The organism is Bradyrhizobium sp. AUGA SZCCT0222 (assembly GCF_018130205.1).
Lineage (GTDB): Bacteria > Pseudomonadota > Alphaproteobacteria > Rhizobiales > Xanthobacteraceae > Bradyrhizobium.
In genome coordinates, this window is the sequence record NZ_JAFCLX010000029.1 from 1 (window position 1) to 57671 (window position 57671).

The window sequence follows — 57671 nt, forward strand, 5'->3', positions numbered from 1 at the left end:
AACGGCCCGGAATTACCGGGCCGTCGTCACTCTCGCAGCCATCGTTCTGTGGATGCGCTAGTGTCCACACCACCTAGCGCTAACCCTTCGGCGCCGAACCTTCCGGCCACTCCGGCAACTGGTCCTTCGGATCGAACCACGTCGCGCAATCCGATCGCCAGATGTGCGCGGCGGGCCGGTTGGTGATCGGCGTGTCCAGGCACCCCATCCGCAGCAGGACGCTGCGGCTGCCGGCGCGCTCGGCGACGATATGCGAGCCGCATTGAGTGCAGAAATAGCGTTGCTTGCCGGGCGAGGATTCAAAACCCCTGAGCAGGCTTTCGCCCCTGGTCCAGCGAAAGCGGTCGCGCGGGACGCTGGTCACCGTCGAGAACGCCGAGCCATGCGCCTTGCGGCAGGTGGCGCAGTGGCAATGCACGATGGCGCCGGGTTCGGCATCGACTTCGTAGGCCACGCTTTTGCACATGCAGCTTCCGGTGAGCATGGTGTCTCCTGACTGAGGAAGTTGGCTCCGCGTCATTGCGAGGAGCGAAGCGACGAAGCAATCCATTCTTTATTGGCGAGGCGCGATGGATTGCTTCGCTACGCTCGCAATGACGTGGATGGTTCGGAGACCCTACAAGAAAAAAGCCGGATGCTGTGACGGCATCCGGCTTTCGAGGTCTCGTATCCGTCAGGCCTTACTTGCGCTTGCCCATGTCGACGTAGTCGCGGCGGGCGACGCCGGTGTAGAGCTGGCGCGGACGGCCGATCTTCTGCTGCGGGTCCTCGATCATCTCGCTCCACTGGCTGATCCAGCCGACGGTGCGGGCGACCGCGAACAGCACGGTGAACATCGAGGTCGGGAAGCCCATCGCCTTCAGCGTAATGCCCGAATAGAAGTCGACGTTCGGGTAGAGCTTGCGGTCGATGAAGTAGGGATCGCTGAGCGCGATCTTTTCCAGCTCCAGCGCCACCTTCAGCATCGGGTCGTCGCCGTGACCGGTCTCGGCCAGCACCGCGTGACACATCTTCTGCATGATCTTGGCGCGCGGATCGTAGTTCTTGTATACGCGATGGCCGAAGCCCATCAGGCGGACTTCGCTGTTCTTGTCCTTCACCTTGGCGATGAACTCGGGAATCTTGTCGACGGTGCCGATGTCGGCCAGCATCGCGAGAGCAGCTTCGTTGGCGCCGCCATGTGCCGGTCCCCACAGGCAGGCGATGCCGGCGGCGATACAGGCGAACGGGTTGGCGCCGGAGGAGCCGGCGATACGCACCGTCGAGGTCGAGGCGTTCTGCTCGTGGTCGGCGTGCAGGATGAAGATCTTGTCCAGGGCGTCAGCCAGCACCGGGTTGATCTTGTAGTCCTCGCAGGGCACCGCGAAGCACATGTTGAGGAAGTTCTCTGCAAAGGTGAGCGAGTTCTTCGGGTACACGAAGGGCTGGCCGACGGTATATTTGAAGGCCATAGCGGCCAGCGTCGGAACCTTGGCGATCATGCGCATCGAGGCGATCATGCGCTGCTTCGGATCGTTGATGTCGGTAGAGTCGTGATAGAACGCGGCCAGCGCGCCGACGGCCGCGACCATGATGGCCATCGGGTGGGCGTCGCGGCGGAAGCCCTGGAAGAAGCGGGCCATCTGCTCGTGAACCATGGTGTGGTGGATCACGCGGTGGTCGAAATCTTCCTTCTGCGCCTTGGTGGGAAGTTCCCCGTACAGCAGGAGATAGCAGGTCTCGAGGAAATCGCCCTTTTCGGCGAGCTGCTCGATCGGATAGCCGCGGTATTCCAGGATGCCGGCGTCGCCGTCGATATAGGTGATCTTCGACTGGCAGCTGCCGGTGGAGGTAAAGCCGGGGTCATAGGTGAACATCCCGGCCTGGCCGTAGAGCTTGGCGATGTCGATGACATCGGGCCCCACCGTGCCGCTCAGGATCGGGAAATCGTAGGTCTTGTTACCTACCGTTAGCGTTGCAGTTTTGTTGCTGGATTTTGCGTCCATCGCGAAGTCCCCGATGAAATCGTTGCGAAAACCGGGCTGACCTGATGCCGTTTTCTGGCAGATAACAGGGCAAGCCGGATTGTCTAGAAGGCGGCTTCAAAATGCGTAGCTTATTGCCCTGTGCACTGCAAGATGGCCGCCGCTAGCACATAGCAGGGGCTCCATTAGCGTTTTCCAGCGAAGTGGGTACCGGTTCGCTGGAAGAAAACGCGTCAAAACAGAAACTAAGCGGCGGCCTGATCGCCGAGCCGGGCCAGGCACTGGTCGCGCCCCAGCACCGCCAGGACGTCAAAAATCCCGGGTGAGGTCGTCCGCCCGGTCAGCGCCACCCGGAGCGGCTGGGCGACCGCGCCCAGCTTGAGGTTATTCTGCTCCGCGAAATTCCGCATCGCCCCCTCGGTGCTCTCGGAATTCCAGTCGGTCACGGCTTGCAGCGCATCGCGCAGCTTGCCGATCAGTTCGCGGGTTTCCGGCGTCAGCAGGGCGGCCGCTTTCGGCTCGAGCTCGAGCGGACGGTCGGCAAAGATGAAGTAGGAGCCGGCGATCAGTTCGAGCAGCGTCTTGGCGCGCTCCTTCAGGCTCGGCATCGCCCGCAGCAATTGCGCCCGCGTGGTGTCGTTGAGCTTGGCCTTCAGCTCGGCGCCATCAGGGACGTAATCCAGCAACTGTTCGAACATGGTCACGAGCGCTTGATCGTCGGCCTGGCGGATGTAGTGGCCGTTGAGGTTTTCCAGCTTGGCGAAATCGAAGCGCGCCGCCGAACGCCCGATGGCGGGCAGGTCGAACGCGTCGATCATCTCCTCCGTCGAGAAGATCTCCTGGTCGCCGTGGCCCCAGCCGAGCCGGACCAGGTAATTGCGCAGCGCCGCTGGCAGATAGCCGAGTGCGCGGTAGGCCTCGACCCCGAGCGCGCCATGGCGCTTCGACAGTTTTGCGCCATCGGCGCCATGGATCAGCGGGATATGGGACATGTTCGGAATGTCCCATTCCAGCGCGTCGTAGATCTGCTTCTGGCGCGCGGCGTTGATCAAATGATCGTCACCCCGGATCACATGGGTGACGCCCATGTCGTGGTCGTCGACCACGACCGCCAGCATGTAGGTCGGGTTGCCGTCGCCGCGCAGCAGCACGAGATCGTCGAGGTTCTCGTTCTGCCAGACCACGCGGCCCTGGACCTGATCCTCGATCACGGTCTCGCCGGTCTGCGGTGCCTTGAGGCGGATGGTGGGCTTCATGCCCGCGGGCGCTTCGGACGGGTTACGGTCGCGCCACAGGCCGTCATAGAGGCGGGTGCGGCCCTCGGCGCGGGCCTTCTCGCGCATCGCCGTCAGTTCCTCAGGCGTGGCGTAGCAGCGATAGGCGCGGCCACTGGCGAGCAGGGACTCGGCGGCCTCGCGGTGGCGGGCGGCGCGGCTGAACTGGTAGATGACGTCGCCGTCCCAATCGAGCTCCAGCCACTTCAATCCGTCGAGAATCGCGGCAATCGCCGGCTCGGTCGACCGCTCGCGGTCGGTATCCTCGATCCGCAGCAGCATCTTTCCGCCATGCTTCTTGGCGTAGAGCCAGTTGAACAGCGCGGTGCGGGCGCCTCCGATGTGGAGGAAGCCGGTCGGTGAGGGGGCAAAGCGGGTGACGACGGAATCGGTCATGATTTGGGCAGGCCTATGCTTGAACGGCCGTGGTGTATAGCAGGACGGTGCATAACTAAAGTCTCGCCATTAATGTCCGGTCCTGGACAAAGCAGGCTTGGCGGGCCGGGGCGAATTTGGCAGAAGGGCCGCTTACCGAGCGGGAACACGTAATGACCACAGAACCGGCAGCGGCAGAAGCAGGGCGCGATTTCATTCGCGACATCGTCCAGGCCGACCTCGACACCCAGAAGCACAGCCGGATCGTGACCCGATTTCCGCCGGAGCCGAACGGCTACCTGCATATCGGCCACGCCAAGTCGATTGCCCTTAATTTCGGCATCGCGCAGGAGTTTGGCGGCAAGTGCCATCTGCGCTTCGACGACACCAATCCGACCAAGGAAGAGCAGGAATATATCGATTCCATCCAGGCCGACGTGCGCTGGCTCGGCTACGACTGGGGAACCGATCTTTATTACGCCTCCGACTATTTCGAGCGGCTCTACGACTGGGCGGAAGGCCTGATCAAGGCCGGCCACGCCTATGTCGACGACCAGTCGCAGGAGGAAATCCGCCTCTCGCGCGGCACGCTGACGGAACCCGGCAAGAACAGCCCGTTCCGCGACCGCCCGGTGGACGAAAACCTCGATCTGTTTCGCCGCATGAAGGCCGGCGAATTCCCGAACGGCACCCGCGTGCTGCGCGCCAAAATCGACATGGCCTCCGGCAACATCAATATGCGCGATCCCGTGCTGTACCGGATCCTGCACGCCCATCATCCGCGCACCGGCGACAAATGGTCGATCTATCCGAGCTACGACTACGCCCATGGTCAGTCGGACGCCATCGAAGGCATCACCCATTCGATCTGCACGCTGGAATTCGAGGATCACCGGCCGCTCTATGAATGGCTGCTCGACAAGCTGCCGGTGCCGTCGAAGCCGCGGCAGTACGAATTCGCACGGCTCAACATCACCTACACGCTGCTCTCGAAGCGGGTGCTGACGCAGCTCGTGCGGGAGGGCCATGTCGCCGGCTGGGACGATCCGCGGATGCCGACCGTCGCCGGCCTGAAGCGGCGCGGCGTGCCGCCGGCGGCGGTGCGCGAATTCGTCAAGCGCATCGGGGTGGCGAAATCCAACAGCGTGGTCGATGTCGGCATGCTGGAATTCTGCATCCGTGAACTGCTCAACAAGACGGCCGAGCGCCGCATGGCGGTGCTGCGGCCGCTCAAGGTCGTGATCGAGAATTATCCGGAAGGCCAGGTCGAGGAGCTCGAGGCCGTCAATCACCCTGATAACCCCGATGCCGGCACCCGCCGCATCACGTTCGGCCGGGAACTCTATATCGAGCAGGACGATTTTATGGAGAACCCGCCGAAGAAATTCTTCCGGCTTTCTCCGGGCAATGAAGTGCGGTTGCGCTACGCCTATTTCATCAAGTGCACCGGCGTCATCAAGAACGACGCCGGCGAGGTGGTCGAGCTGCGCTGTACCTATGATCCCGCCACCAAGGGCGGCAACGCGCCGGATGGACGCAAGGTCAAGGCCACCATGCACTGGCTGCCGGCGGCGCAGTCGCGGCCCGCGGAAATCCGCGTCTACAACCAGCTGTTCGCAAAACCGAGCCCCGACGCCGGCAATTTCGCCGCCGACATCAACCCGCAGTCACTGGAAGTGCTGTCCGACGCACGGATCGAGGTCAGCGTCGCCGAGAGCAATTCGAACGAGGTGATGCAGTTCGAGCGGCAGGGGTATTTCGTGCGCGACCAGGATTCGGCGCCGGACAAACCAGTGTTCAACCGCACCATTGGCCTGCGCGACACGTTTGCCAAGGAAGTCGCCAAAGGCTGACATCGGTTTCACAACGATTGGAACTTCCGATGCGCAGTGCGGCCGACGACATCGCATCCGGCATCATGGCGAAATGGGCAACGGCGTTCAGCAGGCTGGACGCCGACGCGCTCGCATCGCTTTATTCGAAGCACGCCCTGTTCTTCGGCTCGAACCCAAAACTCTATCGCGGGCGGGACGGCGTCACGGCTTACTTCAAGGGATTGCCGCGGTGGCGGACGTCAGCCGTTCAATTCAGCGATGTCGTGGCCGAGCAGGCCGGACCCGATCTGGTCAATGTCGCAGGCACGGCGTCGTTCGACGCCGATGAAGGCGCGGTAAAGCTGTCGGTAAAGATCACATGGGTGATCGCCCGCGAAGACGGCGACTGGAAAATCGTCAGCCATCACGTCTCGTCGAAGGCGCCGTTGATCTGAGGCCACGTCGCAGGATCGTTCGGTGTTCGACTTGACGCTCGCGCGATACGATTTTGTCGGCGCTTGCGAGAGCAGCCTGCAATGGCTAACGATCCGCCGATGCCAGTTGCATTGGATCGGCTATGTTGAAGCACTTCGCTCACGATATCTGGATCGCGGATGGAACCGAAATCGTCATCGTCGGATTTCATTATCCCACTCGGATGGCTGTCATAAAACTGTCCGGCGGCGGCCTCTTCATCTGGTCGCCGATCCAGCTCACGGATGGCTTGCGGGCAGAGGTCGATGCCCTCGGTCCAGTGCGGCACATCGTTGCGCCCAATTCACTTCACCACTTGTTTCTTCCAGCGTGGAAGCAGGCCTATCCCGGAGCCAAGGTCTACGCCCCTCCGGGGTTGCGCAAGAAGCGTGAGGACATTGTCTTTGACGCCGATCTCGGCGACGCGCCGAGTCCGGAATGGGATCAGGAGATCGATCAGGTCCTGATGCAGGGCAATGTCATCACGACCGAGGTGGTATTCTTCCACGCCAAGAGCGGCACGGTGCTCTTCACCGATTTGATTCAGCAGCTTCCTGCCAGTTCGTTCTCCGGCTGGCGGGCTGTCGTGGCGAAACTGGACCTCATGGTAGGCCCCGAGCCGTCGGTGCCGCGCAAGTTTCGTCTCGCCTTTACCAACCGCCGCGCCGCGCGGCTCTCTCTGGAACGCATTTTCGCATGGCCGGCCGAGAAGGTGCTGATGGCCCACGGAACGCCGGTAGAGACGGATGCCCGCGTATTCCTGCGCCGCGCGTTTGGATGGCTGGCCACGCATTCCTGACGGCGCTTTTCCCGATATTTCGCTTCGCGTCTTTCGATACGGCCGCCGTTCATCAAGACTCCGTGCACATGGGCGCGCGCAAGGTGCAGCGGTCAAAGCTTGAACAACGATCGCAGGAAATTCTGCACATCTGCTGTCGCTTGCTCGCGCGCCGCGGGATTGTAACCAAAGGACCCCTCCGACACCACGCATGGCGACCCCGTTCCTGCCGGGCTGCCGGTCATTACGTCGATGATCTTGTCGTCTTGCTCGAGGAACGTACAGTTGTTGTAATTCAGGAAGCCGGTCGGCGTTTGACGGTTGGCTAGATCGGCGTTGTCAAACCAGTGCTTGGCGCCAACGTATTCGAATAAGGCGGCGTCAGTGCCGGCGTTGCTGAGCCTTGCGACGTACTCCCTGCAGCGGCCGATGATCGTCGCGTCGTCGGCGGCGCCATGAAAGATCCGTATCGGGACATTCGCCACGCGATCTTCATCGATGAGCTTGATATGACAGCTAGTGGGGTAAAACGCGAGATGGGCTGCAAAGGGTGACGGCCCGGGACCGTAGCGTTGCTGGAACCGCGGGGAGGCTGCCCAGAGCGCGTTGCGGCCACCGAAGGAAAATCCCAACACTGCAATTCGTGAAGGGTCGATGCGCGGATGGGCTGCCAGAAGATCCCGCGCGCGATAGACATCCGTGAGCACACTGGCTGTGCTTATCGTGTGAGGACCCGAGCAGACACGCGGAATACTCCTCCCGACAAAACTATTGACGACGAAGGTAGCGACGCCGAGTTGAATGAGACTTTCCGCCCAGTACGTCTCCGCTCCAGTGATGCCCGAACAACCATGCGTTATGACGACGGCAGGAACCCGGTCCGTGGTCTCCGGGAGCCTCAGAATGCCAAAGATAGTTGCCGGCGACCCCTCCTGTGGGGCAGCCATGAAAGGAGGCGTAAACAGGTTGCCGGGAAAGGTAAGGGTTTGGAAATTCACTATTTCGATGCGGCCCTGAGAAACAGCGGCTTGAGGGGCCAGGAGTGCGAACGCTGCCACGCCAACCAGCACGGACGACGCGCGCCTCGAGGCGCCGATCATAGGGCGCCGATATCGCTGCGCGCGTGAAGCGAAGAGCCGGGTGGCCAAAATCTTGCGCAAGAGTGCGATGCTCGCCCGTCGCATAAAGCACCTCGCCAAAGTCAGGGTTGAACGGCGCTTAATGTTAGAAGGCAGTGCTAACTCACCCGCGACCAACTTGATGGCCGAGAGGCCATTGCGCAGCAGCGGGCATCGATCACGAAAACAGAAAGGTGCCTATCAGCAAACCGGCTGCAAATGACCAGAGGCCCAGAGTACAAAATGAGACCACGCGGACAAGGATACGGAGGTCGTGGTCGTGCGCGACTTCGTGGGATAGGTCCGTCATTTCAGCCACCGCCTGCGTTGGCCGCTAGGTTAAGGCTAGGATCGCTGTTTCCGCCCCAAAACAGGCAAAAAATGGGCAGTCAAGCTTAGAAATTCGGGTGAAAACCAGGTCGACCGTTGCTCAAAGTCACCAGTCGCTCCGCGATCTGCGGCGACAAGGCGAATCATTTTGACTGTGCAGCGAGCTGAGTTGCTTACTTGAGCGACCCTGCGAGGATCGCCAATGTTCGAGGCCGTTGCAGCATTTCTGATAATTCTCAGCGTCGGCATCCTTGTCGCTCACGCGCTGGACGCTTACAGGTCGTGGAAATAGTGCGGCTTGGGGCCGTGCGGTTCACGGTTGCGGGAGCGCGCGCCTTACTGATCTCTTTTGAGCTTCCGCTTTCCCCAATGATGCTCTTTGGCATCGGGATTGAACTGCAGGACTTCGTGGCGGTGCAGTGCCTTGAGCACAGCCATGCGCGCAAAGAACATCCAGGCAATACCGCGCTCCGCGGCGTAGGTAAGGATTTCCGCCGCGGTCGTGACTGCCGGCATATCGCGTTCTGATTTGGGAACGGTCTCGGCGAGGTAGGCGACCGCCTCGCGCAGCGTGTTGAGCTGTGTGCCGTCCGGCGCCTCGATCGCCTCGTCGAATTTGCGGAACCATCCTTTAAGCATCACGCAAACCTCTCCGCGCCAGCCAAAGGTTCCCCGGAACTATATGACGTCATTTGCTGTTGAACAGCATGCCCGTCAGGTATTTTTTCAGTGCAGCGGTGGGAGCCAGCGTCGGGCTCTTGTTCGTTTTCACGTCCGACATGTTTGCGGAGATGAGCCTCCGATGGGCAATGGCGCTCCTTGCACTGATCGGTGGTGCTAAGCTGGGCGTTCTCGCCTGCTACTTACTGGACATGGCCGTAGAAAATGCTCCGGACATTAATCGGCGGGACCAATAGCGGCAAAAGCAATTCCCCTCTACCCCTGCACCGAGCCAGCAGGCGAACATTTCGGCGCCGGCCCGGGGTGATCTTCAGGAAGTCGTGTCAGGGACAGAAGGGAAAGGCAACGCCGCAGTGGCGAAACGGAGGACGACGAGGCTTGCGGGGCGCTTCACTTCGCCAGCCCGAGCGACTTCAGCGCCTTGCCGTTGTCCTCGTCGTCGGCCTTCATGAACTCGCCGTACCTTGCCGCATCCAGATAGATCATGTCGAAGCCACGCCGGGTCATGAAATCCTTGAACTCGTCGCTGTCCCAGGCCTTCTTGATCGCGGCCTCATACGTCTTGGCGATCTCCGGCGGCAGGCCCTTGGGCGCCGCAAAGCCGCGCCACACGCCCTTGTGAAACTTGTGACCGGTCGCCTCCTCGGTGGTCGGCACGTCAGGGAAGTTCGGCGCGCGCTTGGGCGAGAAGAACGCGAGGCTGCGGATACGCCCCGCCTTGATCAGCGCCTCGGCTTCCGGCATCGAGCACGCGACGAAGTCGACGCCGCCGGCGGCCAGATCCGTCAGCGCGGTCGCAGCGCCCGTGGACGGCACCCAGCGGATCGAGGTCGGCGAAACGCCGTCGGCCTGCATCAGGCCGGCGAGCGCGACATGCCAGCTTCCGCCCTGGCCGGTGCCCGAGGCCACCACCTTGTTCGGGTTCGCCTTGATATGCGCGAACAGCTCCTTGACGTTCTTGTAGGGCGAGTCCGCCTTGACGTGGATCGCGGCGAAGTCCTGGTTGACCAGCCCGAGCGGCGTGAACTTCTCGAACGTAAGATCGGTAAGCCCCGCCCAGTGCATCAGGGTGATCTCCAGCGTGATGAGGCCGAACGTGTAACCGTCAGGCGCTGCGGTCGCGATCGCCTGGTGGCCGACCACGCCCGATCCGCCGGTGCGGTTCACGACGTTCACCGGCTGCTTGAGATCGCGCTCCATGATGTTGGCGATCTGGCGCGCGACCGCGTCGGTGCCGCCGCCGGCGGCCCATGGCACGATCAGCGTGATGGGTCGCTCCGGGAAGGCCGCTTGCGCGTTGCCGGCGCCGAGCAGGCTTAGCGCTGCAATCGAAGCAAGGGCAACATTTCTGGCCAGACTTTTGGCATCGCGGATTACTTGGCGAAGCATTCGCAAACCCTCCCCATTTTGTTTTTGATGCGCCGGGTATTGCACCGCGCCGCGCGCTTTTTGCGCTACCCGCCATTCGGGCGGCGGAGCGCCGGCATGTCAAGGGGAAGTGCCGGCACGTGGCGCGGCGGAACGCCACGATGGGTGGGAGAAGCGTAGGACGTAAGGCGGAGCAGCGGCGGTTTCAGCGCTGTGCGGCCTTGGCGGGATCGGCGTAGGGGCGGGCGGTGACGTGTTGCATGCGGGATGCAAATCCATCACATGTGTTTCGTATATGTGACGGTCGGCCGTCGCTATGTCGATCGTGGCGCCACAGAAACAGCGTGCCCGTCCACTGGTTGATTGCGTCGGCAACGGCAGGCCAGCGGCACTCGCTCCCGCGCTGGGGCCGTTTCCTTTTGGTGAATATTACAGATTACAGGTCGATCTCGAGGTAGGACCGGTGCATTTTTGTCGGTTCTTTGTTGCCATCAAACAAGACTTGCACAGAACCTTGTGCGGCCGTCCACCCAGGAATACGCACTACCGTGCCACGAGACTTGGTTCGGGGCGTGCGCGATTTCCCTAGCTCACTCAACCGGACGCGATCTCCCACCTGAAATTCTGGTAGAGGGTCGTCGCTCTGACGTCGATTCATTGGAAACGTTCCGCGGGCCGCATCTTCAGGCTTTCACTTACCCATCGCCTTCATCTCGATCTCGACGGGTCAATCGAGCGCGAGGACGCCGAAATCGGTGAGCTTCGGTACTCCTTCTTGCATCTCGACGAAGCCCAGATCCATGAGCGCCGCTAGGTCATTTTCGCTGACGGGCGTCAATTTCGTTCGCTTACTTCTGATATCGCGCATCGCCCAGCGGAGGCGGATCGCGGTGTCAAGGTTTAGTCCGGACAGCAATGACTTTGCTTGCTCCGCCCGTCTCACCGCATCTTCAGCATCGGGTGGAGCGTCAACTGCAGGGGCTTGAACAGAAGGCTCCTCTTCGTTTGGTGGGTCAAAGGACGTTGCCGGCGCGGGCTCAATCTGGGTCGAAATTAGCTCGCCGAATATCTCCGAAAGAACTTTGTCCATCTCCTGACGTTTATTCGTACTCATTTTGGGCCTTGCCCCCCGGGCCGAATTTGTTGCGATTGCGGATCCAGATTAGCGCCGGACAGCCGCCTCCAAGAACTCCTGCACAGCGCGCGGCACTTGATCGTATTCGTCAAATCGCCGGCGCAGTTCGTCGGCGATATCCATGGTCACGTCCCGCGACCAGCCGTCGACGGTATTGAAGGCTATGATGCGCGCCGGATGCCCACATTGGTCGTCCATAAGGTCTCGGATCAGCGTCTCGCGACCGGTACCCGCTTCGTCTGTCTCGCGCCATGCTCGGCCTAAACGGACGCCGAAATCGTCCAGCACCAGATAAACGTCCCGGTCCGCTTCTCGCGGCACGATCGACGGTGAGCGAGGCATAACGGAACTCCCGGTCCAGAAGACAATGCCAGCCTCCAGAAGGACGAACCGAAGCCGTCAGTCGAAAGCAAACCCATCGGGTCTATTCGTTAACAAAAACATTCGATCCCGTGCGTGGGCCTTTGGGGGTAATCCCCGGACATTCATGGATCCGGCAAACCTGAGAGAGCGCGCAAGCTTTGCGGCGGGTCTAACCGCTCCTTCTTGGGTTCAAACGCGCGGTCACGCGCAAGACGCAAAACACGCCAGGCTACTGCCTTTTTCTGTTCCGGGACTACTCACTCTGGAGCATGAACAGAGCGCGGCAACATCGCGGCGCTGGTGAGGGCCAAAAGCGACCGCCTTAAAAATCAAAAGGGATCAACCATCTAGATGGATGATGAAAAGGCTGGGGCCCGTAGTCTTACCCAGCACAAACCCCGGCAAATTTCGGACATTTCCATAGCAATCCCCGGACCGGGGACGCAGGGCCGTGACGCGCGGGGATAGATGCCGCCTGGCGCTGCGACAACTTGCGCTCGTGCGGGCGAAGTTCGGCGATGCGTTACCGCGAGATTAGGGTGATGAAATCCCTGTGCAGGCAAGTTGGTCTTTTAGCGCCATCGAACAACACGGTAATGCCCGAATTGCTTTGACTCACCTCGACAACGATGCCGGTAAGATTAGCGAGCTCGGGGCATTGAGCATCGCCTAGCTTACTCATCTTGAAGCGAGTCCCGACAACTAACCTGTCGATTTCCTGAACCATCTCAAAACCTGCAAAAATAAATTTCGCCAAAGCGCAATAAAATAATAGGTACCAGCGGACACTTAATGCGTGCCACCAAGTTGGTATTAAACAACTTTACCCATCAGCTTTCCATCACCCGTTTGGGTCAACGGCCCTGCCAAGGTCACCTGCATGTTGCAAGGCGGCGACCGTTCATTGAACCCGCGGTCCCGTGGCACTTAGCGACGCTACCAGCGTCAGCCTGAGTGGGAGTGCGGCCCTGTTGCGGAACTGCACTGCGTGCACGCATGCAGGATAAGCAGGCAAGCATGCAAGGAAAGCGAATCGACTATGCGGGCTGGTTTGTTACCCTGTCAGCAGCCCTCACGCGGGCTAAGCTAAAGAAGCAATGATTACCGACTTAGCCCCGCCCTAACCGGCGGGGTTTTTCGCCTAGAGAGGGCGCCTTGACGCCGATGCCGCCGGTTTCTTGCGCTGGAACGTTCCCACGGGTCACACCAGGCGCATCGGCACCGTCTAGCCCTAGCGCCGGTGGTTTGAAATTTCGGAATGAAAGAGGCCGCCAAGCTGAGGCGACTATCGCAACAGACTAGGCTTTCACCAAGTCTGGCTGCCGACGGCAGAGAAGACTGCGCCCGAAGACGATTTGCTGTTTAGGTCTACTGGGGTGCGGCCGCTAGGGCGCGTACTCATAAACCCGGCTCGGTGGGAGCTGCTTCGCCGAATGACGCTTCGATCCGACAGCCAGTGAATTGCCACGTCGCCGCGAAGTGATGCGATGGGCCAACAACCGACTACGCAGAAGGCGCGTCAAGGCCGTGCGGCAGTAAGACCTGTATAACATTTTGCCCTTCCGGTGGATGGCGCGAGATATGCCCTTTCCCATGCGTATCCTCGACTAGAACCGCCTTTCCAGCGGAGACACGTCTCATCTCTCCGTCGCTCGTTTCAAACTCGACCTCGCCATCCAACCAAATGGCAAGGAGTCGACCCGGTGGGTTATGAAAGTCCGCTTCGCGCGCCCTGCAGGGATATGAACAAAACGAACTCGCGAGGCTTCGTAGAAAGCGGAACGCGAAGATTCATAGTTAGCGGCAGGCGCTCCATTCGGAAACGATCGCGTTAGTGTCGTGGGGATATCAACTTCCCCAAAATGGGATTCGCCATCAGGCGTAGCGAAAATGCGCAGACACTTCATCTTTTTACCTCCATTGTACTTTCGAGGTTATTATGAAGGAGCGAGCCGTGTCGGGAAGGTTCATTTTTGACCGATTCCGCGGAGATTTGTCGGCCGGTCGATGTTCGCTTTGCCCCAAAGCGCCCGGTGCCGGGCTCGGCCAAGGGGCATTGTGCATGGCCTTACGCCTGTGAATCAAGCTCCCAAACAGGGGCTTCGAACCTTGCGCTACGAACTCTCCGACTATGACCGCCATCAAGCCGATGCTGCCGAACAAGCCGCGTAGAGTTCCTCGGGTAAACGACCGTCGTGTCCTCAACGGCATTTTCTGGGTTCTGCGCTCTGGAGCGCCTTGGCGTGATCTGCCGGAGGCGTTCGGCCCATACACCACTTGCGACAACCGATTCGTTCGTTGGCGCCGGGCGGGCGTCTGGAGCCGTATCATAGACGCACTCGCCGCTGCCCACGATGCGGCTGTCCAGATGATCGACACTTCAATCGTCCGCGAGCATCAGCATTGAGCATGCATCACAGGGAACCAGCGCCAATCGATGGGAAGGTCACGCGGCGGTTTGACGAGCAAAATTCATGCATTGGTCGATAGCAATGGTTTGCCGGTGCGGCTGGCGTTGAGCCCCGGTGAAGCCCACGACGTTCGACTTGCCGGAAAACTGCTGTCTCGTCTGAAATCCGGATCAATGCGCCGTGGCTATGACGCCGACTGGATCAGAGAGCTTGCCAAGAAGAAGGGCGCGTGGGCCAACATCCCGCCAAAAAGCAATCGCCGCGACCCAATCTGCTACAGCCCTTTTCTCTACCGGGACCGGAACCGGGTCGAGCGGTTCTTCAACCGGATCAAACAATGTCGTCGGATTGCAACGCGCTACGACAGGCTTGCCGCCAACTACCTTGCCTTCGTCCAGCTCGCATCAATCAGGCTATGGCTGCGCGTTAATGAGTCCGCGCCCTAGTTGGGGCGGACTTCGTAGCTGCGAGGACTAGTCCCGCGCAGCCACCGGCGACTGCATCGAGTTCGGAGGCGGTCAATTCGTAAATCGAGGTCTGGTTGGTCATTGTCCCGCTCCATGTTGTGGCGCTGTGCGCCGTTGATCTGGAGCGAGTATCCCGGGCGGCGATCTGACGTGCTGTGACGAGAGTCATATTGACAGCCGATGTCGTCAGAAAATCAACTTTCAACGGTCACCAGTCATCCTGAAGGCAATCGCGGAACGGACCCCAAAGCCCCCGCGAGAGTGATGCGTAAAGGAAACCCGCCGGGGCAGTTACCGGCGGGTTTTTCTTCCCACAGCAGTCTTGAGAGCGCGGGGCTTCGCTCCCGCGCGCGCGGCGCCTTTCCCCGATATTCCACTTCCGTTCTGCTAGCCGGCACCTGACACCTTCCGGTAGCTTTGTCCCCGCGAGCGTATCGTGTGGGTAGCTTGATGTCGGAGCAGGGCAACACGTCGGGCCAAAGGCGAGGCTATGCCGGCACGTGGCCGCCGCGTGGGGCGGCGCCGGTCGGCGGTCTCGCGCCCCAGCGTCTTGCGCTGTGGCCGCCGCTGATCGAGACCTTGCGGCAATGGGCGCGCGCGGAGGCGGGGGCGGGGCGTTTGCTGCCCTGGGTGCCCGTCGCCTTCGGCACCGGCATCGCCTTCTACTTTGCCGCCGACCATGAGCCGGTGCTGTCGGTCGCGGCCGTCACCGCCCTCGTGCTGTGCGCGGCGGCGTTCTTGCTGCGGCGGCACAAAATGTTTCCGGTCGCCGTGATGATTGCCGCCGTCGCCGCCGGCTTTGCGATTGCGACCTGGAAGACGGCGCGGATCGCGCATGGCGTGCTGGCGCGGCCGATGTTTTCGGTGGCGCTGACGGGATTTGTCGAAACCCGCGACATCCGCGAGCGCACCGACCGTTTTGTGCTGCGCGTCGTGACCATGGAGAGCGCGCGCGACGCGACAAAAATCGAGCGGGTGCGGCTGTCGGTCAAGAAGGGCACCGCGCCTGACGTGGGCAGCTTTGTCGAATTGAAAGCGCGGCTGTTGCCGCCGATGTCGCCGCTGCGGCCCGGCAGCTACGATTTCGGCCGCGACATGTTCTTCTCCGGCATCGGCGCCTCCGGTTTTGTGATGGGCGCGATCAGGACCGCGGAAGCGCCTGATGGCGGCGGGTGGAAGCTGCGCTATTCGGCGTTCATGCAAGGCATGCGGGATGCGATCGACGCGCGGATCAGGACCGTGCTGGAAGGCGACAAGCGCGCGATCGCGACCGCGCTTCTGACCGGCCGGCGCGACGCGATCTCCGAGCCCGTCAATGACGCGATGTTCATCTCCGGCCTCGGCCATGTGCTGTCGATATCAGGCTATCACATGGCTGTCGTCGCGGGCGTCGTGTTCTTTGCGGTGCGGGCGCTGCTGGCGCTGTTTCCGACGCTCACGGTTGGCTTTGCGATCAAGACGTATTTTATCCATAGCCTGCCATCGAATGCCATTTAGAGCCGTATGCCGGATCGCAAAAACCCTTGCAGCAGAGATGCTTTTTACGATTCTCTTATAGTTCAGCATTCACTGGCATGGCCAATCGATGCTTACCGAACGCTGACCCGGAGAATTGTACATGCAGGTGAAGTTGACTGCAGGATACGTAGCAACAGCTAGCGGCCCATCGGACGGAAAAGATCGCATCATCTACTGGGATGAAAAGCGCCCCGGCTTTGGCTTGATGGTGACGGCCAAGGGCAAGCGAAGTTTTGTTTTTCAGTATCGCAACGGGCATGGCGATTCTCGCCGCGCCTCGTTGAGCGGCACCACGAGGTTACCAGACGCGTATAAGTGGGCCGACATTTTGCAAGGCGACGTCGCTAAGGGCGTCGATCCTGTCGCGAAGAGAAAGGCCGACCGGACCGCGCAATCGAAAAAGGGTAAGTTTCGGACGATCGCCGAGGATTATGTAAAAAGGGAAGCCCCGAAATTGCGCTCCATGGATCAGCGCATCGCAATTCTGAATCGGCTTATCTATCCAATTATCGGAGACAAGATCGCCGCCAAGCTGAAGCGTAGCGATATCGTAGCACTCCTCGACGGGGTCGAGGACAACCACGGTCCCGCCATGGCCGACGGCGCATTGCTGGTGGTTCGTCGCATCTGCAACTGGCACGCGACCCGTGATGACGACTTCCGTAGCCCGATCGTGCGGGGTATGGGCCGGAGCAATGCTACCGGCCGGGAGCGGATTTTGTCAGACGACGAGGTCCGGGCAGTCTGGGCGGCCACCGGTGAGATAATCGCAAATGCAGAAGCCGAGCGCATGGGGTTGTTCATGTATGCCCAGCTGCTCCGATACCTGCTTCTGACGGCTGTTCGTTTGAACGAAGGCGCCAGGATGGACAGATCGGAACGCAGGGGAGGCGACTGGTTGATCTCCGCCGCGCGGATGAAGAACAAGCGGGACTTCCTGATACCTCTCTCTACGGCCGCCATAAGCCTCTTGGAGGCCGTCCCCGTGATCGGTGAACAGAGCTTCGGCCCGATCTTTACCACCAACGGTACCAAGCCCATTGCCGCCTTTAACCAGTTCAAGAAGGCCTTCGACAAGCGGTGCGGCGTGATCGGCTGGACCAATCATGATTTACGCAGAACGGCGCGGTCATTGATGAGCCGCGCGGGCGTCGACCCCGATCACGCCGAAAGGGCCCTGAGTCATACCATCGGCGGGATACGGAGGACCTATGATCGACACGAATTTTACAACGAGAAAAAATATGCCTTTGAAGCGTTGGCGCGGCAGATCGAGTTGATTGTCAATCCTCAGCCCAACATCGTCTTGTTCAATCACGGACTAGGTTAGTCCGCCCGGCAATTTTTGCCCATTGACCTGAAAACAGAGTCTGATGCACTAGCCAACTCCGGGAAACTATGGAGTTTGAGCTACATGGGGCTACGCCCCGCCTTGAACGGTGTGAGGAAATATCACGCTGCAACTCGAGTGCGGAACGTGAACCATGTCTACTCCAAGCCACGCTAAAAAAGTTGAAGCCCGCTTTTTGACACGCGAGGAGCTTCGCCAGCAGTTGAATGATCGCGGCTACGTTATCAGCGCCGGTTATTTCAACCAGCTTTGTCTGCCCTCGCGTGGCAAGGGACCGCCTGTCGCTCGATGGTGGGGCAGTCGCCCGCTTTATGAGTTAGGTGCGGGGCTCGCATGGGCTGAGGACCGGTGCAAAACGCCGTCGACTGAACCGTAATTGAGCAAAACAAAAAAAAGCCGCCCATCCGTGGGGGCGGCTTCTTCGGTGACGGTGCCTGCAAGCTCCCAATATACCGAAGACCGATGCGGCAGCAAACCTCATAACGGTCGGTGCGAGGGTTTTCGCGCGCGCCCATGCGCGCGCATTCGATCGGCTTTTCAAGGCCAATTTCTTAGGCATCTGGGCAAGCAGGCGAGAGACCGCAAACGCAGCGGTGACCGCACATGATCGAACCTCCAAGTCAGATGCCTTCCAAACGTCGCTTCATAAAACCTTCGGAGGTTCCAGAAAAAGCGATCACGTGGCGTACCGCAGCCGAAAGAGCGCAGCAACTTGACCGGTGGCGAACGGCCGTTGGGAGGCACTTTGCTGGTTCATCCCGCGTCCTCCGAGTTGCATGGACCCTCGAATGGATGTTCGGACTTAAGCAGGGGTATGCCTTCTGCACGGATGGCTTCTTAGAGCGAAAGCTCGATATTCCTATAATCAAGATTCAGGCCGCACTTCTGGAATTGGAAAGGGCCGGTGCCATCATTCGAGCCTCCGTTTTTGACCGGAACAGAGCGCAGCGCCGCATCTGGGCTTCCTCGGAATTACCCGCAACCATGTTCCCCACAGTGGGGGGGAATACGAACATTCCCCACGGCGGGTCAAAAACCATTCCCCACGACGGGGGGACAGAAAGCTCAACGAAAGAGTCCCGCTTTTCAAAGATTCGATTCAGCGCCACTCACGAGGCCGCCCGCAAGGACGCCGCAATCCGTGAACGGGCAGCGGCGCGCCGTTACAACGGCGCGCCCGATCCCACAAATGATGAGGAGTGAGCGCTCCCCTGCAAACAATCAACGCGGAAAAAAATTCTCGTCGCCGCGCGGTGTCTGTCGCCGCATCTGTGCTGGCGCGCCGACGCGCGCGCAGTGGTCACTTCTTTTTCAGAAATGCGCAAAGCCTTCTTTTGTGGGGATATAACATCGAAAATAGGCTCGGTCATCGCCCGGTAAGCATTTGTATCGATTTTTTAAGGAATAGCGCCCCATCTTCCGCCATGCCGTGGTCGCGCTCGCGAACTGCTCAGTCCCCAGTACAGTACCGAATTGCACGCGAATAAAGCCGCGTTAGCATCCGTTGACAGGGGTTGCGATGACTTTCTCTGAAGGAAGCGACCGCACTGAGCGTCCAGCTCATCGCCGTCCGCGCGCGACACGCGCGGCCCGTCGGCAACGCGAATTGGCCGATGGCTTAGCCCGCGACCTTGGCCACGAACCCAGCACCGGCGAGCGCGCGCTTATTGAACAAGTTGCAGGTCTCGTCGTCGTACGCGAAGCCATGCAGCAAGCGGTGCTCAGGGGTGAACTGGTTAACGCTGCTGAGATCACGAAGATTTCCGGTGCGGTGACACGCTGCCTCAACAGCTTGCGCCCTAAGGTCGGCAGGCGAACAGCATCATCGGGGCCGTCGATACTCGATGCCATCATCGCCGAACGGCGAGGTGCTCGATGAGGCCGAAGGTCACCATCCGGGCGGCGCTCGAGGAGCCTCGCCTGCTTGGCGGCGTTTTGGCCGGACCGACTTGGTTCGCTTGGCGGGTGATCTTGATCGCCGCCATGGGCGAGCCGCTCCACAGTGACGAAAAAATCATCTTCAAAGAACTCACAGGACGCGATGCGGAGCCGTTGGAGAGGGTTGACGAGCTTTGGGCGGTAGTAGGCCGCCGTGGCGGGAAAACGCGTGCGGCCGCCACGCTGGCCGCCTACTTGGCCGGTTTCTGCGACTACTCCGAAGCTCTGTCCTTAGGCGAGAGGGGTCTGGTCCTATTTGTGGCTCAGAATCAGCGAGCTGCGGCCGTCGCGTTCGGCTATGCGGTGGGCATCTTCCGCAGCGTCCCGGCATTGGAGGAGTTGATCGAGCGTGAAACGGCCGACACCTTGGCGCTCCGGAACGGCATCGATCTGGAAGTGCGGGCGGCCAGCTTCCGTGGTTTGCGAGGCGTCACGGCGGTCGCCGTCATCGCGGACGAGGCGGCCTTCTGGGCAGTCGAGGGCTCGGTGAATCCCGACTCCGAAATCCTGAATGCGGTCCGACCTTCGCTGGCGACCACGCGTGGTCCGCTTTTGGTAATCTCCAGCCCCCATGCCCGACGCGGGGAGGTCTGGACCACCTATCGCCGCCACTACGGAACTTCGGGCGACCCTCGCGTGCTGGTTTTGCAGGCGGCTTCGACCACCATGAATTCCAGCTTGCCGCAGTCGGTTGTTGATCGGGCGATCGAGCGAGACCCTGCGGCGGCTAGCGCCGAATATCTCGCGCAGTTCCGCGTGGACCTCGAGCCGTTTGTGTCTCGTGAGGTCGCCGAGGCAGCGGTTGATCCCGGCGTGTTCGAGCGGCCCTACATGTCGGACGTCTTGTACCACGCCTTCGTCGACCCGTCCGGTGGCTCTCACGACAGCATGACCGTCGGGATCGCACACGCTGAAAAGCGGACGTTGGTGCTGGACGCGGTGCGGGAGTTCAAGCCGCCATTTTCGCCTGAGGCGGTCGTCACCGAGATCGCCGATTTGCTCAAGCGATATCACCTTAGCGCCGTTACCGGCGACCGATACGGAGGTGAATGGCCTCGAGAAGTTTTCACCCGCCACGGAGTTGCTCATCGCATATCCGAGCACACACGGTCCGAGATTTACCAGAACCTTTTGCCGGAGTTGAACTCCCGAAATGTCGCATTGCTTGATAACCAGCGCCTGCTCACTCAACTTTGCGGCCTAGAGCGGCGCACATCCCGAGGTGGCCGCGATATGATCGATCACGGCCCGGGCAGTCATGACGACCTAATCAACAGTGCAGCAGGAGCGTTGCTATTAGCACTACCAACTACTGCACGAGACATAGACCTCGGCAACCTGATCTCGGTCGATGCCGGTCCTTACGAAAAACTCACTCATGGCCTTTACGTTGGATGGGATCAACCGAGATGGTGACGAAATGAAAACATCAACGCAAATCCTCGGCGAGCTTGAGAATGTGCTCACGCGAATTCGGCGGCTCCAGACCGAAGCCGACGCCAATCAGCCGCTTCGGTTCAATCGCCGTCTCAGTGATGTCGAGCAACGTGAAAACGAGCGACGCCGCGATAAAGGCGATCAAATCGCGGCTGAGATAGTCATTGCGAACGCCGAGGCGGCGCAGTTACGAAAAGACTACGCGCAGGCGCTGGAAAGCGAGCGCGCGCCAAAGCAGCCCGGACCGACCCCGGCGCTGCGGGTCCTCTACAAGCGGCGGGACGAGTGTCAGAGGCGATTAGAACAGCTCCACACGGAGCGCGCCGGACATGCGTTAAAGGCCGCTGAGGGCGACGCTGACTCTAAGAAATTGCTTTTGAAATGCTGCGAAGATCAGGCGCGCATCGCGACTGAACTTGAGAATCTCACTCTCGCAATCGGTGGAGCTGAAAAGCGCGACGCTGAGGAGCGCCGCGAGTTCGCCGAGCGCGACGCCGACGAGAAGCACCGTGCTGGCCTTGCTGCCGCGGATCAGTTGATCGTATGGGCGACCAAGATGGACAATCTGCTCGGTTACGTCGGCGCGCACTTCGCGACGTTGCCCGATCTGCAGAAGGCGTTGGCAAAGTCTGGCGCTAACATTGACACCAATCGAACGAACATGATCTTCAGCGTGGCATCGCGTGATCGGGCCGCAAAAGCGGTTGGTCTCCATCGGTGTTTCAGCACTGATGGAACGGTGACGGCAACCCCGCTTGCCGAAGCGTTCAAATCATCCCTCCGTTCCGCCGTTCGGCGGCCCAACGTGAAAGGAAAAGAGCATGAGCACTCAAACTGACGTCGACGACGCAATGACGTCTCTGAAAGCTGCAATTTCGGCTCACGTTGCCGCAAATGGAAACGGTTACAATTTGGCCATGTGGATCGTGAATCAAGTTCGTCAAAGCGATCCGTCTATAGCCCGTGCACTGGACAACGGCGTCACTCGGTTTGTTGCAGAAGCGCCGGATAGACGCTCCTTCGCAACAATAGGATGACGCAATGGCGAAGCGCCGCAATGCGATCATTTAGCATACGTGAGGTGTCATGCGTTGATCGGCCTGCAGCACGCGGCGCTCTGGCGACAATCATTAAGTACGACGGAGGAGAAAACATGAGCAATGGTTTCGGCAAAGCAGCAGCGGAAGCCGAGTGGGATGCCGCCCTTTCCGCCTACGCAGAGCGCAATAACATATCCGTAAGCGCCGCTACGCTTGAGTTCGTGAATACCATCGAAGCAAGCAAAATCTACAAACGAACGCGGCTCACGTCCCGCTCTGATGCAATGGCGAAAACCGCCGCGATCGGGAACGTCTCGGCGGAAGAACTTGCAAAGGTGGCGTTTCCGAACATGTCGAACTTTGCTGCGATGAACGCCTGGTTGGATACCCCGGAAGGAGAGCAATTTTACGCCGATGATATCGTAGCAAGAAGGAGCGCGCGGCAAGGCCTCGCTTAGACTACGAATTTATCGTTGTTCAGGCGCCCCCCGCCGCTCGGGGGCATCCAGCAATGTCCGCAATCGGGGGTGGAGCGGACCGTTAGGGTGCAGCGCGCGGATTCGACGCGAATGACCCGGAACGGACGTCCCATTTCGTGATACCGCTAATTTTGAGGCTCGACGGAAGCCAGTTTTTACCTGAGATTGCGTTAGTAACAACGGTTTTCAACTTTCGAAATGGGGGCGCGATGTGAGCCGGTTTGCTTGTGAAAAGGACATCAGTGCTGTGCTTCGCGCCGCTGCACACTGGCGCGATCAGGCCTTGCTGAGCCAGGGGTCAATTTTCTCGTCCGAAAAGGTGTGGGCCACTCAAAATATTGTAACGTTGAACGAGGTTTTTACGCTCAACCCGGATGAAACGGATCGATCGTTCCTCAACAAATTGAAGGACCAGCTCGCCAGCAGCAGCCCCCAGGTCAAAATGCTAGCCGCGGAAGTCATGTGGGTGCTGTTGTTGAGTCCGAGCAACCTTTCGGCACGCACTAAGCGCTCGCGTATCCAGCAAATCTGGGATTGGTCAGGGGCGGCGTGGCCAGAAAGTAACCCGCTGATTGCTGACGAAGTTTTGTCGGGGATTGGCAGTGCGGGCCCCGGATTCAATAATTATCGACCGCGCGAACTGACTTTCTGCATCAATTTTCTCTTGCAGTTTCGATCGCTTTCACCCGACGAGCAGACCAATCTTCTGCAAGAACCTTGGCAGTTCGCATCGTGGTTACAGACCGTCCCTGACGCTCAAGCGCGACAGTTTCGTCATATGCTTATCTTTCTGTTGTTTCCTGACGACTTTGAGAGGATCTTTTCAGCTGGTGACCGCACAACCGTCGCCGACCGCTTTGGAAACATTCCACGCGCGCAGGCGGCGAGAATGCCGGCCAATGAACTCGATGAGCACTTGCGCGCAATCCGAAAAGATCTTGAGAAGGAGCTAAAAACAGCCGATCTCGACTATTATTGTAGTCCGCTTAAAGAGCGTTGGCAAAAGGATATAACGTCTTTGGCAGCGGGACTCACCCCGGAACACGTCCTCGACGCCATCGCAAGGATTGATGCCGAAGGTGTTCCGTCTGGAGCCAAGTCATCGACTTATGATCTTGTCATCGGCGAAAAGCGTTATCCGCCCAAGCTGGTACTGTCGTACGCCCTCGAAAAGCTTACCGGTTCGGTGGTTTCGCGATCTGATTTCCCCGGTGGTGAGGATACTGTTGCCTTCGCAATACTTCGCGAGCTTGGCTTCTCAATCGTTCAGAAGGACCTGGTCGGCAGCCTCATTGAAAAATTTTTGGTGCAAGCAGACGGTGGCGAAAGCCTTCGAACGAGTGATTATCCGAAGGAATATCGCGGGCTACAAATCAGGGTAAGCTTCGGCCAAGGGGTGTTCTCGAGAGTGCCGTGGATCGCGTTTCTAAACGCCGGCCAGAAAGTTAGCGAAGGAATTTACCCGGTCCTTCTTTACTATCGCGAGGCCAAGGTCCTGATCTTGGCATATGGCGTAAGTGAGACACATTCTCCCCAACAACGTTGGGCGGAGCTCGTTCAGAAGGAAACCGTAGGTTCATTCTTGAAGGAGAAACACGGTCGAGCAGCCGACCGCTACGGCGACTCGTTCGTCGATGTAGCGTTTACGGTGCCGGACGAACTCGATGTCGAGACTCTGACCGCTCACCTTGATGCGATGATACAGCTCTACATTGATACGATGGCGCTAAGCTCAAACTTAGCTGCTGACGCACCGAAGGAGAGCGTTTCCGTTGAAGCGGCCCTCAAAGACATTTTTGTCGAACAAGAAGACTTTGAGGATTTTTTGGCGAGTCTTAAGCTTAACAAGAATGTGGTTCTTCAAGGCCCGCCCGGCGTAGGGAAGACATTCATTGCTCGGCGGCTGGCTGACGCGTTTTTGGGTGCTGTTGATCCAGAGCGGGTCCAATTTGTCCAATTTCATGCATCGTACGCTTACGAGGATTTTGTTCAAGGTTACAGGCCCGACGGCAAGGGCGGCTTCCTAAGAAAAGATGGCGTTTTCTTACGCTTTTGTCGCCGTGCGGCGGCAGACATCAGTCGGCCTTACGTTTTTATCATCGATGAAATCAACCGAGCCAACTTAAGCAAGGTATTCGGCGAGCTTTTTATGCTCATCGAGCGTGACAAACGTAAAAAGGATTTTGCCGTCGAGCTGGCATATTCCACGGATGACGATGAGCCCTTCTTCATTCCCAGCAATATCCACATCTTAGGGCTTATGAATACCGCCGATCGCTCGTTGGCGCTCGTAGACTACGCTTTGCGTCGTCGTTTCGAGTTTTTTGACATTGGGCCCGGGTTCGATACCAAGCAATTCTACGATTTCATGATAGCGAGCAAAATACCGGAAGCTTTGGTGGGCCACATACGGCAAGTGTTTGGTGATCTCAATAAAGCAATCGGGGAAGATCGCGATCTAGGGCCAGGCTGCATGATTGGCCATAGCGACTTTTGTGATCTTCCGGGCGAGGATGCGGCTGAGGACGCGTACAACCACCGCGTCGAGCACAAGATCGTGCCGTTACTTCGCGAGTACTGGTACGAAGGCACGAAGGCGGACGAGTGGCATCAACGATTGCTGAGAATATAAGCTCGTGGCTAACAGCATACCCATTCACAACATCTATTATCTTCTGTGCTATGCTTGGAACCGGCTGGAGCAGGCGGCCATCGCAGATGCAGGCGGTCTCCCGATGACGAAGCTGGCGGATTTGTTCGCCGCCGTTCTTTGCACGGGTATCGATCATTTAGCGCGACGCGGGCTAGAGAAATGTTTCGACGCCCAGCATGAAACGCTTTCGGGCATTCGCGGCCGCATCGATTTTGGTGGCAGTTTGCGAAAGAACTCATTCTTTCATGGACAAGCTGTCTGTGCGTTCGATGAAGTAAGCATGAATACCGCAGCCAATCGCATCTTAAATACAACGGTGAAGCAGTTATTGAAGTTTGGCGAACTCGATCGAGAACTCCGCTCACGCCTGCGTACAGTGGAGAGGTCACTTAGAGATATCAAAGAGATTGACCTAACCAGCGCGTTATTTCGAAAGGTGCAGGTCTCTTCCAATCGTGCATATTATGGCTTCTTGCTAGATGTTTGTGAGTTTGTTCACAATTCGTGGTTGGTCGATGAAGCAAATGGTGGTCGTAAGTTCCGCGATTTCGCGCGCGACGATGCGGCAATGGCTCGATTGTTTGAATCGTTTCTATTCAATTTCATGACCCGCGAATGCCCGCAATGGTCCGTCGTACGAGAAGACATCAAGTGGGATGCACGTAGCGCAACAGATCGTGAACTACGCTATCTGCCGCGGATGCGGACGGATATCTCGGCAAGGCGCACCGGAGAATACAAGATTATAGACGCAAAGTTTTACACCAATACGCTAAGCAGCCACTATGACGTCGAAAAGATTCACAATGCAAACCTATATCAGATTCTAAGTTATCTAATGAACGCAAAGCCCGACCGCGGGGTCGCACCGCACGGAATACTGATATATCCTCGCGTCGATCGCGACCTTCGTGAGGATTACAGCATACTTGGGAAGACCATCTCCGTCCGAACAGTCAATTTAAATGCGCCGTGGAAGTTGATCGATCAAGAACTTCGCCAGCTTTTGCAGTAAGCTAATGTCCGCTCCTGGCACATTTGAGACAAGCCCGCTTATCCTGAGAATGTCCGTTGGGGGGTAGACCAGAAGTCGCCGTAGTTCGGCCAAACCGACGCGATTGACCCCAAGCCGACATGCGCGGGAAGAGTTCTTTGCCACGCACAAGCTAATAGGCGAGCGCTCTGGTTAAATCAGACATTTTGTGATGGCCGTCACATACCGACGAGAGCTGTGATGCCAAATGTGGTCGCATCGGCGTGGGATGATCGCGCCGCTAATTCAAAGGAGACATGCGATGACTGGAATTGCAATCAATGCAAAGAGCGAAGCTCTGAAGCTGCACGAGTTGTCCTCCGAGGACCTCGATGCCGTGTCTGGCGGCAACGCGGTCAAGGCACGGGAAAACCGAAAGCAGACGGAGGCGCTCAAGGCATTTCGCCAGGCACTCGAGGGTCTCTAAATCAAGGAGAAACCCCTCCACAAGGACGGGTGGTATCTGCGTCGAAACGGCGGCGGCTCAGGAGGCCGCTACCGCTCATGCCTCAAGACCGCCAAGGCGCTCGGCCTCACTGTGCCACTGACGTTGCTTGCCCGCGCCGACGAGGTGATCGAATAAAAGCTTCCTTTGCTGCAGTGCATGAGTCCGGTTTTGATAAGCGAAGGGCTTGCCCATCCATACGTATGCGGCGCTACCAGCTGTCCGCCACGGCGACCGTGGTGCTCGGGCCGTTAGCTGGCCGGCGACCTTACCGACGCTTCCCCCCGTGACGGAAATACTACAGCTTGATCCCCGTCTGGTTCTCAATTTGTTTCTTCAAGAAACCCTTGGCCAGATCGATTATGAGATCGAGGGTAAAGCCGCCCGCGCGCTCAACAGCACCTTTGGTCTTTAGCCAAATTTTGTCATCTCGAACCGAATCCAAAAAGTCGTATCCATCCCACGATAAACCACTGAACCGAATGCGGCTATCCATGTTGTTTGTGCCAGGCGATGTGATCAGTCCTTTGTCTTTCAACAAACCGAGGTGATAGGTAAGATCCCTTGGATCTTCATCAGCGAGGACCTTTACACCCTCCGAGTTGCCATCGATCAACACGAAAGGTGCGCCCGTTGGAATTGGAAGAGCCTCCAATCGCAAGAGCAAGGTACGGATTGTGTCCATATTTCGTGTCATCGGAACCACCTTCGATCGATTGAAAGCTCCCCGGCCGCGCTATTCTACGCTAGATTTCCGGAGAGCGGCCAATTCAAGTGCGGCTACTCTTTTTTGGGGCCGTTCTTCAGTTTCGCTCCCGCAATCCTCAGCTCGCTAAGCAGATAGCCCGCTTGCCGCGAATACTCCTCGATTGCAAAGCTCGGGGGAAGCGCTCGGGCGTGGGCGAGGGCATCTCGTGCTTCCCGCAACGTGTTGAATAGATCAACCATCGTGTATGGGATCAGTTCACGCTTCCAGAGTAGACGTATGATAGTCGATCCGTCTCTGGTCTTCACGCCTAACTCTTCGCCCAGCCTAGCCAGTTCTTCGGACAGCATCTCGTAGGCTGGCAAGACGCTGCTATATACATGCGCCCGCCACAGTCGAGTTATCTCGGGACCGGGCCTTAGCTGCTCCGCTGATAGCGGGAGTTCCGGCTCATCAGGCCTTGGGGGTTGCGGAGGCGCCTCCTGGATAATCTCAGCTCCTTGGGAAAGCAGCTTCTCGAACTTGACCGTCGCGCCCCCGAAGCTGAGTTCAAGGATGCGCTCAGCCAGTGAGTGAATCTGTTTCCTCACCATGATAAGCAGAATCAGGATGACCAGCGGCCATGCCAAGTGGCCGGTCATGCTCTCTATGAACTGGAGCCAGCCCATCTGCTTGACCTCTATTTCCGCGCTGAAGGGATAGGTGATGAGGAATAGCGGGTGAACCATAGGCGCTCGCAAGCGGCTGTTACGCTTTATACCGTGATCATTTCATGCGGTACCAGTTGCGCAGCGCAAGACCGAGCAAGAAGAGCAGCACCACGCCGGATATCGATTGAGCAGCATTGATTGCCTGCGTGGTGTTTGAAAAGCAGTCTACGTCCTGAACCGCTTTCACCAATTCGCGCCGGTCGGGAAGAATGACGAAAATGTTCGAAAAACTGAGTTTGACGGCGAGCTTGAACGGCATCGGCTCGCCGGCGCACAACGGCACCTTTGTGAAAATGGCGATGCCAGCCGCGAAGACGCCGATCAGCCAGAGCACAGGCCTGATGAAACTGTTGCCGTAATCGCTGAATAGCTCATAGAGAATATTGAGGATCCAACTGCCAGACAGCTTTCGGATCAAAGCCCGCCGCGCTCGCAACTCTCTGCGGAAAAAGCTCTGCTCGTCCTCATGCTTCTTAAGGCGTTCCATCTCCTGTTTAAGCCGTTCATAGGCGTAGACCTGCCGCTGTGCGGCAGATCGGTGACGCGATGGTCTCGGCCAAATTACGTCGTGCCACTCTGTGGCTTCATGGATAGTTGCTCCGCGAAAGTCGGGCACGTGGGTTTCGAATCGGGCGCCAGAGAATCTCGTTTGACCAGCGAACTTTGTATTCACGAAGCTAACTTCGCGGTTGAACGCTACGAAATCGAAGTCAATCGGGCCTGAGAACGTTGCTGAGTCAAAGGAGGCGTTTTCAAAGAACGTTGCCGACTCAAAGGCGCCTTTTCCAAAAATTGCCGCACGGAAATTGGCGCGGGAAAACGCTGTTGACCGGAAATTGAAGTTTTCGAAATGCGCGCTGTCGAAGTCCGCCAACGATTTAAACGTTGCGGAGTCGAAGCAGCAGGGCCCGCTAAAGGTGACGCGATTAAAGCTAGCTTTGTTAGTAAATGTCGCCGTTTCGAACCAGGCATGTTGGGCGAATGTTGCATCGAAGAACTGTGCGTCGCCGGAGAAACTTGCTCGGTCGAAGACGACGAAGTCTGAAAAGGTTGCATTCGTAAAGTCTACGAGGTTCACGAAGAGAAACTCATGAAAGTCAATCGGGCGATCAAAGTGGGTATTCGAGAAGTTATGATGCTTCGTTGGCTCGGGGGGTAGACCCGGTTTGCCTGTGCGATGGGCGAAAGTTTGCGCGAACCGACTCCGTTCGTCCTCTGCCATGTCACCGAACCATCGGTTCCAGGCAAGGCAATTGTTTTTGGCTAGGGTAGGGTCATGCTTGCCAATGGGTTGTTCGCCGTAGAGCGTCGCGAGACAGTACCAAGGGTTGTCGTTGGCCGCGCGAAGCAGGGCAGGCTTTCCGGCGTCGTCCATAGGTGAACCTTCGGCACGAGAATGTCGAACCTTAGCCCGCTTGTCGCGATACCGAACAGGTTGTTTCCGAGTACCCAACAACTTTTACGCTGCCGCCATGTCTTCCTTATCCGCCCCGCGTGCCACGATCTGGAGCGCATCATCCGGCAACGGGCGCTGCAGCGCCTTCGCATCATCCCATGGCGCGCGCATCCAGGCGTCGCGCTCCTCGGCGGTCGTCAGGATCACCGGCATTGCCTTCGGATGGATAGGTTCGACGACCGCGTTTGGCCCTGTCGTCAGGAAGCCGTACACCAGATGAGGGCCGGGGATCGGCTTCGACTTGGTGCCCCGGTCGCCCTTGAATTCGGTCCAGATGCCCGCGAAGGCGAACAGCGGCCGGGCGTCATTGAGGGCGAACCAGACGACGTCTTTCTTTTTGGTGACCGGGTTCGGCTCTGGCGCGTATTCCGCGAAGCTGTTCACCGGGATCAGGCAGCGGTTCTCCGGTTTCAGCCAGCCTCGCCAGTGCGACGACGAGGCGTTGCGGATGTTGGTAACCGGCGCGCCGCCGAACTTCGGGGGCGGCGGCATGCCCCACCGCATCGATATCAGTTCGCTGCCGTGATCGGTGTTGCGGACAATCGGCGCGGGGTAGTCAGGGAAGACGCCGGGCATCGGCTGGAGGTTGCCGATGTAGCGGTTGACGACGCGGAACAGCGCGGCGATGGCCGCTTGGTTTGTAGTGATGCTGTATAAGTTGCACATCGCTGAGCAAGCGATGGGCTATGCAGCGGCAGAGCCAGATGCGGCTCGTTCTAAACGCGTCTTGATCATATCGTTGATTTGTCTGGTTGATTTCACCACCCGCAGGTGTTTTCGGAGAAAGTCGAGCGAGTAATCGGATAGAAGAGCTACGATTGCAGTGTTCACGAAAGACGATGTGGCTGTGGTCACGCCAGCAAAATCGAGAGTGACCACGTCACCCGACTTCAGCCCGAGCTTAACGGCCTTCAGCACTATCTCGCCTTGAGCTGCCGTATCGGCAGCCTCGGACAGTTCCTTCACTGAGAGCTGAATCACCACTCCAAATCCTCCGGCTCGTCGGGAACATGTATGATCGTATCAGTCCTGAGCACGATGTCGACAGTCGTTCCTGGGCAAAAACCAGTGCTCCAGAGCTCTTGATTCTGGATGCCAGCCGGGCCCGGCTCAAACCGGACGATTGAATAACCCGAGCAAAAAGTGACTGTTCCCTGGTTTTGGCCCACCACCTGGGTGATTAGGTAATCTAATCCGATTCCCTGATTTCGTGGGGTCGGCTTTGTGCTGAATCCGTACTCGGTGGCCTTCACAATCGCCTGGTAGTCGGACAGTTGAGGAAACGCCGTCTTGACGTTGAAAGGGATGCCAGCTCCCATGTCAGAGAGTGTCACGTAAACTCGGTTCTCTCTCGGAAAGTGCTGAGCAAAGATTGTTCCGATGTCGTATCGCGTGTGATCCTGAATGTTGTTGAATAGTTCTGCGATACAGTTCTGAAATGGATGCAGCGATGCGGTCGTCGTCCCAAGGCGGCCAGCGAGCCAGGGAACGAGGTCCGACCTCAACCACGCGTGCGAGTCTTCATGAGCGATTCGCTTGAGCGGTCTGGTGGTCGCGCGAGGAGCAGCAGCCACTCGACGTTTCGCCCCGCAGTGCTGTTCGAAAAAAAGCGAGTCGTCCAGGAAGACAAGAGCTTGTGTGTTAAGGTCGATATTTTTCAGCAAGACCTTCGTACCTTGGCTATGCAGCCAAGAAATAAGATTGCTTAAAAAGACAACTCCTGCTGGCCGGACAAATCCGAGCGGCTGAAAGTCGATGTGAAGTTCTGGAGGCCATCCTCCCGCAGCGAGTTTTGCCGTGTCCTCGGCGACGGTCGCAATGGCCGAGCTGTTAAGCTGCCAAGGAAGGGTGAGCACAGGTATTGTCACAAGGTCTCCTTACGCACCCACTCGGCGCATCGTCAATTCAACGTTCCCCCGGCCACCACGACGACGGCGGGTCGCTTGCCGATATCTTGGTCGGTCGCAGCGCCACAAGGTGGCTGCGCTTGTAAGGATAGCAGCGGACCTGCGAACAGTCCCGGCAGCGCATGTATCGTTCCAGTTCATGGATTGGCGTCACTTTCGGTCGGCGCACGGTGTCAGCGCCACCGTCTGATGCGTGTTGCAGCCGAGGCACTTCACTTCAAGATAGAGGTAGCCGGCGTTGAGGGCGTCGCCAAGCGCCGGAGAGGGCTGGGCAGGTCCCCGGAAGCCGAGCATGCGCTTGTTCCAGGCCTCGCAGGCCAAGCGATCGGCGGTCTTGCGCGCCCGCACCGCATCCTCGGCGGCAGCCTTGACCGACGACCCGTAAATGGTTTCACGTGACTTGGTGCCCATGATCCATTGAAGCGCGGCGGTGCCCGTAAGGGAAGCCGCTACAGATTGCGGATCGGCGACGGAGTCGACGCAAGAATTGCCAACGGCGTGGGGCCAAGAGCGACAGCGTGGTCCGGCTCTTGAGGCCAACGGCATATTAACCGGAACGGTTGTAGACTCGCTTCGATTGCGCTAACGCAATCTCCACGGGACCCGCCCATTCCAGAAGAGTGTGTGATGAGAGACCTCGACGTGCGAACGGCCCTTCGCCGCGAACTCTATGAACAGCACTTCGGCGACGATCGCACGCTGATTGTGGAGGAAATGGGTATTTGGTCGGGCTCGGTTCGGGTCGATATCGCGGTGGTGAACGGCGAACTTCACGGGTTCGAAATCAAAAGCGCGCGTGACACGCTGGCACGACTGCCCGGTCAGGAACGACTCTATAGCCAAGTGTTCGACCGTGTCACGCTTGTCGTGGCTGAAAACCATGCGGAAAAGGCGAAGCAAATGATTCCGCCATGGTGGGGGACGATCTGCGCGTCAGCAACCGAGCATTCGACTGTCAGCTTGGTGCCAGACCGAATTGGAACGGTAAATCCTCAACCGGACTCTTTGCAAACTGTTCGGCTGCTGTGGCGCGAAGAACTGCTGGATATATTAGGCCGTTATGGAATGCTAAAGGGCCATCGGAGTGCGCCTGCAGAACGACTTTGTCGAAGGGTAGTCGACGGTTTGCCCGAGAATATTTTGCGGTTGGAAGTTCGAGAAACGTTAAAACGTCGGCTTGCTTGGTCAAGGAAGAGTATTGGCAATAAATGTGAAGTGCCGATTGGCGTTGATTTCGACCCATTGAGCGCGTCCCCCGGCACTCCCGGTGGTAGTAGCAATAGAAGTAATCCGTTGATCAGCCCAGCAGATCGGTAGTCCACCAAAGTCGGGACGAGCTCTCAGGGTTTGTGCATGTGCTCGATATTGGTGGCCCATCGGCACTCCGGTTGCGCCGGTCGTGCGTCTGCCCTTTATCATGACCCAGTTGTTGGCGATGGTATATCGCACGCTGACGGTTGCAGCGGCCATGGCGATGCCCGGCGGTTCGGTTAGGTCCCGGTGCGAGATTCCGAAGTCAGCAAAATCGACAGGCTTCGCGGGAGGCTGAACAATATTCGACCACATCAACCAATCGATCCGTGGAACAACGGTCGTTCCAAGTGCGAGTTGACCGAAATCCTTCGGTGCTGACGAGCTTCCCAGAGTAACCGACCGCCACTGAGAGCCAGGAAGGTTCGTCTGGAGAATGTGGCTTACGTATCCAGCGAAAGAAACCGGCTCATACTCTGAGATGTGTCCGCCATCAATAAGCAGGTCTATCTGGTTCTGAGGGACGTTCATCTGCTGGGCAAAGCCGGAAGCCGATGGCAGGTTTCCCGGAGTGCATTTGAGCATGAGCCCTGGACCAAATCGATTCAGATGTGCAAACGAAGCGAGATTATACGGGTGCGCTGCACCAATTTCGATAACTGGCAAGACGGGTATACCGCTCGCGCCAAGCGCCAAAAACGTGTTGTCGAAATCCGTGGAGGTTCCCGAGCCGTTGAAGTTGAACGAGCCGTCCAAAAAGCAAGTTCGACCTGACCAAGCGGCTGCCATGCGGGCTGCAAAGGTTGCCGGGGGTGTCTCAGCAACATGAAACACTGGAGCGATCCGATTCTTTTCGCCCGGCGCTAGATTTAGCAATGCCGTCGCCTCACCAGCCTTGGTCTTCAACATGGGACGATAAGTGAAAGGCATGGGGATATCCGAATCAGGACAGTAGGTTGAAAATCAAACCTCGTTCAACCCCGAGTGCTTGGCAATCCCATGCCGGACCTTTCCACCTCCGGAATCTTTGCAAAATTTCGCCCCGGATGATGCCCGGGGGCTTCTTCGTGCGTCAAATCGTCCGGTGGCAACGGTCAGTAAGTGCCAGTGGCGATTAAAGTAGTCGCCGTTTTCCCCAGCTAACTATCTGCATCTACATAGTATGTACCAGCAGTCCCGAGCTCTTTCGGCTAGCGGCCGTGAGTGCGATTCCCCGCGACGATAGCCTACTTACCCGGCGCTGACTTTTGCAAATAGCGGTGTTTGTTCTCAAGAGAGCAATCTCGATTTAGTTGAGCAAATTGAGGCATTTGTGGAATTTTCATTTCGTCGCTTGACTATTTGCGATCAAGAAATGGTCGGCGGTGGCGGCACTCGCCGCGTCGGCGTTTTATCTGTTGCTCTCCGGCGCTGAAGTCGCGACCCAGCGTTCGTTCTTCATGACGGCCGTGGTGCTGATCGCGGTCATGGTCGACCGCCGCGCCATCACGTTTCGAACGCTCGCGGTCGCGGCCCTCATTGTCTTGACCATCGCACCGGAGGCGCTGGTGCATCCGAGCTTCCAGATGTCGTTTGCGGCGACCCTCGGACTGGTGGCGCTGGTGCAACTCGGCATGCCGCGCCTGTTCGCGCAGCCGGATCATTCCGCGACCGCGCAGGTGGCGCTGTGGGGCGGCCGCGAGATCACGATGCTGCTCCTGGCCTCATTGGTGGCGGGCCTGGCCACCACGCCTTACGCGGCGTTTCATTTCCACCGGGTGACGCCCTATGGCGTGCTCGCCAATCTCGCGGCGATGCCGGTGGTCTCGGCGCTGGTGATGCCGGCGGGCCTGCTCGGCCTGGTTGCGATGCCCTTTGGTTTTGACGGCGTGTTCTGGGCCATCATGGGCGTCGGCATCGACTGGATGATCGTTGTCACGCAATGGGTCGCGGCCTTGCCGGGCGCGGTTGGTCGTGTGCCGGCGTTCGGCATCGGCCCGCTGATTGCGGCCAGCCTTGGCATCATCCTGCTCGGCCTGTTGCGGACGCCGCTGCGCTATACCGGCGCGGCCGTGGTGCTGGTGGCGGCGGTGTGGGCGGCGAGGGTGCCGCAGCCGGACATCCTGATCTCCGCCGACGGGCGCAATGTCGGTGTCCGCGGCCAGGACGGCAAACTGCATTTGATGCGCGCGGCCAAGGGCGCCGCGAGGGATGGCTTCCTCGTCAAGGAATGGCTGGCGGCGGATGCCGACGCCCGAAAGCCTGCCGATGCCTCGCTCACCGAGGGCGTCTCATGCGACGAGAGCGGCTGCGTGATGCAAGGCGCCGGTGGCGGGTTCGTGGCATTGGCGCTGCGGCCGGAAGCGCTGGCGGATGATTGTGAGCGCGCGGCGCTGGTGGTGACAGCAAGGCAGGCGCCTGCGGCGTGCGGCGCCTCGGTGATCTCTGCGGAGCGTCTGCGGCGGCAGGGCGCCATGGTGCTGCGGCGAAGCGGCAGCGGATTTACCATCGATGCCGTCAAGCTCCGGGGCGTCGATCGTCCATGGTCGCCAGCGATCGCGGGCGAGTGGGACGCGGAGACAACCATCCTCGCGCCGCGCCGTACGGCGCCGCGTGCGGTCGATGCGACCCCGTCGGAAGCGGATCTCCAGGCCGAGGAATAAGGATTCACGTTCCCCGGCGGGGCGCGACCGGCGGCGCGGAATTCAACCGGTGGAAAGCGGTGTCGCCGTGTCCGCCTTCGTTGTTGTGCGCTCGGGAATCGGATGCACCACCGGCAATTGCAGCACGGTGACGCGCTGACCCTCGCAAAGCTGCGTCACCAGCACATGGCTGCCGTCGGGAAATTCGATCGCGTCGTGGTGACGTTCCTTGATATGCGGATCGATGGTGTTGAACTTGCCGACGCGAAAACCGATCGTCCGCGTCCAGATCCAGCGATTGTCGTATTTGACGTCTTGCGCGAAGGCCAGTTCGGTCCCGGGCAGCATGCAGACCGCGACTGCGGGGTCGCGTTCGCTGGCAAAGCCGCGGGTCGAGGTGCCGCGGAAGGTGGTCGATATCAATGTCTCGCCGGCCTCAGCAGGACGCGTTGCCATCGCGTGCAAACTATAGTCACACATCGGATCGCTCCCTCGTAAGAGATAGAGACCCGTGCCTCCCTCGAGGCGCTGGCCTCTATCAGAGTGGACTTGAGCAAAGTCTATTCCTGTTCTGGGCAATAGTGCGACGGAAAGGCCGGCGTGCCCGATCACAAACGCGCTACGGCGGCTGCGGATCTTCGGGCATCGGCGGCAGCGGCAGTTCGAAGGCGCCGAGATGGAATTGCTCCCTTCCGTCGTCGGCAATCCCGGGCAGCGCGACCAGCGTGAACGCAGCCTCCGGATATTGCTGCCAGATCGCGAGATCTTCCGCCGTCACCATCAGCCAGCCGAACCGGAGCATGTAGCGGCCCGGCTCGGTCACGAGTCCCGCCCTCTGCCAGGTGATCTTGGTGATCATATTGCTGACCACGTCTCGTCCCCCCGGTTTTTGCGTCTTCGCGTTGAAAACGCGTCAAACCAACCATCCTCGCCCGCACAGCTTTTGCCGCATTCTGGGCAATTGTGCGACGCGTGGCCCCACCGTTCTCCGTCATGACGGCCACAGCCGTCAGAAGGATGCCCGGCACTCGGCCGGGCATGACGACTTCGGATAAGGAATGACGCTACTGACGCCCGCGAAAGCGGGCCGCCCTCAGTACTTGCGGTACAGCCCGATCAGCTTGCCCTGAATCCGGACCCGGTTCGGCGGCAGGATGCGGACTTCATAGGAGGTGTTGGCGGGCTCCAGGGCGATCGAGGCGCCGCGGCGGCGGAAGCGTTTCAGGGTGGCTTCCTCCTCGTCGATCAGCGCCACCACGATATCGCCGGTGTCGGCGGTCTCGTTGCGCTGGATCAGCGCCATGTCGCCGTCGAGAATGCCGGCGTCCACCATGGAATCGCCGCGGACTTCGAGCGCGTAATGTTCGCCGGAGCCGAGCATGTCAGGCGGTACGCTGATGGTGTGGCTGCGGGTCTGCAGCGCCTCGATCGGGGTGCCGGCGGCGATCCGGCCCATTACGGGAACGGCGACCGGACGGTTGCCATCGTCCTCGGCGGGCGCGCTGGCGGCGCGGACCTTGCCGAGCGTGCCTTCGATGACGCTGGGAGTGAAGCCGCGGCGGCCGTTGCCGTTACCGGCGCCCGCAAGCTCGGGCAGCTTGATGACTTCGATGGCGCGGGCACGGTTGGGCAGGCGGCGGATGAAGCCGCGCTCTTCCAGGGCGGTGATGAGGCGGTGGATACCGGACTTGGAGCGGAGGTCGAGCGCATCCTTCATTTCGTCGAAGGAGGGCGGCACGCCGGCTTCCTTGAGCCGTTCGTTGATGAAACGCAGAAGTTCATACTGTTTGCGCGTAAGCATCTCGAGCAATCCCCCGGTTGGCGCGTCGTAATTCGTGGTCGTTCAGTTTCGCGGTACTTCAGTTTCGCGGTTCTCAGTTGCGAGTGCGGTCTCAAATTCGGAAGTCCAAAACTCCCATTTGTAGACACCAGCTCTCGAAACAAATCATGAACGGACACTATATGTTCGATACATGTTCCGCAACCACTTAATTTCAGGTGAACGCGCGCCGACTTCGCCCGAACAGGCCGTCGCAATGCGTCATTCCGGCAGGCGCAGGAACTCGCATGGCGTGCCTTTCGGCAGCGCCGGCGCAAACGGCGGACGTATCAAAAGCGCCCGTGCCGCAGCGAGATTTCCAAGCAGCGACGAGTCCTGGTGGCTCACCGGCACCGCGATCAACGCACCGTCTTCGCGCCGTTCGAGCCGTGCGCGCAAATAGTCTTCGCGCTGGTCGTTGGCGGGAAGATCGCGGCCGAGCAGGGCGGTCTCACGCACGTGATGGATGGTTTTTCGGCCCGACAGCGCGCGAATCAGCGGCACCAGAAACAGGAAGCCGCAGACATAGGACGAGACCGGATTGCCGGGCAGGCCGATCACCCGCATCGCGCCGAGGCGGCCGTGCATCATCGGCTTGCCCGGCCGCATCGCGATGCGCCAGAACGCCATGGCGACGCCCTCGGCCTCCAGCGAGCGCTTGACGAGGTCGTGGTCGCCGACCGAGGCGCCGCCCATCGTGATCAGGATGTCGGCGCCCGACGCGCGGGCGCGGCGGATGCCCTCGGTGGTCGCCTCGAGCGTGTCGGCGGCGATGCCGAAATCGATGGTTTCGGCGCCCTCGGCCCGCGCCAGCGCGCGCAGCGCGTAGCCGTTGGAGTAGACGATCTGGCCCGGGCCCGGGGTCGAGCCCGGCATCACCAGCTCGTCGCCGGTGGCGAGCACCGCCACCTTGGGGCGGCTGATCACGGCGAGTTCCGGATAGTTCATGCCGGCGGCGAGCGACAGATCGCGGTCGGTGAGGCGGCTTCCCCTGGAGAGCAGCACATCGCCCTCGCGAAAATCGGCGCCGGCGGCGCGGATATGCCGTCCCGGTTTGGCGGTTTCCGTGATCGTGATGTGGTCGCCGCCGGCGGCCGTGTCTTCCTGGATGATGACGGCGTCGGCGCCATCAGGGATCACCCCGCCGGTGAAAATCCTGACCGCTTCGCCCGGGCCCACCTTGCGTTCGAACGGGCGGCCCGCCGCGACTTCGCCGATCACCTTCAGCCGCGCGGAGAGGTCGGCGGCATCGGCCGATCGCACCGCATAGCCGTCCATCGCCGACATCGCCTGCGGCGGCTGGGTGCGCTTTGCCGCAAGGTCGCGCGCGAGCACCCGATGCCAGGCGGTGTCGAGTGCGGCCATTTCTTCCGCCAAGGGATCGGCGCCCGCAAGGATCGCGGCCAGCGCATCAACGACCGGCATCAGGGCCACGGCAACACCCTCTCAAATTCCCAGCGCGGCGAGCGCCTTTGCGACGTCATCCGGCCCTGTCACATGTACCGCGGCCAGGCCGCGCGCCCGCGCGCCGTCGATGTTCGCGGCGGAATCGTCGAAGAACACGATGCGGGAGGCGGGAACACCGATCGCCATGACGACGTGATCATAGGCCGCCGCATCGGGCTTTCGAAGCCCGATCGTCGATGACAGGTAGATTTCACGGAAATGGCCGAGCACGCCGGCATAGGCCTGGCTGAAATGCACGACATGCGCGTTATTGGTGTTGGAGAAGGCATAAAGCGGCAGGCGTTGTCCGGCGCGCGCCAGCGATGCGGCGATGTCGGGCATTTCGCCGGCGAAGATCGCGTTCCAGCCTTCCAGGAACTGGGCGTCCGATATCCCGATGCCGAGTGAGCCACGCAGGCCTGCGAAGAATTCGGCGTCGCTGATCTCGCCCCGCTCGTGGCGATGCCAGGCGTCATTGGGCAAGAACCGCTCGACCAGCTGTGCGGGCTCGCAGCCGGCATGGCCGGCCCAATTGGCCACCACCTTGCCGAAGTCGATATCGAGTACGACGCGTCCAAGATCGAACAGGAGCGCGTCGGCGGAGTTGGGGAGAAGCGGGGCGTTCATGCCAGACGTTTACAAAACTGGACCGCTCTGGGCAACGACTGGCTGCAACCAGCAAAATGCGTGTTTTCGCGAGCAACTTCCGCCCAATCCAGCACTTAGGCTGGCGCGGGAGCTGTGCTAAGCGTTTGGCCGGAAAGTCCGGGGAGTGATCGCATGAAAATGATTGGTATCGTGGCTGTGATGGTCTTGCTGGCCGGGCCGGCGTTGGCACAGCAGGCACCCGTTCAACAATACGGGGAGCCGGACAAGGAAAAGTCGCCGTCGGAGATCGCGGCGGCGAAGGAGGCCGAGCGGGCCTACAAGCGGTCGCTGGGCAATATTCCGGAGCAAAAGAGCACGGATCCCTGGGGAACCGTGCGCAGCGACAATGCCGCCCCGAAAGCCGCAGCCAAGCCGCCCGCGAAGCCGAAGGCAGCCAAGACGGATATCAAGACCGAGACCACCGCAAAACAATAACAGCCGCCCGCCGGCAGCTTGCCGGGACTGGGGTGCCCAGGATTCCAGGAAACCGGCGAGGACGCTCGAATGTCGAACACGCTGCTGTTTTCGCCGGTGACGATTCGCGGCGTTGAGCTGAAGAACCGCATCGTGGTGCCGCCGATGCACCAATATTCCGCCGTGAAGGGGTTTCCGACCGACTGGCACCTGATGAACTCAGGCAAATTCGCCGCCGGCGGGGCCGGGCTTGTCGTCGTCGAGTCGACCAAGGTCGAGCGCCGCGGTTGCGGCACGGTCGGCGATCTCGGCATCTGGGACGACGCCTTTGTCGAGCCGCTTGGCCGCCTCGTTAGATTCATCCATCAGCAGAATGCGGTCGCGGGCATTCAGCTCGGCCATTCCGGGCGCAAGGCGCGCGCGACCCGGCCGTGGGAAGGCGACCGGCCGCTGCAACGGACGCCCGAGATCGAGGATTGGGACGCCTGGTCGCCGGTGGCGCCGAGCGCGATTGCCCATAGCGAGAAATGGCCGGTGCCGAAGGCCCTGGAGCGGAGCGAAGTGAAAGACCTCGTGCAGGCCTGGGGCCAGGCCGCGCGGCGCGCCCATGAGGCCGGTTTCGACGTGCTGGAGCTGCACGGTGCGCACGGCTATCTCGTGCATCAATTTTTGTCCGAGCGATCCAACCAGCGCACCGACGAATATGGCGGCTCCGAGGCCAACCGGACGCGCTTCATCATCGAGATCACCGAAGCGGTGCGCACGCACTGGCCCGACCACAAGCCGCTGTTCGTGCGCCTGTCGGTGGAGGACAACGCCGGATGGGGAGCGGAGCAGAGCGCGCGGCTGGCAAAAATCCTCAAGGCCAAGGGTGTCGACGTCATCGACTGTTCGTCCGGCGGCATCACCGAGATGGCGCCGATCCTGGGCAAGGAAATCAAGTACAGCTACCAGGTGCCGCTGTCGGACTATGTCAAACGCCACGCCGATATCATGACCATGGCGGTCGGCCTCATCATCCATGGCGACCAGGCCGAACAGATCCTGCAGGACAAGCAAGCCGACCTGATTGCGGTCGGCCGCGAAATCCTCAACAACCCGAACTGGCCGATGGACGCCGCCCTCAAACTCGGCGTCGAAGGCCCGTTCCGCAACGTGCCCCCGCAATTCGGCTATTGGCTGGGCACGCGCGCCAAACGCGGCTTTGGCACGCAGCCGTCGACCTGGCAGAGCGGGCTGAACGAGGCGGGGAAGGTGACCTGAAGCTGGTAGCCCGCATGAGCGCTAGCGATTGCGGGTATCGGAGGAATGCCGGAGTCCCGGATGTCGCTTTGCTCATCCGGGCTACATAACAATCCGCTTCTCGAAGAACACACTCGCCGCAATGGATTGCGGCGCTTTCAGCGCGTAATCCCCAAACGCGGAACATTCCCGGAATCCCGTCCGTATATAGAGCCGCATCGCCGCGATCTGGCGCGTTCCTGTCTCCAGGCGCAACATGGGAAGTCCGGCGCCACGCACCTCGTCTTCGATGCGCGCGAGAATGGCGTCGGCAACGCCCTGGCCCCGCGCGTTGCCGCGCACATACATGCGCTTGACCTCGGCATATTCAGGGAAGAGGGCGACGCCGCCGCAGCCCACCGCCGCGCCGTGACGTCGCGCGAGGAAGAAGCGGACATGCGGTTGAAAGATCGCATCGATGGGAAAGCCATGCCGCTGCTCCGGCGGATACTCCACCGCGAGCACGGCCTCGAGCTCGCCGATCAGCAGGCGCACCTCATCGGTCGCGGCCAGCGCAACTTCGATCTGCACGTCATCGCCGTTGCTCATCGGTGCTCCCTTTTAGACCCGTACGTTCGCGAGCTTGGCCCGGGCGAGCGAAGCGATATCAGGATTTCTTCAGATTCGTCCTGACAATTGCAACGAGATGCCGAAGATTGCAGGCGGCTTAACGCGATCGATCAAATGTTGAGTAATTGACATTACCGCCCATCCACCATGGCTCAACTAATCCCGTTGTCCTGACGTCTGGCAAGGCAATTTGAACGCGTGAGCTGCTATGTGTCGGCGCGGCTATGAAATACGTTGGCGGCAACAAGGTCACTTGCGCCACGCAGTCTCGATCGAGGAAAATATAATGGTAGATGGTGCCACCGCATCTGAGCCACCCTTCGTCCCCGACGCTCCCCTTCTCGCCGATGCCGCAACGCCTCCCGAGGCCTTCGTTCCCTCCGACGTCTCGATCTTCAGGATGCTGACCGCAGAACAGCGTCAGGAGATCCGGGGTTTCATGCGCGAGCTGGTCATTCTGCGCGGCGAAGAGCTTGTCGCCGAGGGCGACGCGTCGGACGCTTTCTTTGAAGTCGTGCGCGGCGCATTCACGGTGCAGCGCGCGGGCGACGAAGGGCTGATTGCCGAACTGGGGCCGGGCGATCTCATCGGTGAAATCGGCTTTTTTGGGAAGATCCGGCGGACGGCCACCGTAACGGCGATCAGGGATTCCTGTGTTCTCTCATTGTCGCGAGCCGCTTACAACAAAATTGCAACTGAAGCGCCCAGCATCGTTGGTTTCTTGCTTGAGGCGATGGCGCTTCGGGTGGCCGAGACGACGTCGCGCGTCGTTCCCAACCGGCAACTTGCGCGCACGCGAACAATCGTGGTTCTGGAAGGGGGAAGGGAGCCGGTGCCGCCGCAGTTTTACGCGTTGCTGACACAGGCGCTCGGCAACGCGGTGGTTGAGATCGTGACCTCCCAGCGTATCAATCAAATGTTCCCCGGACGGGATCCGGACGATGAAGAGGTAACCGGCTGGCTGCATCGACTGGAGCAGGCATCCGATCTCGTCGCCTATTTTGGCGACCGGGAGCTGACGCGCTGGACCCAGAAATGCATCCGGCAATCCGATCAGGTCCTGTTCGTGTGCAGGGGCAGGGCGCCGGATGATTCCCTGACCGAAGTAGAGGCTGCGGCGTCGACCTATCATCGAACCAACGAGCGGCGGCTCGTGCTCGTTCATGATGAGCGAAGCGGTGAAGTGCGTGGCACGGGCGCCTGGTTGAGGCGCATGCCCGTCTTCATGCATCACCACATATCGCTTCAGGACGACATCGATGTACGGAGCCTGGCGCGCTTCCTGCTCGGCCGGGCGATCGGGTTTGTGGCGGCTGGCGGGGGAGGATTGGGTCCGGCGCACCTTGGAATCTACAAGGCGTTTCGCGAACGCGGCGTTGACTTCGATATCTTCGTCGGAACCAGCGTCGGGGCTGCCATGGTCGCCGGCTTCGCCAAGAACCTCGAAGCTGAAGATCTTGATCGAGGCACGGACGATATCTTCGTCAAGAGCCGGAGTTTCAAGCGTCCCACCTGGCCGCGATACTCCCTGCTTGACCACAAGGCCCTCGACCGCGCGCTTGCGGAGGCGCTCGGGGCGGATTGCAACATCGAGGATTGCTGGAAGCCGTTTGCCGCCGTGGCAACCAATCTCTCCACCCAGGCTGGTGAAGTCATTCGTACCGGTTCGTTGTGGCAGGCCGTGCGGGCGTCAGCCTCCATTCCAGGCATCTTGCCGCCGTTCTACACCAAGGATGGCTCGATGCTGGTTGACGGCTGTCTGATCGACAACATCCCGCTTGCGCCGATGCACAATCTGAAGCGCGGGCCCAACCTGGTGGTCCATTTTGGCAAGCAGGAAATCGAACGCTTCGAGGTGGATTACGATGCGCTTCCGGGACGCCTCAAGCTGATTTCCAGTCTGCTGCTGCCGTTTGGCAAAAAGCGCCTGCCAAGGGCGCCATCGGCGGTCAGCGTGCTCTGGCGCAGCCTGCTGGTGCATCAGCGCGTGGATTCGATTCCGGTGGGCCCCGCCGATTTTGTGATGCGTCCGCCGACCATTCCTGGCGCCAAGGTCATGGAGTTCGACAATCACAAGCGTGTTTTCGAAGCGTCCTATCTGTGGGCGAAATCAACGCTTGAAAGCGCGGAAGGCGATCAGCACGCAGCACTGCTCGCGATCCTCTCAAAGGGCTCGCCATTGCGCGCCGCTGCCGGCCGGACGTTCGCCGAGCTGGCCGCAAGCTGAGTTCAGGCGTCGCTTTGACGCGTGCATATCTATCATTTGAATAAAATTTATCCTGTTTTAGGGTTTCACCGCGAAAGCGAACCTGAAACCATTTTCCGTTCCACAGAACTATTCTCTGCAATTCACGAAGTCGTGCAGAAACGCGGCCTCCTTATTCGTCCGTTCCATCGCGTGAATGGAAGCGCAATAAGGAGACGATCATGCAAACGACTTCTGCCGAGACCAGCGCATCGGCCCGAGAGAACGGAATCTCCTGGCTGAACGAGGCCGGCATCGATCTGTCTCAGATGATGCTGCGGCTTGGATGCGCCAGGACGAGCGTGGAGCTCGACCACTATCTCAGGAGGTTGCTGCCGGCTCATCGCGAGGTGATTGAACTCGTCGACTTCGCGCTCAAGTCCCTCGAGGAAGCAAGCGAGATCATCGGCCTCCCGCAGGCGACGATCAAGACGCGCTTGTTCTACGCCCGCAAGGCGTTGGTCCACGTGGTCAAATATCAGAACATCGAGCCCGTTGCCGCCTAGTGCGCTCCCGGGGAGGGCATGACCTCCTCGACCCCTTCACCAGTATGTTCAGAGGAGCCGGTCATGAATTCGATCGAATGGCGGCATGAAGTGATGGTTGTGGATTGCGACTCTCCCGCGCTCGCACCAATGCTCCAAGGCGAAGCGCTCGACGTCGCCGCGACCTTCGTAGCCACGGCAGCCGCGGCGGTTTTCGAAATTGTGCGGTTGCGGACCGGTAAGTCGGTCGTGATCCGCTTGCTTGAGGCTGATGACCGCGAAGCGCTGCAGGCCTACTTCGAGGCGCTGTCGCCGGCCGCGCGACGCAATCGGTTCACGGGCGCCAGCCATGGCCCCTCGGATCGGGATCTCGACCTGTTGTTTCGGTCCAGCGCGGATAGTCGCTTCGCTGTGGTCGCGGTGATGACGGTGAATGGCGTCGAAACGATCGTCGCCGAGGCCTGCTATGCGTTCGATCGGGCAACCGGCGGCCTGGAGTTCGGCGTTTCCGTCCACGATGAGCACCGGGGCTGCAGCATCGGTTCTGCATTGCTTTCGAATCTCGAGCGCCTCGCGGCGGCATTCGGCGCCCGCCATATCTTCGGCGACACGCTGCGGACCAACAATGAGATGCAGGCCCTTGCGCGCAAGGCAGGCTTTTCCTTCTCCAATACGCCGGGCAATTGGTGCGAGCGCCGCATGGTGAAGCCGTGTTTGGCGGCGTTGAGCACGATGCTTGGCGGCGTCATGCCGGGGTTCGGGGCGGCCGGAAAGCTGTCTGTCGCCTGATCCGATGCGATCGGCTTCAAGCAGGCCAGCCGCCGCGATGGTCGCAAAGGCCGTTCGGGCCTGCGTGCAATGACGCCTGGGCGCGACAAAACGACCCGACGGGCAAATCAGTTCTGATTTACGGAAATCGTGTCAAGCCCCAAAATAAAAAATATTTCTGTTTACCAGAAGGCAAATCAGGTGCATATATCTGTCCATCCCGTCCTACTCAGAAGGGCGTCGGCCGTCGTCACGGACGTTGGGCGGGTTGCGGTGGACGCTTGTTTGCGCTGAGACGACGGCGTGGACTTAGCGTACGGCAAAACCGTGTGGTCCTGGCGCCCGTTGCTGGCGTCAAGCTGTCGGAGAAGCGCAAGCGGAAACGGTAGTGACGGAGTCAACCAAGAACTCGTCTCCGGGGAGATCACGGCATAAGCCGTAAAGCCATTGCGCAGGGAAGGCCGGGTGTTCTCCGCTGCCCTGTATGCTCGTGTGCAGCCTTTTTGTGCAAACCGCACACGGGACCGCGGGTGCAGCGCGCACCCGGTCTTCCCTGCGCCCTCTGATTTTGGGGGCAAGGAATTTCTGGCAAAACTCGGGCGCAATGCGTCGCGAGAATGCAGAGGCGTGTTTGGGATGATGGTGCAAACTACAAACACCACCGTCGTCCCGGCCTTGAGCCGGGACCCATACGCCGCGGCAGAGATTGTTGCGCAGGATGGTCGACTGCTTTTTTCAACAACCGATGACCGGGGTTATGGGTCCCGGCCTTCGCCGGGACGACGAAACTCACGTCCCGCAGAACGTCTGCAGCACGCGCTGCTCCGGCTGTGGCGGATCGGCATAGCCGGCAAACTCCGGCTGGTCCTCGAACGGCTTTGCCAGCACGCTCAGCAATTCCTCGAACGGTGCGTAATCGTTGTTATTCATCGCGGCCTGGATCACGGCTTCGACGCGATGGTTACGCGGGATGAAGGCCGGGTTGACCTTGCGCATCGCGGCATGTCGTTCCGTCGCCGATTGCGGCTCGTCGGAGATGCGTTGCCGCCAGCGCGCCGCCCACTCATCGAACGCCGCGGGATCGAGGAATTGGGCCCTGACGTTGTCGTCGTTCGCGTCCAGCGCGGCGTCGGCGAGGCGGCGGAAGGTGAGGGTGAAGTCGGCCTGGTTCTTGGCCATCGCATCGAGCAGGTCCTGCACCAGCGCCTCGTCACCATCACGCTGATCGAACAGGCCGATCTTGGCGCGCAGTCCAGCCTGATAAGCGCTGGTGAATTTTTCGGCGAATTCGCCGAGGATGAATTGCGCCTGTTCGATCGCCTTGTCCTTGTCGTCGGAATACAGCGGCAGCAGGCATTCGGCGAGCCGCGTCAAATTCCACAGCGCGATCTGCGGCTGGTTGGCGTAGGCGTAGCGGCCCATCTCGTCGATCGAGGAGAACACCTGTGCGGGATCGTAATGGTCCATGAACGCGCACGGGCCGTAGTCGATGGTCTCGCCCGAGATCGAGGAATTGTCGGTGTTCATGACGCCATGGATGAAGCCGACCAGAAGCCAGCGCGCGACCAGATCGGCCTGCCGCGCCACGACGCCTTCCAGCAGCGCGTGATAGGGGCGCTCAGCCTTGGCGGCCTCCGGATAGTGGCGCGCAATCGCGTGGTCGGCGAGCTGGCGCACGCCGTCGGTGTCGCCGCGCGCGGCGAAGAACTGGAAGGTGCCGACCCGGATATGGCTCGCGGCCACGCGGGTCAGCACCGCGCCGGGCAGCATGGTCTCGCGCTGCACGCGCTCGCCGGTGATCACGGCCGCGAGCGAGCGCGTCGTCGGAATGCCGAGCGCGAACATCGCTTCGCTGACGATGTACTCCCGCAGCACCGGGCCAAGCGCGGCGCGGCCATCGCCGCGGCGGGAAAACGGCGTCGGGCCGCTCCCCTTGAGCTGGATGTCGCGGCGGACGCCGTCGGCGTCGATGACTTCGCCGAGCAGGATGGCCCTTCCGTCGCCGAGCTGCGGCACGAAATGCCCGAACTGGTGGCCGGCATAGGCCATCGCGATCGGATCGGCGCCGTCGGGGACGCGTTTGCCAGCCAGGATCTCGGCGCCCTCAGGGCCGGAAAGCACCTCCGGATCGAGGCCGAGATGGACGGCCAGCGCCCGGTTCAGCTTGATCAGCCGGGGAGCGGCCACAGGGGTGGGGGCCACCCGGGCGAAAAAGTTCGCCGGCAGCGCCGCATAGGTGTTCTGGAACGGGAAATGGACGGTCATGACCACAAAGATAGGCGCGTCCGGGGGATAGGCAAAGGGCTCACGCCCGATAGGTTCGAAATGCCGCTTTTTGGGCCAAAACAGGGGCCGCCACTGGTTGCCGCGCCTGACCTCGTCGGGTAAACCCTGCCGCAGCTCGGGCAGGCCTTGTTCCCCGATTCTTGTTCTGGATTCTTGGCCCTCGATTCGACCTCCAATATCAGTTTTTGGGATTTCCATGCATCGCTACCGGTCACATACATGCGGCGCGCTCCGCGACAGCCACATCGGCGAAACCGTTCGCCTCTCGGGCTGGTGCCACGTCATCCGCGACCATGGCGGCGTGCTGTTCATCGACCTGCGCGACCATTACGGCATCACCCAGTGCGTGGCCGACAAGGACTCGCCGGCGTTTGCGGAAGTGGAAAAGTTCCGTTCGGAGTGGGTGGTGCGGATCGACGGCAAGGTTCGCCATCGTCCCGAAGGCACGGTGAATGCCGAACTGCCGACCGGCAAGATCGAGATCTATGTCAGCGCGGTCGAAGTGCTGGGGCCTGCCGGCGAGCTGCCGCTGCCGGTCGCAGGCGAGCAGGAATATCCTGAAGACATAAGGCTTAAGTACCGTTTCCTCGACCTGCGTCGCGAGAAGCTGCACCAGAACATCATGACCCGCGGCGCGATCGTCGATTCCATGCGCAAGCGGATGAAGGAGCAGGGCTTCTTCGAATTCCAGACCCCGATCCTGACCGCGTCCTCGCCGGAAGGGGCGCGCGACTTCCTGGTGCCGTCGCGGATTCATCCGGGAAAATTCTACGCGCTGCCGCAGGCGCCGCAGCAGTACAAGCAGCTGCTCATGATGTCGGGCTTCGACCGCTATTTCCAGATCGCGCCATGCTTCCGCGACGAGGACCCGCGCGCCGACCGCCTGCCGGGCGAGTTTTATCAGCTCGACGTCGAGATGAGTTTTGTCGAGCAGGAAGATGTGTTCGCGTCGATGGAGCCGGTGATTACCGGCGTGTTCGAGGAGTTCGCCAAAGGCAAGCCGGTGACAAAAGGCTGGCGGAAGATTCCGTTCGCCGAAGCCTTGAAGAAATACGGCAGCGACAAGCCGGACCTGCGCAACCCGCTCGAGATGCAGGACGTGTCAGAGCATTTCCGCGGCTCCGGTTTCAAGGTATTCGCGCGGATGCTGGAAGATACGAAGAACCAGGTCTGGGCGATCCCCGGACCAGGCGGGGGCTCACGCGCGTTCTGCGACCGGATGAACTCCTGGGCGCAAGGCGAGGGCCAGCCCGGCCTCGGCTACATCATGTGGCGCGAGGGCGGCGAGGGCGCAGGTCCGCTCGCCAACAACATCGGACCGGAACGCACCGCTGCGATCCGCAGCCAGCTCGGGCTCAAGGAAGGCGATGCCGCGTTCTTCGTGGCCGGCGACCCCGACAAGTTCTGGAAGTTCTCTGGTCTCGCACGCACGAAAGTCGGCGAGGAGTTGAACCAGGTCGACAAGGACCGGTTCGAGCTCGCCTGGATCGTCGACTTCCCGATGTATGAGTATGACGAGACTGAGAAAAAGGTCGACTTCTCGCACAACCCGTTCTCGATGCCGCAGGGCGGCCTCGACGCGCTCAACGGACAGGACCCGCTGACCATCAAGGCGTTCCAGTACGACATCGTCTGCAACGGCTACGAGATCGCCTCCGGCGGCATCCGCAACCACAAGCCCGAGGCGATGGTGAAGGCGTTCGAGATCGCGGGCTATGGCGAGAAGGATGTCGTCGAGCGGTTCGGCGGCATGTACCGCGCGTTCCAGTACGGCGCCCCGCCGCATGGTGGCATGGCGGCTGGCGTCGATCGCATCGTGATGCTGCTGTGCGGCACCACGAATTTGCGCGAGATATCGCTGTTCCCGATGAACCAGCAGGCCGTCGACCTGCTGATGGGCGCGCCGTCTGACGTCGCGATCAAGCAGCTGCGCGAACTGCACATCCGGCTCAATCTGCCGGACAAGGGTTAAAGCCCGGTCGAAGCCTCGATCCGGAATTGCGCCAGCGCAACCATCGGATCGGTCTTCAACAGCTGCATGAGCTGCATCGCCGGCACCTTGCCGAGCGGGGTCAGCTTTATGTTGAGCGTCTGGCCCGGGCTCTCGACAAACCGGGCGACCGCTTCCACGGCGGCGCCGGCGTCGGGATTGGTGGCCGCGGCCTGTTCGCTGCCGGACCTGATGCCCTCGACGATGGCGCTCCGCGCCGCCTCGCGGCTGACATTCTGGAGACGGGCATATTGCGCGACCGCAAGGTCGATGCCGCCGGTATCACGCAGCGTGAGGTCGATCGCGCCGGCCTCGATCTGCCCTGCCATGGCCACCGCCTGGACCGCATTGGGCGAGAATACCCCGCGCGGCACGTTGGCGAGCGACACCCGCAGCGACGCCTTGGCGATGCCGCCGAGGTCGAGCGTCACCGGTTCGAGCGCGAATGCGCGTGACGCCTCCGTCCAGGCCGCGCCGAGATTAAGATCGATGGCCGCCTTGTCGAGGCCGGCCGTGACCAGCACGTCCTGGCCGGGAATTCGCGCATCGAGCGGGGCCGACATCTTCAGCGCCAGCTGCAACTTGCTCGGGATCGGCCCGATGAACTGGCCCCAGTTGAGTGTGAAGGCGTCGATGTTGACCGGACGGCCGGTGTCCTTGAAGGGCGCCGCGAGCGCCTTGAGTTCGATACCCTCGATCAGCGCCAGCATTCCGAGTGCCTGGTCGGGCGGTGGCTGCTGCGACGGGTTGGAGAACAGCGCCGACATCCGCATCAGGTTGGCGACATCGAGCGATTTGAGCGCAAAACGTCCGAGCTTGATGGGACCCTGTGGCGTTCGGCCGTCGACACCTTCAATCGCGAATTCGTCGACCTTGCCGTTATCGAGGTTGAAGCGCATCGCTGCGAACTTCAACTGGCCGTCCGGCATCTCCACCGACGACCCCCGCATCTCGGCATTGCCGATCCGGATGCCCTCATACAGCTTGGCGACCTTCTCGATCAGCGCGCGGGTCTGCGCGGGTGTCGGAGGCGCGGCGCCGGGCGGCGGTATCAGCGACAGCAGATCCTGCAATTGCATCCGCGACGGCCGCAAGCCCACGTCATCGGCGACAAAGCTGTCGATCCGCATGAGTGGGCCTTGGCCGGAAGTTATGACATAGGGACCGGCCGTGATCTGGCGGTAGACGCGGTAATACTGGTCGTCGCCAGCCTTCTGCGGATCGAAGATGGCGGCGATCGCGTTGATATCGATGTCATAGCCCGCGACATTTGCGAGATTGCCGGTGAGCTTGTCCGGCTTGCCGGTGGGTGGCTGGGTATTGGCGGTGAAGATCACAGCGTCGATCTTGGTACTGGCGATCTTGCCGTCCTTGATGCCCTGGATCGCAAGGCCGGCATAGGCGACCTCGCCGCCGCCCGGCGTCGCAACGCCCTGGTTCATCGTTGCGGTCAGGCTGGGCGCCGTGATCGACGTCGCCGCAACGCCTGCGAACTGCTCGAGTACGGACCGGTAGACGTCCGCAAAAGACGACGAAGACGGCGGCCGCTGCAGGCTGGCGGGGCCGGAATAGTCCTTCACAATGATCCGCGGCACCTTGTAGGCGAGGCTAAGAGCCGGCTGCGGGGCCATGGCCGCGCCGATCTCGACATCGGTGATGTCGATGTTCTCGGCGGAGAAGCGCGCCGGGTCCGGCTGGCTGACGCCGGAGGCCGTGAGGCTGCCGATCTTGACGCTGACGGGCGGTTGCGCAGCCGATTGAGCGGTGATTTCGGCAATCGTGACAGTGCGGCTCAAGAGGTCGAACGACACCTTGCCGCGGCTCGCCTTGCCGCCGGCCACGCGAACCTGCTCAAGCGCGGCGTCGAGCTCGCTGGCTATTCGATGCTGGGTATAGAACTGAAAGCCGAAGAAACCGCCCACCGCGATCACGATTGCGGCAACCAGGCCGCTCAGAACCTTTACCATTCGGGCAGCTCCGGTTGCCGGTTGGGCGGAGGGCAATTTGCCGTTGTCGGTCGAATGACCGGGGATGGGGAGGGGTCATGGTACCGGGTTCGATCGTTTGCGTCGATCCGCCGGCCTCCGCGCCCTGTTGATGGGGGCTCCATCAGCTGTTGCATCCAAGCGGTTGCGCGTGCTTCACATCCGGCTCAATCTGCCGGCAAACTGACCTCGTCCGGACGTGGCGAAGAAATAAGAGATCGGGACCGGGAACGCGGGAGTATGCATGTCGTCTTATTCTGAAGATCTCCATTCCGCGGCACTGGCGTACCATCGGCTGCCGCGGCCCGGTAAACTGGAAATTCAGGCCACCAAGCCGCTCGCCAACCAGCGCGACCTGGCACTGGCCTATTCGCCGGGCGTTGCGGCCGCCTGTACCGAAATCGCCAACAATCCGGCTGAAGCGGCGACCCTGACCGCCCGCGCCAATCTGGTCGCCGTGGTCTCCAACGGGACGGCCGTGCTCGGCCTCGGCAATATCGGCCCGCTGGCGTCGAAGCCGGTCATGGAAGGCAAGGCGGTCCTGTTCAAGAAGTTCGCCGGGATCGACGTCTTCGACATCGAGATCGCCGCCGATACGATCGAGCGCGTGGTCGAGACGGTGGCGGCGCTGGAGCCGACCTTCGGCGGCATCAATCTGGAAGACATCAAGGGGCCGGAGTGCTTTGAGATCGAGGCGCAGCTCAAGGCGCGCATGAAGATTCCGGTGTTTCACGACGACCAGCATGGCACCGCCATCATCGTCGCCGCCGCGATCACCAATGCGCTGCTGCTGAACGGCAAGAAGCTCGCCGACATCAAGATCGTCTGCTCCGGGGCGGGTGCTGCCGCGATCGCCTGCCTCAATCTCCTGGTGTCGCTGGGCGCGCAACACAAGAACATCTGGGTCTGCGATATCGACGGCGTCGTGCACGAGGGCCGCAACACGCTGATGGACCGCTGGAAGGCGGCTTATGCGCAGAAGACCAGCGCGCGCGTGCTCGCCGACGTGATCGGCGGCGCCGATATCTTCCTAGGACTATCCGCGCCCAACGTGCTGAAGCCGGAAATGGTCAAGGCGATGGCGGATCAGCCGCTGGTGATGGCGCTGGCCAATCCGAATCCGGAAATCATGCCGGACGAAGCGCGAAAAGCGCGCCCGGACGCGATGATCTGCACCGGGCGAAGCGACTTCCCGAACCAGGTCAACAACGTCCTGTGTTTCCCGTTCATCTTCCGCGGCGCGCTCGACGTCGGCGCCACCGGCATCAACGAGGAAATGAAGCACGCCGCGGTCGACGCAATCGCACAGCTCGCGCGCGATCCGCCGTCGGACGCGGTGGCGCAGGGCTTCGACAGCGGCGAAACCCAGGGCTTTGGACCGGGCTCGCTGATCCCGAGCCCGTTCGATCCGCGCCTGATCCTGCGCATCGCGCCGGCTGTCGCCAAGGCCGCGATGGATTCCGGCGTGGCGACACGGCCGATCAAGAATTTCGACGAATACACCGCGTTGCTGGAGCGCTTTGCGTTCCGCTCCGGCCTCGTCATGAAACCGGTATTCGCCAAGGCGAAATCCCAGCCGGTGCGGGTGATCTATGCCGAGGGCGAGGACGAGCGCGTGCTTCGCGCTACCCAGGTGGTGCTTGAAGAGAAACTGGCGCGGCCGATCCTGGTCGGGCGCCCCTCGGTGGTCGAAGCCCGGATCAAGCGGTTCGGTCTTTCGATCAAGGCTGGACAGGATTTCGACCTCGTCAATCCCGAGGACGATCCGCGCTACCGCTCCTACGTCCAGACCTATATCGACGTCGCCGGAAGGCGCGGTGTCACGCCCGAGGCCGCGCGCACCGTGGTTCGCACCAACGCCACCGTGATCGCGGCACTTGCCGTGGTTCGCGGCGAGGCCGACGCGATGATCTGCGGCGTCGAGGGCCGCTACATGAGCCATCTGCGTCATGTCCGGGAAATCGTCGGCTTCCTGCCGGGCGTCAGCGATTTTGCGGCGCTGGCGCTGCTGATCACCAGCAAAGGTTCCTATTTCATCGCCGACACGCAGGTGAGGCCCAATCCAAGCGCCGAGGAATTGGCCGAGATGGCGTCGCTGGCGGCGATCCACGTCCAGCGCTTCAACATGAAGCCCCGCGTTGCCTTCGTGTCACATTCCGACTTCGGCAGCTATGATACCGAGTCTTCGCGCAAGATGCGCCTTGCTACCGCCTTGCTGCAGGAAAAACATCCGGAGATCGAGGCGGACGGCGAAATGCAGGGCGATACCGCGTTGTCGAAGACGGCGCGCAAGCTCGTGCTGCCGCATTCGAAGCTGGAAGGCGAGGCCAACATCCTGATCATGCCGAACCTCGATACCGCCAACGTCGCCTATCAGATGATCAAGGCGCTGGCCGATGCGCTGCCGGTGGGACCGATTCTGATCGGACCGGCGCGTCCGGCGCATATCCTCACCCCCTCGGTGACCGCGCGTGGCATTCTCAACATGACGGCGGTTGCCGCCGTCGAGGCCCAGGAGCGCGCCGGCCGTTCGCAACCGTCCCTGTTCGGCTAACTGATGTCGACGGGTTCTAACGCGGATGGTTTCGATTTGATCGTTTGAAAAGCAGGGGCGAAACGCTCATAATCGCTTTGCGCGACCGCTTGTGACATTGCATTGCCATCCAGTGAGGCCGACCCATGCCAGCGTTCTTTACCTTCGGGCGAGTTTTGTTCGCCGTGCTCTTCATCTACACGGGAGCGACCAAGCTCTTCGGCATCCAGCAGACGGCGGATTTTATCGCGTCCAAGGTGACCATTCCCACACTGCTCGCGCCCTATACCTCGCAGCTCGAAACCATCACGGGCATGCCGACGCCGCAATTGCTGGCGCTTTCGATTGGCGGGTTCGAGATCATCGCCGGGCTGATGATCGCGGTTAATTTCGGCGCACGGTTCTTTGCGATCCTTTTGATCTTCTTCGTGCTGACCGCCACCTTCTATTTCCACGATTTCTGGAATCAAGCCTCGCCCGAGAACGCCAAGACGCTGATCGACGCGTTGAAGAATCTCTCGATCGTCGGCGCCCTGTTCATGATCGCGGGCTACGGCCGCGGGCCGCGGTCGTCGGAACCCGCCTACGACGTCTAGACTAGAGCGGACGTGTGTTCAGGTCCGCCGCCACGGCGTGACGGTGACGTCAGCCGCCGGGTCGAGTATTTGCCGTTGTCCGGCGCGTAATCCGTGCGACGCCAACACCTGCTGCGGCGAGCGCGCGGGTACCCCGGGGAAGCAGGGCTCGCCGTCCGGCAGCCGCACGTGCGGGGCCTGTGACAGCCAGAACTCGTCGTAGCGGTCCATGAACATGCCGAACACATAAGGGCCGCCGATCACGGCCACCGTGCCGGCGCGTATTCCGGTCTGCTCGCAGGCGGCCTCAAAGGAGGCGCCCGCCGGATTCCACAGCGTGGCGTTGGGATTGGACGGATCGGGCGCAATCGCGCGCACCTTTCGCGTCAGGATGAGGCGCTTGCGCCGCGGCGAGTTCGGCTGGTCCTCGAAGGAATTGCGGCCGTGCAGGATCAGGTCGGTGCGGTCGAGGGCGGCCGTGAAGAACTGCTTGTCGCCCTCGAACCGCAATTCGTCAGGCATGACATTGCTGGCGTTCGCCAGCATGCCGTCCGCCGAGACGATAACGTAGCCTTCGATGCGGAGCGCCGGCATGGACTTGTCGCCGAGTCGAAGCCGATTATTCCGAGATCGTTTGCACGACGCTGGAAACCGGGCGCGAACTCACCGTCGGCAGTTTGGCCTCTTTCAGTAGACTCTCGTCAAACTGCGGGAGGGTCTGTATCGGCGCCTTGGCGCGCATCGCGACCACCTTGTAGCCGCCGGCCTTCAGCTTCTTCAGGAGTTCGGGCAGGGCTTCCGCGGTGTGCTTCTGGAAGTCGTGCATCAGGATGATGCCCTTGCCGAGCTTGTCGACTTTGCGCATCACCGTCTCGATGATTTTCTCCGGCTTGCTTGCCTTGAAATCGAAGGAGTCGAGATCGCAGGAGAAAATCGCGATGTTGCGCGTGCCGAGATAGGTGACGATTTCCGGCGGGTGCTGCAGCGCCGGAAAGCGGAAGAACGGCGCCGGCGAGGTGCCGCCCAATGCCCACTTGACGGCGCTAAAACCTTTCTCAATCTCTTCCTTGCGCTGATCCTCGCTTAGCTTCTTGTTGACCAGGGCGGCGTGCGACCAGGTGTGCGAACCGACCGCGTGGCCGGCCGCGTAGACCTGCTTGAGAATTTCCGGATAGTAGGTGGCATGCTTGCCGATTGGGAAGAAGATGCCCGTGGTGCATTCTTCGGCGAGCGTCTTCAACACCGACGGCGTGTTGACCGGCCACGGGCCGTCGTCGAATGTCAGCACGACTTCCTTGTCGCGCAGGAAGTCCAGATCCTTGAAATGCTCAAAGCCGAAGCCGGGGCCGCCTGTCGTGTCAATCTCGACGGTGCGTCCGATGCCGAGTGCATTCGGGTTGGCGCATGGTGGCCGGGCCGGAGCGGCCGCTGCTTTCGGGGCCGGCGCTGCCTGGGGCGCTGCGGCAGCGGGCGCTGGAGCGGCCGGCGGCGCAGCCGCGCCCTTGGCCGGCGGCGTTTGCGACCAGGCCGCGCTTGAGGTCAACAACGAAACCGCGCCTGCAAAGATCAACCCTGCCGCAATACGCATCTTGTTTTCCTTAAATGATCCCGCTTCCGGTACCGGCTTTGCCGTCTCCCGGCTGCTTCCCGCCCCAACCCACAATACCCTAGTTGCAGCGACCTCGCCAAGGCAACGGCTGTCACACAGGGCAGCTGATTTGTCGCCGAACCAGTTAATTCAGGGGATTATTCCCGCTGTTTCCACGCATTGCCCGCAAGCGACCCGTTAGCCGCTTCGTTCGGAAGCACCTTGTGCGAGCGACCGCGCAATCGCGGTCTTCACCCGCGTATCCGAGGGGTCGACGGATTCCGGGAAGACTTCGGCGATATAGCCGTCGCGGCCGATTAGATATTTGTGGAAGTTCCAGCGCGGAACATCCTTCGGCCGTGCTTCTGCTGCCCATTTGTAGAACGGGTGCGCATTCGGCCCTTTCACGATGGCCTTAGCCGATATCGGGAAGGTCACGCCGTAATGGTGCTGCGCGGTTGCTGCGATTTCGGTCGCGCCGCCTGGTTCCTGGCCGCCGAAATCGTTGGAGGGAACGCCGACGATCATCAGGCCGCGCTTACTGAACTCCGTCCACAATTCCTGCAGCCCCTTATATTGCGGCGTGAAGCCACAAAGCGAGGCGGTGTTGACGATCAAGAGGGGACGGCCGGCATATTCCGAAAGCCTGATATCGCCGCCGGCCAATCCGCCAAACGAAAACGCGTAGGCAGTGATCCGGCTCATGCCGGCCTGCGCGTTGGCGATCCGGGCCGAGCCGATGCCCGCAATGGCGGCCAGCGTTGCCGTCATCATGGTTCTGCGGTCGATCATGGCCGGCCTCGCGCGAGATTCATCGGCGCAAAGCATAGCAGAGCCGATGAATCGGCGCCGCTCAACAAGCTGTTATGGCGAGTTAGCGCAAGGGAACGATGAAGTCGGTGCCTTCGCCGGTTTCGCCGGTGTTGATGCCGTGATCGGACACCACGATCGAGCCGCCCGTCGTCAGGGCCTCGGTGATGCGCGCCATCGCTTCCGGTGGCACGGTGATGCGGTCCAGTGCTTCGGCCGGGCTGTTCGGCGCCGGTGCTGGCTTGGCCTCGGCCGGGGCGCCGCCGGCGACCTTGCGCCGGCGCGAGGCGCGCTCGTCTTCTTCCTTGAGGGCCGCGTTGCGGGCGGTCACCGGCAGTGACACCACCGACCAGCGCAGGAGATTGGGATCGTTCTTGTCGACTTCCGCCGTGAACACATGCGTGCCCAGCATCCGCTCGCTCGGCGCGATCGTCACGGGCACGTCGAACAGCGGCGTGAAATTCTGCCGCACGTAAAGCTTGCCATCCTTGCGGCTGACAAACACTGCGATCTGCCCGGTGCGCTTCGGTTCTTGCTTCGCCGCGGCCTTCTCGACACCTGGCAGGCGCGACGGATCCTTCTTCACATCGGGCGCGACGGCAGGTGCATCGGCGATCGCCTTGACGGGCTCTGCCGGTTTCCCTGCCTTTGGTGCTTCAGTTTTCGTTGTATCGACCTTGGGCGCGTCCGCCTTGAGCGTCCCGGTTTTCACCTCGTCCGACTTCGCCTCATCCGGTTTCACGTCAGCCGATTTGGCCTCGACCGGGGTGTCGCTGGCGGAGATTTCGCGCTTGGTCGTGTCGCCGGTCTCAAACGATTTGACCTCGGCCGTTGCAGCATCCGACGGTTTGGACTCGGACGATGTCACTTCGGCCGATTTGCTGTCGGTGGACGCGCCGTCGGCGCTTTTGGCGGGCTCTGCCTCAGCGTCCGATTTCACCGGCTCGGACTTCGCAGCATCGCCGGACACCGGCAGTCTGCTCGCCGAGGACGAAGCATCGGACATCGTAGCGGCATTGGCCGCCGGCATGACTCCACTGGCATCTGCAGTGTGGGTTCGTTCGCGCAACGGCGTCCGATCGGGGCTGCCGTGACCGACGGTCGAACGCAATTCCAGGCTCGCTTCGGACT

At 60.7% G+C, this 57671-nt stretch carries 47 protein-coding genes and 5 pseudogenes (1 of these 52 running past the window's edge); 24 read left to right on the forward strand and 28 right to left on the reverse strand.

Annotated features, from left to right (window positions below; genetic code table 11):
• Nucleotides 1-79: 79 nt before the first annotated feature.
• The 3 genes from JQ629_RS23435 to gltX form a co-directional block, all read right to left on the reverse strand.
• The gene (locus JQ629_RS23435; protein WP_502753262.1) at nucleotides 80-520 is read right to left on the reverse strand and encodes a GFA family protein; all 441 of its coding nucleotides are present in this window, start codon (nucleotides 518-520) and stop codon (nucleotides 80-82) included.
• Between the two features lie 160 nt (nucleotides 521-680).
• Nucleotides 681-1985 carry a citrate synthase gene (gltA, locus tag JQ629_RS23440; protein ID WP_212262361.1) on the reverse strand — a complete coding sequence of 435 codons (1305 nt, stop codon included), beginning with the start codon at nucleotides 1983-1985 and terminating at the stop codon, nucleotides 681-683.
• A gap of 224 nt (nucleotides 1986-2209) precedes the next feature.
• Nucleotides 2210-3634, reverse strand: a complete 1425-nt coding sequence (gltX, locus tag JQ629_RS23445; protein WP_212414667.1) for a glutamate--tRNA ligase — start codon at nucleotides 3632-3634, stop codon at nucleotides 2210-2212.
• Between the two features lie 152 nt (nucleotides 3635-3786).
• Here gltX and JQ629_RS23450 point away from each other — a divergent pair, with 152 nt between their 5' ends.
• The 3 genes from JQ629_RS23450 (at nucleotide 3787) to JQ629_RS23460 (ending at nucleotide 6700) form a co-directional block, all read left to right on the forward strand.
• The gene (locus JQ629_RS23450) at nucleotides 3787-5466 is read left to right on the forward strand and encodes a glutamine--tRNA ligase/YqeY domain fusion protein (protein ID WP_212414668.1); all 1680 of its coding nucleotides are present in this window, start codon (nucleotides 3787-3789) and stop codon (nucleotides 5464-5466) included.
• Nucleotides 5467-5495: 29 nt separating this feature from the next.
• Complete coding sequence (locus JQ629_RS23455; RefSeq protein WP_212414669.1) at nucleotides 5496-5882, forward strand: YybH family protein; 387 nt, start codon at nucleotides 5496-5498, stop codon at nucleotides 5880-5882.
• 122 nt (nucleotides 5883-6004) lie between these two features.
• A complete protein-coding gene (locus JQ629_RS23460; protein WP_212414670.1) occupies nucleotides 6005-6700 on the forward strand; it encodes a DUF4336 domain-containing protein in 696 nt (231 codons plus the stop codon).
• 92 nt (nucleotides 6701-6792) lie between these two features.
• Here JQ629_RS23460 and JQ629_RS23465 read toward each other — a convergent pair whose 3' ends face one another.
• The 5 genes from JQ629_RS23465 to JQ629_RS23485 all read right to left on the reverse strand — a co-directional run bounded on the left by JQ629_RS23465 (nucleotide 6793) and on the right by JQ629_RS23485 (nucleotide 11653).
• Nucleotides 6793-7839 (reverse strand): dienelactone hydrolase family protein, encoded by a 1047-nt coding sequence (locus JQ629_RS23465; protein WP_212414671.1) that lies wholly within the window; start codon nucleotides 7837-7839, stop codon nucleotides 6793-6795.
• A gap of 624 nt (nucleotides 7840-8463) precedes the next feature.
• Nucleotides 8464-8766, reverse strand: a complete 303-nt coding sequence (locus JQ629_RS23470; RefSeq protein WP_212414735.1) for a hypothetical protein — start codon at nucleotides 8764-8766, stop codon at nucleotides 8464-8466.
• A gap of 432 nt (nucleotides 8767-9198) precedes the next feature.
• Nucleotides 9199-10197: a Bug family tripartite tricarboxylate transporter substrate binding protein gene (locus tag JQ629_RS23475; protein ID WP_212414672.1), complete on the reverse strand. Its 999-nt coding sequence runs from the start codon at nucleotides 10195-10197 to the stop codon at nucleotides 9199-9201.
• Between the two features lie 706 nt (nucleotides 10198-10903).
• Nucleotides 10904-11290, reverse strand: coding sequence for a hypothetical protein (locus tag JQ629_RS37230; protein ID WP_249135233.1), 387 nt, complete (start codon nucleotides 11288-11290; stop codon nucleotides 10904-10906).
• Between the two features lie 48 nt (nucleotides 11291-11338).
• On the reverse strand, nucleotides 11339-11653 hold the full coding sequence (locus tag JQ629_RS23485; protein WP_212414673.1) for a hypothetical protein: 315 nt from the start codon (nucleotides 11651-11653) through the stop codon (nucleotides 11339-11341).
• A gap of 2130 nt (nucleotides 11654-13783) precedes the next feature.
• Here JQ629_RS23485 and JQ629_RS23490 point away from each other — a divergent pair.
• From JQ629_RS23490 to JQ629_RS23540, 11 genes and pseudogenes are all read left to right on the forward strand, one after another.
• Nucleotides 13784-14531 (forward strand): annotated as a pseudogene (locus JQ629_RS23490) (IS5 family transposase).
• A 471-nt stretch (nucleotides 14532-15002) separates the two neighbouring features.
• Nucleotides 15003-16016: pseudogene (locus JQ629_RS23495) on the forward strand (ComEC/Rec2 family competence protein); the annotation flags it as partial.
• Between the two features lie 154 nt (nucleotides 16017-16170).
• Entirely contained in the window at nucleotides 16171-17400 is a 1230-nt protein-coding gene (locus JQ629_RS23500) for a tyrosine-type recombinase/integrase (protein ID WP_212414674.1), read from the forward strand.
• Between the two features lie 624 nt (nucleotides 17401-18024).
• Nucleotides 18025-18624, forward strand: coding sequence for a hypothetical protein (locus JQ629_RS23505; protein ID WP_212414675.1), 600 nt, complete (start codon nucleotides 18025-18027; stop codon nucleotides 18622-18624).
• A gap of 316 nt (nucleotides 18625-18940) precedes the next feature.
• Nucleotides 18941-19300 carry a hypothetical protein gene (locus JQ629_RS23510; RefSeq protein ID WP_212414676.1) on the forward strand — a complete coding sequence of 120 codons (360 nt, stop codon included), beginning with the start codon at nucleotides 18941-18943 and terminating at the stop codon, nucleotides 19298-19300.
• On the forward strand, nucleotides 19297-20775 hold the full coding sequence (locus JQ629_RS23515; RefSeq protein WP_212414677.1) for a terminase large subunit domain-containing protein: 1479 nt from the start codon (nucleotides 19297-19299) through the stop codon (nucleotides 20773-20775). The genes JQ629_RS23510 and JQ629_RS23515 overlap by 4 nt, the downstream gene beginning before the upstream one ends.
• Entirely contained in the window at nucleotides 20738-21634 is an 897-nt protein-coding gene (locus tag JQ629_RS23520) for a hypothetical protein (protein ID WP_212414678.1), read from the forward strand. The genes JQ629_RS23515 and JQ629_RS23520 overlap by 38 nt, the downstream gene beginning before the upstream one ends.
• 315 nt (nucleotides 21635-21949) lie before the next feature.
• Nucleotides 21950-22294 (forward strand): hypothetical protein, encoded by a 345-nt coding sequence (locus JQ629_RS23525; protein ID WP_212414679.1) that lies wholly within the window; start codon nucleotides 21950-21952, stop codon nucleotides 22292-22294.
• Nucleotides 22295-22526: 232 nt separating this feature from the next.
• Nucleotides 22527-24947, forward strand: a complete 2421-nt coding sequence (locus JQ629_RS37785; RefSeq protein WP_212414680.1) for an MrcB family domain-containing protein — start codon at nucleotides 22527-22529, stop codon at nucleotides 24945-24947.
• Between the two features lie 4 nt (nucleotides 24948-24951).
• A complete protein-coding gene (locus tag JQ629_RS23535; protein ID WP_212414681.1) occupies nucleotides 24952-25983 on the forward strand; it encodes a 5-methylcytosine restriction system specificity protein McrC in 1032 nt (343 codons plus the stop codon).
• Between the two features lie 280 nt (nucleotides 25984-26263).
• Nucleotides 26264-26428, forward strand: coding sequence for a hypothetical protein (locus tag JQ629_RS23540; RefSeq protein ID WP_212414682.1), 165 nt, complete (start codon nucleotides 26264-26266; stop codon nucleotides 26426-26428).
• A 316-nt stretch (nucleotides 26429-26744) separates the two neighbouring features.
• Here the strand turns inward: JQ629_RS23540 and JQ629_RS23545 are convergent, their stop codons facing one another.
• The 7 genes and pseudogenes from JQ629_RS23545 to JQ629_RS23575 all read right to left on the reverse strand — a co-directional run bounded on the left by JQ629_RS23545 (nucleotide 26745) and on the right by JQ629_RS23575 (nucleotide 31636).
• Nucleotides 26745-27143, reverse strand: coding sequence for a DUF2513 domain-containing protein (locus JQ629_RS23545; protein ID WP_212414683.1), 399 nt, complete (start codon nucleotides 27141-27143; stop codon nucleotides 26745-26747).
• A gap of 83 nt (nucleotides 27144-27226) precedes the next feature.
• Complete coding sequence (locus tag JQ629_RS23550; protein ID WP_212414684.1) at nucleotides 27227-27880, reverse strand: hypothetical protein; 654 nt, start codon at nucleotides 27878-27880, stop codon at nucleotides 27227-27229.
• Between the two features lie 37 nt (nucleotides 27881-27917).
• The gene (locus JQ629_RS23555; protein ID WP_212414685.1) at nucleotides 27918-29237 is read right to left on the reverse strand and encodes a pentapeptide repeat-containing protein; all 1320 of its coding nucleotides are present in this window, start codon (nucleotides 29235-29237) and stop codon (nucleotides 27918-27920) included.
• A gap of 84 nt (nucleotides 29238-29321) precedes the next feature.
• Nucleotides 29322-29984, reverse strand: coding sequence for an SOS response-associated peptidase (locus JQ629_RS23560; protein ID WP_212414686.1), 663 nt, complete (start codon nucleotides 29982-29984; stop codon nucleotides 29322-29324).
• A gap of 18 nt (nucleotides 29985-30002) precedes the next feature.
• Nucleotides 30003-30302: an STAS-like domain-containing protein gene (locus JQ629_RS23565; protein WP_212414687.1), complete on the reverse strand. Its 300-nt coding sequence runs from the start codon at nucleotides 30300-30302 to the stop codon at nucleotides 30003-30005.
• Nucleotides 30296-31186, reverse strand: coding sequence for an ATP-binding protein (locus JQ629_RS23570; RefSeq protein ID WP_212414688.1), 891 nt, complete (start codon nucleotides 31184-31186; stop codon nucleotides 30296-30298). Before JQ629_RS23570 ends, JQ629_RS23565 begins: the two co-directional genes overlap by 7 nt.
• A gap of 37 nt (nucleotides 31187-31223) precedes the next feature.
• Nucleotides 31224-31636: pseudogene (locus JQ629_RS23575) on the reverse strand (hypothetical protein).
• 216 nt (nucleotides 31637-31852) lie between these two features.
• Here JQ629_RS23575 and JQ629_RS37950 point away from each other — a divergent pair.
• A pseudogene (locus JQ629_RS37950) lies at nucleotides 31853-32344 on the forward strand (sce7726 family protein); the annotation flags it as partial.
• Nucleotides 32345-32410: 66 nt separating this feature from the next.
• Here JQ629_RS37950 and JQ629_RS23585 read toward each other — a convergent pair.
• The gene (locus tag JQ629_RS23585) at nucleotides 32411-33406 is read right to left on the reverse strand and encodes a beta family protein (RefSeq protein WP_212414689.1); all 996 of its coding nucleotides are present in this window, start codon (nucleotides 33404-33406) and stop codon (nucleotides 32411-32413) included.
• Nucleotides 33407-33816: 410 nt separating this feature from the next.
• On the opposite strand from JQ629_RS23585, the pseudogene JQ629_RS23590 reads away from it, so the two are divergent.
• A pseudogene (locus tag JQ629_RS23590) lies at nucleotides 33817-35118 on the forward strand (ComEC/Rec2 family competence protein); the annotation flags it as partial.
• 42 nt (nucleotides 35119-35160) lie between these two features.
• On the opposite strand, the gene JQ629_RS23595 reads toward JQ629_RS23590, so the two are convergent.
• From JQ629_RS23595 to JQ629_RS23615, 5 genes are all read right to left on the reverse strand, one after another.
• Nucleotides 35161-35577 (reverse strand): hypothetical protein, encoded by a 417-nt coding sequence (locus JQ629_RS23595; RefSeq protein ID WP_212414690.1) that lies wholly within the window; start codon nucleotides 35575-35577, stop codon nucleotides 35161-35163.
• A gap of 139 nt (nucleotides 35578-35716) precedes the next feature.
• Nucleotides 35717-35956: a hypothetical protein gene (locus tag JQ629_RS23600; protein ID WP_212389021.1), complete on the reverse strand. Its 240-nt coding sequence runs from the start codon at nucleotides 35954-35956 to the stop codon at nucleotides 35717-35719.
• A gap of 234 nt (nucleotides 35957-36190) precedes the next feature.
• Nucleotides 36191-36898 (reverse strand): transcriptional repressor LexA, encoded by a 708-nt coding sequence (gene lexA, locus JQ629_RS23605; RefSeq protein ID WP_192733386.1) that lies wholly within the window; start codon nucleotides 36896-36898, stop codon nucleotides 36191-36193.
• 240 nt (nucleotides 36899-37138) lie between these two features.
• Complete coding sequence (locus tag JQ629_RS23610) at nucleotides 37139-38350, reverse strand: molybdopterin molybdotransferase MoeA (protein WP_212414691.1); 1212 nt, start codon at nucleotides 38348-38350, stop codon at nucleotides 37139-37141.
• A 12-nt stretch (nucleotides 38351-38362) separates the two neighbouring features.
• A complete protein-coding gene (locus tag JQ629_RS23615; RefSeq protein WP_212414692.1) occupies nucleotides 38363-38989 on the reverse strand; it encodes an HAD-IA family hydrolase in 627 nt (208 codons plus the stop codon).
• A 153-nt stretch (nucleotides 38990-39142) separates the two neighbouring features.
• On the opposite strand from JQ629_RS23615, the gene JQ629_RS23620 reads away from it, so the two are divergent.
• Complete coding sequence (locus JQ629_RS23620) at nucleotides 39143-39445, forward strand: hypothetical protein (protein WP_212262330.1); 303 nt, start codon at nucleotides 39143-39145, stop codon at nucleotides 39443-39445.
• Nucleotides 39446-39514: 69 nt separating this feature from the next.
• Nucleotides 39515-40687 carry an NADH:flavin oxidoreductase/NADH oxidase gene (locus tag JQ629_RS23625; protein WP_212414693.1) on the forward strand — a complete coding sequence of 391 codons (1173 nt, stop codon included), beginning with the start codon at nucleotides 39515-39517 and terminating at the stop codon, nucleotides 40685-40687.
• Nucleotides 40688-40768: 81 nt separating this feature from the next.
• On the opposite strand, the gene JQ629_RS23630 is transcribed toward JQ629_RS23625, so the two are convergent.
• Nucleotides 40769-41254 (reverse strand): GNAT family N-acetyltransferase, encoded by a 486-nt coding sequence (locus JQ629_RS23630; RefSeq protein ID WP_212414694.1) that lies wholly within the window; start codon nucleotides 41252-41254, stop codon nucleotides 40769-40771.
• A 307-nt stretch (nucleotides 41255-41561) separates the two neighbouring features.
• Here JQ629_RS23630 and JQ629_RS23635 point away from each other — a divergent pair, with 307 nt between their 5' ends.
• From JQ629_RS23635 to JQ629_RS23645, 3 genes are all read left to right on the forward strand, one after another.
• Entirely contained in the window at nucleotides 41562-43502 is a 1941-nt protein-coding gene (locus tag JQ629_RS23635; RefSeq protein ID WP_212414695.1) for a cyclic nucleotide-binding and patatin-like phospholipase domain-containing protein, read from the forward strand.
• Nucleotides 43503-43702: 200 nt separating this feature from the next.
• Entirely contained in the window at nucleotides 43703-44026 is a 324-nt protein-coding gene (locus JQ629_RS23640; protein ID WP_212414696.1) for a sigma factor-like helix-turn-helix DNA-binding protein, read from the forward strand.
• 63 nt (nucleotides 44027-44089) lie between these two features.
• Nucleotides 44090-44794, forward strand: a complete 705-nt coding sequence (locus tag JQ629_RS23645; RefSeq protein ID WP_212414697.1) for a GNAT family N-acetyltransferase — start codon at nucleotides 44090-44092, stop codon at nucleotides 44792-44794.
• Nucleotides 44795-45562: 768 nt separating this feature from the next.
• Here JQ629_RS23645 and JQ629_RS23650 read toward each other — a convergent pair.
• Nucleotides 45563-47038, reverse strand: a complete 1476-nt coding sequence (locus tag JQ629_RS23650; RefSeq protein WP_212414698.1) for a protein adenylyltransferase SelO — start codon at nucleotides 47036-47038, stop codon at nucleotides 45563-45565.
• A gap of 217 nt (nucleotides 47039-47255) precedes the next feature.
• Here JQ629_RS23650 and aspS point away from each other — a divergent pair, with 217 nt between their 5' ends.
• Complete coding sequence (aspS, locus tag JQ629_RS23655; RefSeq protein WP_212414699.1) at nucleotides 47256-49031, forward strand: aspartate--tRNA ligase; 1776 nt, start codon at nucleotides 47256-47258, stop codon at nucleotides 49029-49031.
• Here aspS and JQ629_RS23660 read toward each other — a convergent pair.
• Nucleotides 49028-51016 carry an aq_1923 C-terminal domain gene (locus tag JQ629_RS23660; RefSeq protein ID WP_212414700.1) on the reverse strand — a complete coding sequence of 663 codons (1989 nt, stop codon included), beginning with the start codon at nucleotides 51014-51016 and terminating at the stop codon, nucleotides 49028-49030. The genes aspS and JQ629_RS23660 overlap by 4 nt on opposite strands.
• Nucleotides 51017-51278: 262 nt before the next feature.
• Here JQ629_RS23660 and JQ629_RS23665 point away from each other — a divergent pair, with 262 nt between their 5' ends.
• Together JQ629_RS23665 and JQ629_RS23670 are read left to right on the forward strand one after the other, a co-directional pair.
• Nucleotides 51279-53588 (forward strand): NADP-dependent malic enzyme, encoded by a 2310-nt coding sequence (locus JQ629_RS23665; RefSeq protein WP_212414701.1) that lies wholly within the window; start codon nucleotides 51279-51281, stop codon nucleotides 53586-53588.
• Nucleotides 53589-53713: 125 nt separating this feature from the next.
• Entirely contained in the window at nucleotides 53714-54163 is a 450-nt protein-coding gene (locus JQ629_RS23670; RefSeq protein ID WP_212262303.1) for a DoxX family protein, read from the forward strand.
• An 18-nt stretch (nucleotides 54164-54181) separates the two neighbouring features.
• Here JQ629_RS23670 and JQ629_RS23675 read toward each other — a convergent pair whose 3' ends face one another.
• From JQ629_RS23675 to JQ629_RS23690, 4 genes are all read right to left on the reverse strand, one after another.
• Complete coding sequence (locus tag JQ629_RS23675; protein WP_212414702.1) at nucleotides 54182-54736, reverse strand: dihydrofolate reductase family protein; 555 nt, start codon at nucleotides 54734-54736, stop codon at nucleotides 54182-54184.
• A 25-nt stretch (nucleotides 54737-54761) separates the two neighbouring features.
• Nucleotides 54762-55730, reverse strand: a complete 969-nt coding sequence (locus tag JQ629_RS23680) for a polysaccharide deacetylase family protein (RefSeq protein ID WP_212414703.1) — start codon at nucleotides 55728-55730, stop codon at nucleotides 54762-54764.
• A 198-nt stretch (nucleotides 55731-55928) separates the two neighbouring features.
• On the reverse strand, nucleotides 55929-56522 hold the full coding sequence (locus JQ629_RS23685; protein WP_212414704.1) for a glutathione peroxidase: 594 nt from the start codon (nucleotides 56520-56522) through the stop codon (nucleotides 55929-55931).
• Nucleotides 56523-56604: 82 nt separating this feature from the next.
• Nucleotides 56605-57671, reverse strand: the 3' portion of a protein-coding gene (locus tag JQ629_RS23690; protein WP_212414705.1) for a L,D-transpeptidase. Its footprint extends 724 nt past the window's final position; only the last 1067 of its 1791 coding nucleotides appear in the window; its start codon lies beyond the right edge, outside the window; the stop codon is at nucleotides 56605-56607.

What these genes read in the sequence shown, in the direction of transcription:
- JQ629_RS23435 (WP_502753262.1), bottom strand. Translation starts at nt 520, where the DNA reads ATGACGCGGAGCCAACTTCCTCAGTCAGGAGACACCATGCTCACCGGA.
- gltA (WP_212262361.1), bottom strand. Translation starts at nt 1,985, where the DNA reads ATGGACGCAAAATCCAGCAACAAAACTGCAACGCTAACGGTAGGTAAC.
- gltX (WP_212414667.1), bottom strand. Translation starts at nt 3,634, where the DNA reads ATGACCGATTCCGTCGTCACCCGCTTTGCCCCCTCACCGACCGGCTTC.
- JQ629_RS23450 (WP_212414668.1), top strand. Translation starts at nt 3,787, where the DNA reads ATGACCACAGAACCGGCAGCGGCAGAAGCAGGGCGCGATTTCATTCGC.
- JQ629_RS23455 (WP_212414669.1), top strand. Translation starts at nt 5,496, where the DNA reads ATGCGCAGTGCGGCCGACGACATCGCATCCGGCATCATGGCGAAATGG.
- JQ629_RS23460 (WP_212414670.1), top strand. Translation starts at nt 6,005, where the DNA reads ATGTTGAAGCACTTCGCTCACGATATCTGGATCGCGGATGGAACCGAA.
- JQ629_RS23470 (WP_212414735.1), bottom strand. Translation starts at nt 8,766, where the DNA reads ATGCTTAAAGGATGGTTCCGCAAATTCGACGAGGCGATCGAGGCGCCG.
- JQ629_RS23475 (WP_212414672.1), bottom strand. Translation starts at nt 10,197, where the DNA reads ATGCTTCGCCAAGTAATCCGCGATGCCAAAAGTCTGGCCAGAAATGTT.
- JQ629_RS37230 (WP_249135233.1), bottom strand. Translation starts at nt 11,290, where the DNA reads ATGAGTACGAATAAACGTCAGGAGATGGACAAAGTTCTTTCGGAGATA.
- JQ629_RS23485 (WP_212414673.1), bottom strand. Translation starts at nt 11,653, where the DNA reads ATGCCTCGCTCACCGTCGATCGTGCCGCGAGAAGCGGACCGGGACGTT.
- JQ629_RS23500 (WP_212414674.1), top strand. Translation starts at nt 16,171, where the DNA reads ATGCAGGTGAAGTTGACTGCAGGATACGTAGCAACAGCTAGCGGCCCA.
- JQ629_RS23505 (WP_212414675.1), top strand. Translation starts at nt 18,025, where the DNA reads ATGATCGAACCTCCAAGTCAGATGCCTTCCAAACGTCGCTTCATAAAA.
- JQ629_RS23510 (WP_212414676.1), top strand. Translation starts at nt 18,941, where the DNA reads ATGACTTTCTCTGAAGGAAGCGACCGCACTGAGCGTCCAGCTCATCGC.
- JQ629_RS23515 (WP_212414677.1), top strand. Translation starts at nt 19,297, where the DNA reads ATGAGGCCGAAGGTCACCATCCGGGCGGCGCTCGAGGAGCCTCGCCTG.
- JQ629_RS23520 (WP_212414678.1), top strand. Translation starts at nt 20,738, where the DNA reads ATGGCCTTTACGTTGGATGGGATCAACCGAGATGGTGACGAAATGAAA.
- JQ629_RS23525 (WP_212414679.1), top strand. Translation starts at nt 21,950, where the DNA reads ATGAGCAATGGTTTCGGCAAAGCAGCAGCGGAAGCCGAGTGGGATGCC.
- JQ629_RS23540 (WP_212414682.1), top strand. Translation starts at nt 26,264, where the DNA reads ATGACTGGAATTGCAATCAATGCAAAGAGCGAAGCTCTGAAGCTGCAC.
- JQ629_RS23545 (WP_212414683.1), bottom strand. Translation starts at nt 27,143, where the DNA reads ATGACACGAAATATGGACACAATCCGTACCTTGCTCTTGCGATTGGAG.
- JQ629_RS23550 (WP_212414684.1), bottom strand. Translation starts at nt 27,880, where the DNA reads ATGGTTCACCCGCTATTCCTCATCACCTATCCCTTCAGCGCGGAAATA.
- JQ629_RS23555 (WP_212414685.1), bottom strand. Translation starts at nt 29,237, where the DNA reads ATGGACGACGCCGGAAAGCCTGCCCTGCTTCGCGCGGCCAACGACAAC.
- JQ629_RS23560 (WP_212414686.1), bottom strand. Translation starts at nt 29,984, where the DNA reads ATGTGCAACTTATACAGCATCACTACAAACCAAGCGGCCATCGCCGCG.
- JQ629_RS23585 (WP_212414689.1), bottom strand. Translation starts at nt 33,406, where the DNA reads ATGCCTTTCACTTATCGTCCCATGTTGAAGACCAAGGCTGGTGAGGCG.
- JQ629_RS23595 (WP_212414690.1), bottom strand. Translation starts at nt 35,577, where the DNA reads ATGTGTGACTATAGTTTGCACGCGATGGCAACGCGTCCTGCTGAGGCC.
- JQ629_RS23600 (WP_212389021.1), bottom strand. Translation starts at nt 35,956, where the DNA reads ATGATCACCAAGATCACCTGGCAGAGGGCGGGACTCGTGACCGAGCCG.
- lexA (WP_192733386.1), bottom strand. Translation starts at nt 36,898, where the DNA reads ATGCTTACGCGCAAACAGTATGAACTTCTGCGTTTCATCAACGAACGG.
- JQ629_RS23615 (WP_212414692.1), bottom strand. Translation starts at nt 38,989, where the DNA reads ATGAACGCCCCGCTTCTCCCCAACTCCGCCGACGCGCTCCTGTTCGAT.
- JQ629_RS23620 (WP_212262330.1), top strand. Translation starts at nt 39,143, where the DNA reads ATGAAAATGATTGGTATCGTGGCTGTGATGGTCTTGCTGGCCGGGCCG.
- JQ629_RS23625 (WP_212414693.1), top strand. Translation starts at nt 39,515, where the DNA reads ATGTCGAACACGCTGCTGTTTTCGCCGGTGACGATTCGCGGCGTTGAG.
- JQ629_RS23630 (WP_212414694.1), bottom strand. Translation starts at nt 41,254, where the DNA reads ATGAGCAACGGCGATGACGTGCAGATCGAAGTTGCGCTGGCCGCGACC.
- JQ629_RS23635 (WP_212414695.1), top strand. Translation starts at nt 41,562, where the DNA reads ATGGTAGATGGTGCCACCGCATCTGAGCCACCCTTCGTCCCCGACGCT.
- JQ629_RS23640 (WP_212414696.1), top strand. Translation starts at nt 43,703, where the DNA reads ATGCAAACGACTTCTGCCGAGACCAGCGCATCGGCCCGAGAGAACGGA.
- JQ629_RS23645 (WP_212414697.1), top strand. Translation starts at nt 44,090, where the DNA reads ATGAATTCGATCGAATGGCGGCATGAAGTGATGGTTGTGGATTGCGAC.
- JQ629_RS23650 (WP_212414698.1), bottom strand. Translation starts at nt 47,038, where the DNA reads ATGACCGTCCATTTCCCGTTCCAGAACACCTATGCGGCGCTGCCGGCG.
- aspS (WP_212414699.1), top strand. Translation starts at nt 47,256, where the DNA reads ATGCATCGCTACCGGTCACATACATGCGGCGCGCTCCGCGACAGCCAC.
- JQ629_RS23660 (WP_212414700.1), bottom strand. Translation starts at nt 51,016, where the DNA reads ATGGTAAAGGTTCTGAGCGGCCTGGTTGCCGCAATCGTGATCGCGGTG.
- JQ629_RS23665 (WP_212414701.1), top strand. Translation starts at nt 51,279, where the DNA reads ATGTCGTCTTATTCTGAAGATCTCCATTCCGCGGCACTGGCGTACCAT.
- JQ629_RS23670 (WP_212262303.1), top strand. Translation starts at nt 53,714, where the DNA reads ATGCCAGCGTTCTTTACCTTCGGGCGAGTTTTGTTCGCCGTGCTCTTC.
- JQ629_RS23675 (WP_212414702.1), bottom strand. Translation starts at nt 54,736, where the DNA reads ATGCCGGCGCTCCGCATCGAAGGCTACGTTATCGTCTCGGCGGACGGC.
- JQ629_RS23680 (WP_212414703.1), bottom strand. Translation starts at nt 55,730, where the DNA reads ATGCGTATTGCGGCAGGGTTGATCTTTGCAGGCGCGGTTTCGTTGTTG.
- JQ629_RS23685 (WP_212414704.1), bottom strand. Translation starts at nt 56,522, where the DNA reads ATGATCGACCGCAGAACCATGATGACGGCAACGCTGGCCGCCATTGCG.